Genomic DNA, 55,886 nt, shown 5'->3' on the forward strand with positions numbered 1-55,886 from the left:
GGGCGCGGGCTTCATGCGGCGGCCCTCGCGCGCCGCGGCGCGCCGCGCGCGGCGAGGACCGCCTCGACGATCCGCCGCGGGGTGACGGGGGCGTGCAGCAGCTCGACCCCGAGCGGGCGCAGCGCGTCGTTGATCGCATTCGCGAGCGCCGCGGGCGGCGCGATGGCCCCGCCCTCGCCGATGCCCTTCTGGCCGAAGCGCGTGTACGGGGAGGGGGTCTCCATGTGCGCGATGCGCGCGGCCGGCACCTCCGCCGGGCCGGGCAGGAGGTAGTCGGCGAAGGTCGAGGCGAGCGGCTGACCGCGGGCGTCGAAGCGCACCTCCTCGTAGAGCGCCGTGCCGATGCCCTGCGCGAGGCCGCCGTGGATCTGGCCGTCGACGACGAGCGGGTTCACCAGCGTGCCGCCATCCTCGACCACCACGTAGTCGAGGATCTCGACGGCGCCGAGGTCGGGATCGACCGCCACGACCGCCGCGTGCGCGGCGTAGGAGAACGTGCCGGAATCCCGCACCGGCTTGTAGCCGGCCGTGACTTCGAGACCGCCCGGATCGGTGGCGGGCGCGAGGTCCTGCGGGCGCCGGTACCACGTGCGGGCGATCACCTCGACCGGCACGTCGCCCGACGGGCCGATCACCCGGCCGGCCTCGTAGCGGCAGGCTTCCGGCTCGGCCTGGAGCAGGTGCGCGCCGATCCGCACGGCCCGCTCGCGCAGGGCCTCGCAGGCCGCCGCGACCGCGCCGCCGACCATCACCATCATGCGCGAGCCCCAGGCGCCGGTGGAGTAGGGCGTGGCGGCGGTGTCCCCGTGCACCAGCCGCGTGCGCGCCACCGGCACGCCCAGGATCTCGTGCGCGACCTGCGCCAGGGTCGTCTCCAGTCCCTGGCCGTGCGAGTGGGCGCCGACGCGCAGCTCCAGCCCCCCGTCCGGGGTGAGCCGGGCGCTCGCCTGCTCGTGGCCCGGCACCATCGGTATGCCCCACCCCGCGTAGACGGAGGTGCCGTGCGCCGCCTGCTCGCAGTAGATCGCGAGCCCGAGCCCGATGCGCCGTCCGTCGGGCTCGCCCGCGCGCTGGCGCGCCCGCACCCCCTCGGCACCGATGGCGGTGAGCGCCCGGGCCAATGCCTGCGGGTAGTCGCCGCTGTCGAAGTGCTTGTTGGTGATGTTGTCGAACGGCATCTGCTCGGGCCGCACGAGGTTCCTCTCGCGCACGACCTCCGGGGCGAGGCCCGCCTCCGCCGCCACCGCGTCGAGGATCAGCTCCATCGCGAAGCACACGCCCGTGCGGGCGACGCCGCGGTAGGGCAGGATCGGGCACTTGTTGGTCGCCACCGACCAGGTGCGGCAGCGATAGGCCGGGAAGTCGTAGGGGCCGGGCAGGATGCTCGCCACCTGCGCGGCCTCCAGGCAGGCCGAGAACGGGTAGGCCGAGTAGGCGCCGGAATCGACGGTGGCCTCGCAGTCGATGCCGCGCAGGGTGCCGTCGGGCTCGGCATAGGCCGTGATGCGGTAATGGTGCTCGCGGCAATTCGCGTTCGCGGTGAGATGCTCGCGCCGGTCCTCCAGCCAGCGCACGGGATGGCCGCACCGGAGCGCCAGCCAGCCCAGGCAGATCTCCTCCGCGAGCAGGATCGCCTTGTAGCCGAAGCCCCCGCCCACGTCCGGCGAGACGACGCGGACGCGCTCCTGCTCGATCCGCAGACACTCGGCGAGGCCGTTGCGCACGATGTGCGGCATCTGGCTCGCGGTGTGGACGACGAGCTGATCCAGGCGGTGGTCGTAGTGGGCGACCACGCCGCGCCCCTCGATCGGCGCCATGCACTGGCGCGCCGTGGAGATGGTGCGGGAGACCTTGATCGGCGCGTCGAGGGCCGAGGCGATGTCCACGTCGACGAGCGTCTCCAGGAAGACGTTGTCGCCCCAGTGCTCGTGCACGAGGGCGGCGCCGGGCTCGCGGGCGGCGAGCATGTCGTGGACCGCCGGCAGCTCCTCGAGGTCGAGGACGACCGAGGCGGCGATGTCCTCCGCCTCCGCGCGGGTCGGCGCGACGCAGAAGGCGACGAGTTCCCCGACCTGCCGCACTTTGCCGACCGCGAGCGGCGGCTGCTCGGACACCTTGAACCCGGGCAGGCCCGACACGGCGCGGATCGGCGCGACGCCGTCGAGGTCGGCGGCCGTGAACACCCGGCCGCGAGACTCCTCCGGCACGTGGATCGCGCGGATGCGGGCATGGGCCAGGGGGCTGCGCACGAAGGCCACGTCCTGCATGCGCGGCAGCCGGACGTCGCCGACGTACTGGCCGCGCCCGCGCATCAGACGCTCGTCCTCCTTGCGGGGGAGCGGCGCGCCCACGCCCTCCCGGGCGCCCGCGGCGGAGGGGGAGGCGCCCGCGGCAGAGGGGGAGGCGCCCATCAGGCCGCGATCGCCCGCGGCAGGATCGGCGAATCGGCGTCGAAGCGCTTGCCCGCCCGCAGGCAGAAGGCCGGGCGCAGCAGCCGGTCGACGACCACCCGCGTGTCCTCGTTGTCGCGCAGCAGGAAGGACCCGCGGTCGTCGTGCAGCACGGACACGTCCGCCTCGAAGCCGGGGGTGAGCGCCCCGATCCTGTCGGAGAGGCCCAGCATCTGCGCCGGATGCGAGGTCACCATCGGCACCACCTCCTCGAGCGGGATGCCGAGCGCCATCATCGAGGACATCGCCTGGGTCAGGCTGAACCGTGCCTGGCCCAGGAAGGGGTGGTTCTCGTCATCGTGGTGGGCGTCGGGCGTGCCCGCGGGCCGCGGCACCTCCGTGTTGTAGCCGTGCATGTCGGCGCCGAGCGTGTAGGGCACCACGCCGGCGGGGATCGCCGCCCGGGCCACCCGGTAGGAGAAGTGGCTGCCGTGGCCGACATCGACCTTGAGGCCGGCATCGAGCGCGGCCTTGATGACGGAATGCACCTCGCCCTGCTCGTTGATGAACCCGCCGGGGTGGCGGGTGAAGGGATGGGCGAGCACGTCGCCGGGGCGCAGGAGCGGGATCACCCGCTCCATGATCGTGTTGGCGTCCTCGCCATTGGCGCCGGATTCCGGCAGGCCCCAGAGCTGGCCGAAATGGACGTAGAGCGGCAGGTCGGCGCGCCGGCTGATCTCGGCGGCCATCTCCATCACCTTGATGCCCCAGCGGGCGAAGCCGCCGATCTCGGCATGGCCCTTGATACCGCGCACGAGGTCGCGGTTCTCCACCGCGGCCTTGACGGTGGCGTCGATGTCGACGCCGTCCGGGCTGTAGAGGTTGGGATAGAAGTGCCCTTCGAGACCTCCGACGAGGTAGGCGGACAGGAAGGCGAGCACCCGCGTGTCGGAGGTTTCTGCAATATAATGCCGGAATCCCGGCAGGGTCATGCACGACGGACCGCCCTGGTCGACGACGGTGGTGACTCCCGAGCGCACGCCCACCATGTCGGGATTAAGACCGAAGCGGCCGGTGACATACTGGTAGACGTGGGCATGCGTGTCGATCAGCCCCGGCAGCACCAGCTTTCCGGAGACGTCGATCACCTCCGCGGCGCTCGATGGCAGGATGGTCTCGGCGATGTTCGCGATGCGACCGCCGCGCACTGCGACGTCACGGATGCCGTCGATGCCGTTCTTTGGGCAGATCACGCGCCCGCCGCGCAGCAGCAGGTCGTACCGGGTGCCATCCATCGCTCTACCTTACCTGTTGGTTCGCCGCGCCCCAGTGAGCCCATGCAGGATAATGCGAAAAAGGAAGCATGCTTCGCAATTCGTTGGTAGCAGGATGCGTGCCAGGTTGGAGCGAGGAGCAACGGAGGGCTCAGCGATGGAGGACGGTGCCGGAGATCTGGCCAAGGAGGCAGCACTGCCCGTTGCGCGCGCAGATTCGCGCGGGCCCGAGGCGGCGGGAGGGATCTGGCCGCTGATCGACCGTCCGGGCTTCCTCGTCCGGCGACTCTATCAGATCCACGTCAGCCTCTTCTCTGAGCGCTGCGCCGCTTTCCGCGTCACGCCGCTGCAGTACAGCCTGTTGTCGGAACTGATGGTGCGGGGCGAGGCCGATCAGACGACCCTGGCGCACGCCGTCGCGCTGGACAGGACCACGACGACGGGCGCGCTGCGGCGCCTCGAAGCGCGCGGGTTCGTCAGCCGGACGATCTCCCCCGTCGATCGCCGCTCGCAGCAGTGCCGCCTGACCGACGAGGGCCGGGAGATCCACGCCGCGATGGCGGATGCGGTTCGGCAGGCCCACGCGGACACGATCGCCGCCCTCTCTCCGGCGGAGCGGAAGCTCTTCGTCGACCTGATGAGGAAGATCGCCGCGGCGCACGGCCAAGCGGCGCACGGCCAAGCGCCCGGCATGGCCGAGTTGCAGACCTGATGCGGGATCCGCGTGATCGACGCGGATCCCGGATCACGAGCCCGCGCGGCGCCTGAGCGCCGCGCCTGAGCGAAGCCGACATCCGCATGGCCGAAATGGGAGATGGCGAAGCCACCAACCGGATGTCGGATGAGGCATGTCTCGGGCGCCGGCAGCGATCGGCCCGGAGCATCCGCGGCCGCCCCGGTCACCGCCGTCGAGGCGGCCAGGCCCGATCCGGCGAGGCGCCCCGCGGGGGGCCTCGCTACGCCGACGCGACCTCGGTGACCGCGGCCCCGAAACCGTCGAGGGCCCGCGTGACGGTGGCGAGATCCTCGAAATGCGGGAAGGCGCCCGTCGGCAGCCGCATCACGGTCCAATTCCGCCGCTCGGCGAAGCGAGGAAGGTCGCGGTAGTCGACGAAGTCGCCGCGCGTGCCGTGGATCACCAGGACGGGCAGGTCGAGCGCCTCGTAGAGCGCGGTGGCATCCGTCGGAAACAGGTGGCCGGCGATGAAGCAGAAGGGTGCATGCTGGGCTCCCGGCCGGTGCGCCGACGCGTACCCGTAGGCGAGCAGGCCCTCGTCGATATCCGGCGAGCCCCAGGTCTTCTCCAGGAAGAAGCGCATGCTCGGGCGGCTGACCAGGGCATCGAACAAGGCACGGCCCCAGGGGGGCGCGTCGAGGGTCGCGCGCAGCCGCTCCCTGCCGCGGTGGCCGCCGCGCGGAGAGCGGCCGGAGAGCCGGGCATCGAACCCGGTCGGGCTGATCAGGGCGAGTCCGCGGTAGTCTCGCGGGCGTTCGAGGGCCGCGCGGGCGAGATACTCGGCCGAGAGGGAGAGGGCGAGGGCGTTGAGGGCGGCCCCGTCGTGCCGCCGCCGGATCTCGCCGGCGGCCGCGTGGATCGCCTCGACCATCAGGTCGGGCGTGTAGCGGCGGCGGGCGCGCTCCGAGAGGCCGAACCCGGGCAGGTCCAGGGCGTAGACGGGGCACCGCCCGTCGTAGTGGAGGTAGAGCGGGCGGACCTCGTAGGCGCTCGCGGCCGCGTTGATCGAGTGGATCAGGAGCAGGGGAGGGCCGCTCCCGCCGGCGCTGCCGTACAGGGCGACGGCGCCGGCCCGCGTGTCCAGTGCGTCGAGACGGCCCGGAAGGGCTCTCGGCAGCGGCCGGCGGTGATCGACGGCGAACCGGCTGTAGGCGAGCCACGCGCCGCTGCCGCCGAGGGCCGCGAGGCCGAGGACCTTGGCGGCCTGCCGCGCCAGGAGCGGCAGGACGGAATGGGGCCGACGGGCCATGTGCACCTCGCGAGCGTCGTGCGAGCACAACGTCGTGCGCGGTTCACCGTTGCGGCGCCCACCGAAGCTCGCGCGCGTCGGCCCGCCGCGCCCGGGCGGAGCCTTTGGGAATCGAGCTCGCGCACGACGCAGGATCGCGCGGCGAGGCGTCGAGAACGGGACCGGCGGTCGTGAGACGTGACCGCTGGCAGGAGGACCGGGCATCGGCGGTCCGCCCGCGCCTCTATTCCGGCAGCGGCCTGCCGGTGGTCTCGGGCATGAACCAGGGCACGATCAGCCCGAGCACGTAGACGCTGCTCATGATCAGCGCCGCCCGCGCCACGCCGCCGAACGAGGTGACGATCTGGCCGGCGATGATCGGGAAGATCCAGGCGATCAGGCGGGCGCCGTTGAACACGAAGCTCGCGGCGGTCGCCCGCACGGCCGGCGTGAACAGCTCCACGAGGTAGATCGCCATCCAGCTGAACGAGAAGCCGAGCGTGAAGACCCCGTTCAGGAAGGCGATGACCATGAAGGTGGTCAGACCGCCGGTCCACACATAGGCGAGCACCGAGGTCGCGAGGCAGCCCGCATAGGTCAGGATCAGGAATTTGCGCCGCCCGATCGCGTCGGCGAGGAAGCCCGAGACCAGGTAGGCGGCGATCGCCCCGATGTTGTAGATGATGCCCATGCGCGGGCCCCAGACGTTGGCGGGCTCGCCCGCCGCCTTGGCCAGCGCCTCGGTGTAGGCCGGCAGCCAGGACGATACCGCCCACCAGCCCACCGTCGTGGCGAAGGACATCACGGTGGCCAGCAGCACGCGCCGCCGGCTCTCCGGCTCGCGGAAGATCTCGGTGAGCGTGAAGGGGCGCTGCGCTGTCTTGTGCACGCGGCCGCTCTGCGCGTCCTCCGTCGTGGCGGCCCAGCGCTGCTCCTTGAGCGCCGTCATCCAGCGCTCGGATTCCTCCAGCGCGCGGCGCAGGTAGAGGCAGACGAAGGCCGGCAGCGCGCCGAGCGCGAACATGATGCGCCAGCTCTCGGAGCCGAGCGGGTTGGTCGCCGCCAGCACCGCCCAGACGATCGCCGCCAGCACCGCGCCGCCGCCGAAGCCCGATTGCAGGAAGCCGCAGCCCTTCGGCCGCGCCCGGTTCGGCCAGGTCTCGGCGACGAGCGCGATGCCGGTGCTCCATTCCGAGCCGATCGCCAGGCCGGTGATGAAGCGCAGGAGCGCGAGCTGCGCGAAGCTCCCGGCGAAGGCGGTCAGCCCCGTGAAGATGGCGTAGCCGAGGATGGAGAGCATCATCATGCGCTTGCGGCCGATGTAATCCGCCGCGATGCCGCCCAGCATGCCGCCGATCCCCCAGCCGAGCAGCGTGATGCCGATCGCCGCGCCGACGTAGAAGGCGGGCGCCTGCGCCTGCTCGGGCGTGAGGATGGAGTTCAGCGCCGGGCGGAGCGCGTAGACCAGCGCCACCGCCTCGTAGCCGTCGAAGATCCAGCCGAGGTAGCTGCCCCAGAGGATGCGCCAATGTCGCGCCGTCAGGCCCGCGTACCAGGGAGCAGAGGCGTCCTCGCGCAGGATCGCATCACCGGCCGCCATGTGTTCCTCCCTCCGTCCTCGTGCCGCGCCGCCCAGTCAGGTCGCGGCGCGCGCGGGCGCGAGCCTCGCCGCGGATCGTGAGCGCGTCGCGCACGCGGCCTCCGGCGAGGCCGCCCGGCAGCGCCGCACCCTCTCGCGCGATCAACGCGCCGAGGTCGGTGCCGGTCGCGACGCGCATCCGCGCGGCCCTCCCGGCGAGATCCTCGGCCGCGACGGTGTCGGTGGCCCCGGGCGCGAAGGGGCGGCCGCCGAGGCCCGCGCAGGAGGCCTCGATCCCCCGCACGCCCCCGCCGGCAGGCCGCGCCGGGGCGGCGCGACGCCGCGCTTCGAACGGGGCGGCGACGCGGGGCCCGGGGCCGAGGACGCGCGGGCCCGTCAGGGGGCCGCTGGACGGGGCGGGAGCGGGTGTCGGCATCGCGGTCTCGGCCGGTTCGGAGCGGGAGGTCAGGCGACGTGCTGCGCGGATCCCCCGTCGCCCCGCGCCGCCAGCCGCTCGCGCAGCCAGTTGATGACCCCGCCCCCGAGCAGCAGCGCGATCTGGCGCGGCGAGAGGTCGTGGCGCAGGGTGATCCGCCTCCCGCCGACGCGGGCGACGATCTCGTGGCCCGCCTGCAGCGCGGCGGCGATCCCCGCGATCTCGATCAGGTCGCCGCATGCGAGGCCCTCGTAATCCGCCGGGTCCGCGAAGGTGAGCGGCAGCACGCCGAAATTCACCAGGTTCTGCCAGTGGATGCGCGCGAAGCTCTTGGCCAGCACGGTCTCCAGCCCGAGATAGCGCGGCGCGAGCGCGGCGTTCTCCCGGCTCGACCCCTGGCCGTAATTCGAGCCGGCCACGATGGCGTGGCCCGCCCGCTCCCGGCCGGCCTGCCGCGCGCGGTCCGGATAGGTCGCGTCGATCGGCTCGAAGGTGAACTCGCTCGTCTTCGGGATGTTCGACCAGTAGGGCATCACGCGCGCGCCCGCCGGCATGATGTCGTCGGTCGAGATGTCGTCCCCGACCTTGAGCAGCACCGGCACGCGGATGCTGTCCGGGAGCCGGCCGAGTTCGGGCAGGGTGGTGATGTTCGGGGTCTTCTCCAGCCGCACCGCGCGCGCCGCCTCGGCGTCGAGCGGGGGCACGAGCATCGCGAGCGTGGCCGGATAGGTGTCGGGCGGCGCGATCCGCGGGCAGGGGAGGCCGAGGCCGCGCGGGTCGGTGATGACGCCGGTCAGCGCGGAGGCCGCGGCGGTCTCCGGGCTGCACAGGTACACGCTGTCCTCGCGCGTGCCGGATCGGCCGGGGAAGTTGCGCGGCACCGTGCGCAGCGAGTTGCGCCCCGAGGCCGGCGCCTGCCCCATGCCGATGCAGCCGTTGCAGCCGGCCTGGTGCACGCGCCCCCCCGCCCGGACGAGGTCGGCGAGTTCGCCGGTCGCGATCAGCGTCTCCAGCACCTGCCGCGAACTCGGATTGACGTCGAAGGACACGCGGTCGTGGACCTGGCGCCCCCTCACCATCGCGGCCGCGACCGCGAAGTCCCGGTAGCCCGGATTGGCCGAGGAGCCGATGTAGGCTTGGTAGATCTCCTCGCCCGCCACCTCGCGCACCGGCACGACGTTGCCGGGGCTGGAGGGCTTGGCGATCAGCGGCTCGAGGGCGGAGAGGTCGATCTCCTCGTGCAGGTCGTAGGCCGCGCCCTCGTCGGCGGCGAGCGGGATCCAGTCCGCCTCGCGCCCCTGGCTGCGCAGGAAGCCGCGCGTCGCCTCGTCGGAGGGGAACACGCTCGTGGTGGCGCCGAGTTCGGCGCCCATGTTGGCGATGACGTGCCGGTCCATGGCCGAGAGCCCGTCGAGGCCCGGCCCGTAATACTCGACGATGCGGCCGAACCCGCCCTCGACGCCGTGGCGGCGCAGCATCTCCAGGATCACGTCCTTGGCGCTCACGAAATCCGGCAGGGTCCCGGCGAGGCGCACGCCCCAGATCTGCGGCATGCGCAGGTGAAGCGGCTCGCCCGCCATGGCGAGCGCGACCTCGACCCCGCCCGCCCCGAAGGCCAGCATGCCGAGGGAGCCGGCCGCGGGCGTGTGGCTGTCGGAGCCCACCAGCGTGCGCCCGGGCTTGCCGAAATGCTGCATGTGGACGGGATGGCTGATGCCGTTGCCCGGCCGGCTGTACCAGACGCCGAAGCGGCGGCAGGCGGAGCGCAGGAACAGGTGCTCGTCGGCGTTGAGGTGATCGTTCTGGACGAGGTTGTGATCGACGTACTGCGCGGCGAGCTCGACCTTGACCCGCTCGACGCCCATCGCCTCCAGTTCGAGCATGACGAGGCTGCCGAGGACGTCCTGCAGCAGCGCCTGGTCGATCCTGAGGGCGATCTCCTGCCCCGGCTCCGGGGTGCCCTCGACGAGGTGCGAGCGGACGAGCTTCTGCGTGAGGTTCAGTGGCATCGACGCACCTCCCTGATTCCGTGCCGATGCTCCCGCCCGCCAAGGACAGCCCGGGTGCGCGCGCGTCGGCACAGCTTGAGCCGCGGCTCAAGCGCTCGATTGCGACCAGAAAATCAGAGAAGAGGATGTATCACAAGTCAATTTAGGGCAATCCGTCACAATAAACGCTTGGCCGGATCCGCCCTCAATTGCGCAGCTTGAGCTGCATATCCGTGTTCCGTCGGGCGGTTTAGGCCGAAAATCTGCCCATGTTCGGAAATCCGAGCGTGGGGAGTCGGATCTTTGGACGGGTCCGTCCCTCTCCCGGCCGCGGCGCGCCGCCCATCTCCGAACCAGGCCGGCCGCGTCGACGGACCTCGCGGCGCCCGTCGCGCCGGCGGGAAGCCCCGCAAGCCGGAGCGTGCCGCCGCGACGGATCCCGTGCCCGCGCCGGGATGGGCCTCCCGGGGCGGCACGCGGGGGCGCCCGGCACCGCCCCCGCGGCACGCGGGCGGTCCGGGCATCGGCTCTCGGTCCCGTCGCGCTCAGTGCCGGGATGGGCTCGGCGCGCGCGCGTGTGCCAGGAAGAAGCGCATCAGCTCCCGGCTGGCATCGGGGCCGCGCGGATCGGTGTAGGAGCCGTCCGCGCTGCCGCCCGACCAGGCATGGCCGGCGCCGTGCAGCAGCCACTGCTCCAGGACCGCCCGCCCGGTCTCGTCGGCGTGGACCGTGCGCGTGTAGGCGATCCCACCCGGGGACTCGCCGCGGGTCACGGCCGCGACCAGCGTCCCGGCGGGCTTGGCCTGCGCGATGACCTGATCCCCGTTGACGGGATTGACCGTCCGGTCGCCGTCGCCGTGGAAGACGATGGTCGGCACGGCCGGCCCGCCCCGCCTCGGCTGGACCGCCGCCCCTCCGTTCATGGCGGCGAAGGCCGACGGCATGTCCCGGGCGGCGCCGCAGGCCAGCCCCGAATGCACGCCCACGGCGGCGAACAGATCCGGATAGGTCGCCGCCATGATCGCCGCGGCCGCGCCGCCCGCGGACAGGCCGGCCACGTAGACCCGGGACGGATCGGCCGAGAACTCCTCCACGACGGCGGTCGCGATGCCGGCGATCAGGGCGGGCTCCCCGCCGTCGCGCGCCTGATCGGCGGCGTTGAACCAGTTCCAGCACTTCTGCATGTTCGCGGATTGGGGCTGGCGCGGGTAGGCGACCAGGAAGGTGTGTTCCTCGGCGAGGTCGTTCATCCGCGTGCCGAGGGCGAAATCATCCGGGTTCTGCGTGCAGCCGTGCAGCATCACCACTACGGGGAGCGGCTGACCGGAATAGCCGCTCGGGACGAAGACCTTGTAGGTCCGGCTGCCCGCCGCGTTCGCGAAGCTGCGCTCCTCGAACCGGGCGCCCTCCGGCACCGGGACCGCGCGCGGACGGACGGCCCCGAGCCCCTCTGCCGGGCCGAAGGCGCCGGGCTGGCCGAGCCGATCGCGAACCGCCCGCATCGCCTCGGACAGGTCCGGAAAGCGCGCCGGCCGGTCGCCGCCCGCGGGCGCGTCGGCATTGCGCTCCTCGGCCTCGCGCGGGGCCGTCCAGGCCCCCTCCGGTCCCGCCGGAGGCACCATGTCGATGGTCGGCCAAAGGGTCCGGGACGAGGTGCGGGACGAGGTGCGGGAAGAGGTCGGGGACGAGGTCGGGGATGGGCGCTCGCTGCTCCAGGCCGGCCGCCCCGGCCCCTGCGCCGGGGCGTCGTTCGCGGTGCGCGGTACCGACCGGCCCTGGAGCATCGCCACGGCCTCCGCGAGCTTGCCGGCCCGGGTGAGGCGGGTCACCTCGGCCATGTCGATCGTGCTGAATTGGGTCATGTCATGGTCCTTCGATGCCCGGAGCGGGCGGGAGCGCCGGGCTGGTGGCGGGGGGCGGTCAGGTGGTCCGGTCGGCGAGTGCGGCCTTGACGGCGGCGCTCGCGTGGAAGGCGCCGAGCACCTGGACCGAGGCGATGGCCGCGCGGGCGAGGTCGGGCGTGACGTCGTCGGCGATGCTGGCGAGGCCGAGAACCTGGATGTGGAGGGGGCGCCCGCTGTCCCGCGCCGCCTCCAGGTCCCGCCGGGAGAAGTGCGCCAGGCCCAGGCTGAGCTGCCTGCGCGCCACGGAGGTGCGGATCGCCTCCTCCTGCCGGTCGAGCTGGTTGCGCACCGCCGTGCGGATGAAGTCGGCGCGGTTGGCGTAGAAGCCGTCGCGCACCATCAGGTCGACGCGCCCGAGATCCACGAAGCCGAGGTTAACGGTGATCTTCTCGCTGTCGGGCGTCCTGGTCCGCGGGTCGTGCAGGTTGCCCGTCATGTGCGCCATCTCCTGACCATCCAACCGGATGGTCAGGAGATGGGGGTGCGCCGCCCGGGCGGCAAGGGGGTGCCCTTCGCGGGTCCGCCCCTCCTCGCCCGCGGGATCCCTCTCCGGGCGATGACGCCGACGCTCCCGCGGCGGGCGTCGCTCGGCGCGCACAGCGGAGGCCGAGACACCGAGGCGGGGAAGAGCCGAACACCCTCGCGGCCGCCCGAGCACCGCGGGCCGGGCCGCCGCAACTCCCCGCGTCCGGTGCCGAGCGCCAGGGTCCGTCAGGAGCGTCCGGGCGCCCGTGACGGGCGCGAGGGATCGGCGTCCGCAGCGGTCCGCGGGTCCCGGGCTGGGCCGGGACGGATGGCGGCCCGGGAGGTCCGGCGGTGCTTCCCGCGGGCGAACCTGTGCGATGGCGCAGGCGATGCGGGCCCTGCCCCGGCAGGCCTCAGGCCGCCGCGCCGACGCGCCGCAGCGCGGGCGGAGTCCGGCGCCTTCCATCGCAGGAGGGCGTCCCCGCCCGGGTCGAGGCGCGGCGAGACCGCGCCGGCCCATCCACCGGACGGCGCGGGTTCGCGACCGGCGAACCCCCGTGCCTCCTGACAGGTGCGGCGACCGGAATGGGCGCGGAGGCCCGCGCATGCGAGCGGGGCGACGCGGCCGGGGCGCGGCCGCCCCGGTCATTCCATCGGCGGGCCGGGACTTCGCGGCCCGGCGGGCTCGCCGGACAGGCGGGTTCCTCCGGGAGGAGCCGGCCGGCACCCTGGCGGGCCGTCCACCGGATCAGCGCTGGGCCGCCCCGCCATCGGCCCGTTCGAGGCTCGTCAGCCGCGCGGCCGCGCTCGCGGAGCCGGCGCTGGCGGCGCTCCGGTACAGGGTCAGGGCCCGCGCCACGTCGGCCTTGACGCCCTTGACCCGCCACGCGGACAGCCGGGACGGGTCGTAGGTCTCGGCCAGCGCCTCGAGGACGAGCGGGTGGTTGTCCGCCGCCGCGTGTTCCAGGAGCCGGCGCGCCGCGGCGATGTCCCCCAGCTTGACCGCGCCGCGGGCCCGCGCCAGCAGCGCCGCGCCCTGCGGGGTCAACTCGCCGCCGGCGGCCCTGGGCGGGACCGGGGCCGCGGCGGGGATGAGCGCGGCGGGGACGATGTCCGCGGAGGCGACCTCGACGACCGGGCCCCGCGCCTCCGACGCGGCGCGGGCGGGATCGGCCGCGACGGCCGGCACCGCCGGGGGGATGGCCGCGACGGTCGCGACGGTCGGGACGGTCGCGGCGGCCGAAGCGGGCGGGGATGCCGCTTGGCTCGGCTCGCCCCCCGTGCGCCGCAACTCGTCGCGCAGGACCTCCACCGCCGCGCGCAGGTCCGGGGCGGGCGGGGCCGGGGGCGTCGGCGCGCCGCGATGCGCGCGCGGCGCGGGGGCGTCCGGCCCGCTCGACGGCTCGCCCCGCACCGGCAGGCCGCCGCGCACCGCGATCAGCGCGGTGACGGACCCGACCGAGAGGAGGGCGAGGACGAGCACGCCGGCCGCCACGGCGAGGCTCCGGCGGACGCCGCGGCGCGGCCCCGCGCCGTGACCGGCCTCGGTCAGGCGGGGAAGAGGGTGGCAGAACTCGCCCGCCGGATCCTCGGCATCGGGGGCGGCCTCGTCGCCCTCGATCAGCCTGAGCACCGCGGGATCGGATCTCGGCACCGCACTCATCGCTCACGTCCCTCGTCCTTGGCGCCCTGCGCTCGCCGCTGCCACCGCACGAAGTCGCGGAACAGCGCCTCGCGGTCCTCCGCGGCGGCGTCCGCCCGACCCCTCGCGTCGAGAAACCTGTTGAACGAGGCCCGGCTCTCGGCGTCGGGGCCGGCGGCCTCGCTCGGCCTGTTCCTGTCGAGCCATTGCTGGGCCGCCTTGAACCGCGTCCACCCGGGAATCTCCGCCGCGAGATTGACCTCGGCCCATTTCGGATGACGCGCCGGCTGCTGGAACGCCGCGATCTTGGAGAAGAACGCCTCGGTGAACCGCGCGATCTTCTGGTACCGGTCGCTCTTCTCCGGCCAGTTGTAGGCGGCGAGGATCGAGCTGACCGTGACCGTCTTGACCGGCCCGCCGGGAACGAGGTTCGGGTAATCCTCGTGCGTGAACTCGCCCGGGAGGTAGAGTTCCGCGATCTTCTGGTCGAACGGGACCTCCAGCAGGTGGAACCGGTTCGCGGCGTCGAGCTTCGCGACGGCCGGGATGGGCTTGCCGGACATCTGGAACGTCGCCGCGATCTCGCCGCTCTTCAGCATCTCGTAGGAGGTCAGCTGGTCGTAGTTGGTCGCCACCACCGGAATGCCGAGCAGCTCGAAGATCAGGCGGCCCGTATAGTTGGCGCCGCTGCCCTGAAGGTCGAAGTTCACCGTCTTGCCGGCGAGCTGACGGATGTTGGTGATGTCCGGCCCGGCGATGAGGTGGGCCTCGTCGGTGAACAGGCGCGCGATGTAGGTCAGCGACTTGGCCGCGCCGCCGAGTTGCGCATCCCGGCGAAGGGCCTCCAGGCCGTCCGAGCGCACGATCCCGAGGTCGATCCCCCGGAGCATGAGGATGTCGCGAAGGTTCTGGTCCGCCCCCTTGCCGATGACCGGGAGGATGCGCAGCGCGTCGCCGTCGTCGAGGACGAACGAGAGGTCGTTCGCGATCTGGATGAAGGTCCCGGACACGGTGCCGGAGATGACCGTGACGACGCCGGAATTGGCGCGCTCGCTGCGGGCGGCGAAGCTCTCCGCCGGCCGCCCCTTCCGGCCGGACGGGGCCTCGGCCCGGCCACTCGGCACGGCCGCGATGAGCGCGGCCACGGCCACCACGACGGACACGATCGCGCGCCGAGCTCGACTGTACGAGGAGGGTTGCCGGCCCATGAGAGGAAACGTCACACGTTAATGAGTGACGCCGTTTTGCACTGAGGACTGAGGCCTTTCTAGGGCTGGAAGTAGGCCGAAGATGAGGGCGTGCGCTCAGTATTGAAGAATACAGGAGGAACGGCTCCGCTCGAAAGCTTGACCGTGGGACGCCGCAACCCGCGCGGCGCCCGGCGGGGCGGCGGCCCGTCCGGAGGCCGGGGCCGCTCGGGCGCCGTCCGCCGGCACGGACGTGTCCGGGCGACCGGCTGGGGCGACCCGGCGGCCGGCTCCCACCCGAGGAGCCGGCCGGAGCGGGGCCTGCTACCAATCGGCCGGATCGTCGGCGGGGCCGAATCCGACCGGGCCCGGCCCGAACCGGCGCGGCCCGTAGGCGCCGTACCGCTCCACGACCACCTCGTCGACGACGGGCCGCGGCCTGTACACAACGGGACGCTCCACCACGACCTCGCGCAGGACGGGGCGCGGGCGGATCACCGGGCGCTCGACCACGACCTCGCGCACCACCCGCGGCGGCGGCGCGATCACCCGCCTCTCCACGATGGTGCGGCGCGTCACCACCGTCCGGGGGACGTCGAACGCGTCGTAGCCGTCTCCCATGGCCCGGGCGGAGGAGGAGCCCAGCAGGGCTCCGGCGCCGAGCGCGAGAGCCCCGAGGCTCGTCAGAACAAGCGTCTTCATACTCACACTCCCTCACACGCGAGGGCAGCCACCCAGTGCGGCTGCGCGGGAGGTAACGCCGAGAGGCGGGGTTTGGCCGAACCCGCGGCGTTCGCGCGCGCGGCGCCTGGGAGCGGCCGCGATGGTCGCGGACGGGACCGGCGCCCTGCCGGTGCCCCGGGCCGAACGCGGCGCCGCGCTCGGCACCTCGACGGTTCACGTCACCCGCAGGCTCCCGGAACTCCGGCTCCAGGAACTCCGGCTCCAGGAACTCCGGCTCCAGGAACTCGGCTCCAGGAACTCGGCTCCAGGAACTCGGCTCCAGGAACTCGGCTCCAGGACCTCCGGGGGGAGGGACCGATCACGCCGTGCGCCGGCCTTCCGCCGGCCGATGCGGGAACACCCCGAATCGGCGCGAGTTTGGAAGGCGCCATCGACGGAGCGCGACTCATGGACATCTGGCAACTGACCGCACGCGATCACGCCAACATCACCGCGCTCGTCCGCGAGATCCCCTACGCGCTGAACGGACCGGGCGTGGTGCGCAGCCGCGAGCGGCTGCTGGCCGACCTCATGGACGAGCTGGAGGGCCACGCGGAGGCCCTCGAGGCGAGCCTGTTCGACGCGCTCGGCGCGCATGGCCGGGCCGGCGGGCTGCTCGACGACTTGCGGCGGGAGCGCGGGCAGGTGATGCGGCAGCTCGATCAGCTGGCCCGCCGCCACCGCCGCGGCAGCGAGGGCTGGCTCAGCACCTTCGAGGACGTGACCTACCTGGTGGACCAGCACCTCTACCGGCACACCCACGAGCTGCTGCCCCTGGCGCGCGAAACCCTCTCGCCCGCGGAGGTGCAGGAGGTCACCCGGACCTTCGCGCGCGCGAAGATGCGCGGCCTGCGGCAGGGAGCGCGGCGGCGTCCCCCGCTGGCGCCGTCGAGCGGCCTGTTCGGCCCGCTCGCGCTCGGGCTCGCCGCCGCGGCCGTGGCCGCAATGATGTGGCGGTCCGGCATCCTGCGGGGCGGACCGGGCGGTGCCCCCCGGCGCGGGCGGCCGGACCGGCCGGAGGGGATCAGCCGGGGCAAGTCGCGCGCCGACCTGGCCGCCGCCGCCGCGCCCGGCAACCGCGTCCCCGGGGAGGATCTCCGGAACCGGCAGGACCGCCTCCTGGACGAGGCCCTGGAGGAGACCTTCCCGAGCAGCGACCCGATCTCCCCGCACCAGATCACGCGGTAGCGGGACGGCGGCCGGGGCCGCCGCGGCCGCGCCCCGACGCCGCAGGACGGCCCGCCGCGATCCGGCCCCCTCGCGGCGCGTTGTCGTCCGCCGCACCGGCGCGGCGGACGGGCATGGAGCAGGGCGTAGCGACCGCGGTGCTGTGCATGGTGGCGGGGCGGGGTGGCCGCGCAGTGCCTCGCGGCCCGCCTGCGCGTCCCGGCCACCATGATGCTGCTGGCGCTCGGCGTCCTGGTCGGCCCCGTGCTCGGCCTGCTGCGCCCCTGCGCCGCTCTCGGGCCGAGCCTGCGTCCCCTGGTCGGGCTGGCGGTGGCGATCGTGGTGTTCGAGGGCGGCCTCGCCCTCGATGTCCGCGAGCTGCGCGCCGCCAGGGAGAGGGGCCGGCTCAGGACGGGACCTGCCTCCTCGTGATCCGGGCGGACGGCTCCCTCGACCTTCCCTCGCCCGACCGCGCCCTCGACGCGCCCGGGGAGGGCGCCCGGCCGGTCCTGCTCGCCCGGCCGCCGACCCGGGCGCGGACCCGTCCGGATCCGGCCGCGGCGGGCGCCGGCTGAGCGGTTCGACCGCCGGGCTCCCGATGCCCGCCTCCACGCTCGATCAGCGCTGTTCGTCCGCCCGGCGCGCCCTGATCATAAGTTAATCAGCGAAACAGGACCTCGTCGCCGCGCAACGTCCCGCACAATCTGCTTAACACAGGTTGCTCCGGCGCGGTTGGATACAGAACAAGATCTGGAACGTTTGGCGAAGCGATGGCTTGAAAGCGGCGCGCATTTGTCATGGACCGAGCGGGATTCGACGTGATGCTTGAGGCATGGGGTGGGATCGCGTGCGGCATCGGTCGCTTCGCGGACGCCTTCCGGGAGCCGCTCGCGCGGACCGGCCGGGAGCCGCTCGCGCGGACCGGCCGGGAGCCGCTCGCGCGGACCGGCCGCGGGAACCGGCGCGCGGACCGCGACGCGCTCGCGGCGCCGGGCATCGCGGCCCTTCGGGCCGCTTTCCCGCGGAAGGCCGTCGCGCCCGACGATCCGGACCGCCGCGACGGGTCCCGGCACGATGACCGGCCGGCCCGCGGCACGAGGCCCGGCCGCGCCGCGGCCGGCCCTCCCGGGGCGGAGCCCGGAGATCCGGCGCCGCCGCCCGAGGCGGCCCGCCTCGTCGTCCTCGGGCGGGCGGGAGCCTACGGGGGCCATCGCGCGGCTCTGCGAGGCCCGTGGCCTGTCCGCGGCCGTGGTGGATCCGGAGGCGCTGCCGGACGACCTGGCCGCGCAGCCGGCCTGGGCCGTGATCGACCCGACCGGCCTTCCGCTCGCCGCCGCTGCCAAGCGCTATCCGGGCGGCTCGTTCCGCGCCGACATCCGCCGGGGCGAGCGGGTGGCCGGGCTCTGCGCCGGGGTGGGCGCGCGGCTCCTCGCCTTCTCCTCGGACCTCGTCTTCGACGGCCGCACCGGGAGCGCCGCCGTGGAGAGCGATCCGGTCCGGCCGTCGGGCGCCTACGGGGCCAGCGAGGCCGCGCGGGAGGCGGGCATCCTCGGCGCCCATCCGGGGGCGCTCGTGGCGCGCACCAGCGTGGTCTTCGGCCTCCCCGACGCCAGCGACGAGGCCGGCCTGCTCCTCGCCGGCCTCGGGTCCGGCAGCCTCCGGCGCTTCCTGCGGCCCGAGATCGTCTCGCCCACCTACCTGCCGGACCTGGTCCACGCCGCCCTCGGCCTGCTCGCCGCGGGCGAGGCGGGCCTCTGGCACCTCGTCAACGCGGGCGAGACGACCTGGGCGGGCTTCGCGACGCGGCTGACCCTGGCCGCCGGCCTGCCCCGCCCCGCTCCGGGCTTCCGCGCACCGGCCGACCACCGCAACACCGCTCTGGCGAGCGAGCGCGGGCGGCCGCTGCCGCCCCTCGCCGGCGCCGTCGCGCGCTACGCGGCGGAGAGGCGGCGCGCGCCCGCGCGGCTCGCGGCGGAGTGAGCCGCACCCGGGACGCGGGAGCGGCGGCGAACCGGATCGGGCGGGACGGGTTCGTCCCGCGGCGGAGCCGGGGCCGGCGGGGGCCGCTTCACCCCCGCCGGCCCGCCGGCTCACCGCGTCGGGGCCTTGCCGCCCCGGTCGGCGGCCGGCTTGTCCCGGAGGCTGCCGGTGGCCAGGTCCTCGCCCGCGGGATGCAGCAGGCCGTCCTGCCGGATCACCCAGCGGTCACCGGTCTCGGCGGCGCTGTCGTAGCCGGCCGTGCGGGTGCGCAGGCTGCAGCCGTCCGGACAATCGACCCGCAGGGAGGCGCCGGGCGCGATCGTCGCGTCCTTCTCCTCCGCGCCGCGGTCGATGGTGAGCGTGTGCTCCCGCTTGTCCTGATTGGTCACGGTGATGGCCAGGGCGGGGCTGACCGACAGGACGAGGAGGCCGAGAACCGGGGCAACAGATCGGATCGACATGGGACTTTGCTCCTGAACCCGAGAGATCATCAGCGACGCGCGCCGGGCCGCCAATCCGCATCCCGATCCGGTGCAGAAGCATCGCGGCGCCCGCACGCGTCGATCTGATGTCTAAACTTACGAGTTCAAGCAAGATTACGGCGATTTAATATTATTGTACTTCACGTATTTCGATGAACTTTAATCCTGGAACGCGCGAATGGTGAGAATGAACACTTCGTGTCCCGCCCGCGCGGCCGGATCGACGCCGATCCGCGAGATCTGCCCGTCGAGGAGCGCGATGTCCTGCGTGCAGGGTCCGGCCAGGGCGGGGCCGGCCAGCACCGCGACGGACAGGTCGGCGGCGATTCCGATCGAGATGGTCCTCATGGTGTGGGTCTCCCGGGTGGTCTGCCGGACCGCGCGGGACCGGTCGCGCCCGACGCGGGGCTGATCCTGAGGGGAGGCCGCCCGGGACGGCCGCCGGTCGGGAGATGCGGCGACCCTGTCCGTGGCCTCCCGGACGGGGCCGGGAGGCGCGGGGCCGCGCGGCGAACCCCGCGGGAGCATCCCGGGCGCGGCGACGTTGCCGCCATGACGGGGGCGGCGGCCCCGCTCTCCCGGCGCGACGCGTGGATGAGGCGCGCATGCTCGACCCCGAGACACCGGCATGCACGACCGCCCCGCCCCGGCCCGTCGCGCGCGGTCCGCTGATCTCGCTCCTCCTCGCCACCACGATCCCGATCGTCCTGTTCGGGGCCGGGGCCGCCTACCTGGCCGCCACCCAGACCCGGGCCGGGGTCCGGCGGGCCGCCGCCGAGACCGTGACGCAGGTGGCCGAGCGGGTGACGAGCGCGGTCGGCGAGGAACTCGCGGTGCTGACGACGCTCGCCCTGTCGCCGGCGCTCGACGCGCCGAACCTCGCCGCCTTCTACGACGAGGCGCAGCGCATCACCCGCGCGCGCCCGCTCTGGGAGACGGTCTCGCTCGTCGGCGCGGATGGCCGGCAGATCCTCAACCTGCTGCGCCCGCTCGGCAGCGCGCTCGGGCCGGCGGCCGACCTGCCGACGATCGAGGCGGTGCGGCGCACGCGCGCGCCCGCGATCGGGGGCGTCGGGCCCGTCGGACCGATCAGCGGCAAGCGCCTCGTCTCCGTCTGCGCGCCCGTCGCGCGGGATCAGGCGCTGCGCGACGTGCTCTGCGTCGGGCTCAGCCCCGAGGGCATCCGCGCCATCCTGGCCCAGGCCGGCGCGCCGGCGGGGTGGATCGGCACCATCGTCGACCGGGAGGGGCGGCTCATCGCCCGCAGCGTGCCGGGCGACGAGCGGGTCGGCCGGCCCCCGGACGCGGCGATGCGGGAGGCGGTGGCGCGCGCCCCGCAGGGCCTCTACCGCAGCGAGGCGCAGGACGGGGTCGAGGTCGACACCGTCTACCAGACGCTCGCCGGGACCGGCGGCTGGTCGGTCCACTTCGCGATCCCGAGCGACGCCCTCGACCAGCCGGTCGCCCGGTCGCTGATCCTGCTGGTGGCCGGCCTCGCGGCCGCCCTGGCCCTGGCGGTGGGCCTCGCGGTCCGGACCGGCCGCGAGATCGCGGAGCGGCGGCGGGGCGAGCAGCTTCGCGCCGCGCTGGCGCTCGCGACGAGCGAGGAGCGGGCCGCGGTCGCGATCGCCGCCGCGGAGCTCGGGACCTGGCGCTGGGACCGGGGCGGCGGCCGCATCGTCGGCTCCGCCCGGACGCGCGACCTCCTCGGCCTGCCCGCGACGGCGGCGGCGCCGGACGCCTTCGGGTGGCCCGACCGGGCCGTCCTCGCCGTCGTCGCGCCGGAGGACCGCGACCGCCTGGTCGCGGCGGTCGAGGAGGCCCTGCGCCGGGGCGCGGGGCTCGACATCGAGTTCCGGGTGACCCCGGCCGGGCAGCAGGCGCGCTGGCGGCGCCTGATGGGCCGCGAGGAGCGCCCGGACCTGCCGCGGGCGGGAGGGGGCCGCGGAGAGGGCGCGGTGCTGCACGGCGTGATCGCCGACATCGAGCCGCGCAAGCGCGCCGAGGCGGCGCATCACGACCTGCTGCGCCGCCTCGCCCAGGCCCAGGAGGACGAGCAGCGGCGCATCGCCCGCGAGCTGCACGACCAGGTCGGGCAGACGGTCACCGGCCTCTCCCTCGGCCTGAAGGGACTCGAGGATCTCCTCGCCCGCGGGCCGAGCCCGCCGCGGGCCCGCGACCAGGTCCGCTGGCTGCAGGGCCTCGCGGGCGAGATCGGGCGCGACATCCACCGCACCGCCTCCGACCTGCGCCCGAGCGCCCTCGACGATCTCGGCCTCGTCAACGCGCTCGCGGCGCTCGGCGCCGATTGGACCGCCCGCTACGGGCTCGGCGTTGACGTCCAGGCATTCGGGTTGTCCGCGCGCCTGCCGCTTGAGGTGGAGACCGCCATGTACCGCGTCGCGCAGGAGGCCCTCACGAACGTGCTCAAGCACGCCCGCGCGACCCATGTCAGCGTCGTGCTGGAGCGCCGCGGCGAGCGCCTCGGCGTGGTGATCGAGGATGATGGCACCGGCTTCGACCCGGAGGCCTGCGCCCCGCCGGCGGAGGGGCGGCCGCGGCGCCTCGGCCTTTCCAGCATCCGCGAGCGCCTGAGCCTGATCGGCGGGACCCTGCGCGTCGAATCCGCGCCGGGCTCGGGCACGACCCTGTTCATCGACGTCCCCCTCGCACCGATGCCGGAGGCCCGATGGCCGAGATCCGCGTGACCCTGGCCGACGACCACCCGATCGTGGTCACCGGCATCAAGGCGCTGCTGGCGAGCGCGCCGGACCTGCACCTCGTGGGCGAGGCCGCCACCGGCTCGCAGGCGCTCGAGGTCATCTGCGCGACCGAGCCGGACGTCGCGATCATCGACATGTCGCTGCCGGACCTCAACGGACTCGAGCTCGCGCGCCGCCTCGCCGAGCGATGCCCGCAGGTGAAGCTCCTGGCCCTGACCGTGCACGAGAGCCGGGCCTACGTGCAGCCGATGCTGCAGGCCGGGGCGCGCGGCTACCTCCTCAAGCGCTCGGCCGCCGACGAGCTGCTGCGGGCGATCCGGGCGGTGGCGGCGGGCGGGCTCTACCTCGACCCGGCCGTGGCCGACAAGGCGCTCCCCGGGGCGCCCGCCGCCCGGTCCGCGGAACCCGGCGGCGCGGATCTCAGCCCGCGGGAGACGGAGGTGCTCCGGCACACGGCCCAGGGCTTCAGCAACAAGGAGATCGCGCTGCGGCTCGACGTCAGCGTCAAGACCGTCGAGACCTACAAGGCGCGCGCGGCCGAGAAGCTGCACCTGCGCACGCGCGCCGACATCGTGCGCTTCGGCGCGGCCCGCGGCTGGCTCGATCCGCTGCGCGAGACCCCGCCGTGACCGGCCCCGCCCTCACGGATCCGCGCGGGAGAGCGGGATGGCGGGGCCGGTCGCGCGGCGGGACGGGGCGATCCCGGCGCTGGTCCGGGGCAGGGGGCGCGGGCGCCCCGGGGAGAGCGGGCGCCCCGGCAGGATGCCGCGTCGCCCGCTCGGTTCTCCGGCCCGCCGCGGCGAGGGGGCTCAGCCGCTGGTGGCGACGCTGACGGATTGGTCGGCGTTGACCGGGGTGCCGCTGCCCTTGGTCCAGGCCGGCATCGCCTTGATTTGGTCGTCGGTGATCCCGCGGGCGACCAGCCGGTCGCCGTTCATCGACACCTTGTCGAGCGGGACCGCGACCTGCTTCTCGCCGAGACCGAGCACGCCGCCGTGCCCGATCACGATGCTGGCATGCCCGTCGCCGCCGCGCACGACCTGCTCGACGTCGCCGAGCACCTCGCCCTTGGCGTTGTAGAGGTTCATGTCGGTGAGCCGCGAGACCTTGATCGCTCTCGTCCCGGCCGCGTTGGTCGAGCCGGTCTTGTCCGCACCCTTGAGGTCGTTGCTGCCGAGCGTCTCGAAGATCGACATGCCGTGCGGCCCGACCGTCATCAGGACCGGGTCGCCGTCCTTCGACTTGGCCTGGATGACGAAGGATTCCGCCACCACCTTGACGTCGCTGAAGCCGGCATTCTGCAGGTCCTGACGGATCTTGTTGGCCGTCACGAGGCTCGCGTGCTGCTGGCTCCCGGGCTGGCCGGCCTGCGCGGCGGAGGGGCTGGTCTGCGTCTGCGCGCCGTTGCCCTGTGCGAGGGCGGGACCGGCGAGGGCGGGACCGGCGAGGGCGGGACCGGCGAGGGCGACCAGGAGAGCGGTCGCCGCACCTGTGATCTTGGTCATGTGCCTTCCTCAGCTTGGCTTCGTGGGATGAGGCGCCCCGGCCCGCGGCCGCGGCGCCCGCTCCTGCCAGATGGAGGCCGTGATCCGCCCGCGTCAGTCGGGGAAAACCGTGCCCGGCGCCGTGCCTGTCGGGAAATCCCCCGACTTGATCGGCGCGGGATGCAGCCCGACGTCGAGTCGCAGGGGCGCCGAGGCGCGCCGGACCTGCGGATTGCGCCGGACCGGGCCGGTCCCGCCTCCGCTTCGACCTCTCCGATCGGAGGATGATCCGACATGCCCGTCTCGCTTCAGGCCGGCCTGTGGGGCCTGTTCAGCGGCTCGGCCCTGGTGCTCGGGGCCGCCCTCGCGTGGTTCCTGCGCATCCCGCAGCGGCTCATCGCGGCCGTGATGGCGTTCGGATCGGGCGTGCTGATCTCCGCCCTCTCGTTCGAGCTGATGGACGAGGCCTACCGGACCGGCGGCTTCGACGCGACCTCGCTCGGCTTCCTCGGCGGCGCCGCGGTGTACACGGGCGCCAACGTCTACCTCTCCCGCCGGGGCGCCCGGCACCGCAAGCGGTCGGGCGGGACCGAGGACGGCCGGCAGCCCGGGGATGCCGGCAGCGGTCTCGCGATCGCGGTCGGGGCGCTCCTCGACGGCATCCCGGAATCGATCGTCATCGGCGTGACCATGATCGGGGGCGGGGCGGTGAGCTGGGTGGCGGTGGTCGCCATCTTCCTGTCGAACGTGCCCGAGGGCCTCTCCAGCGCGGCGGGCATGCGCCGCGCCGGGCGCTCGGCCCTCTTCGTGTTCGGGCTCTGGACCGGCATCGCGGCGATCTCGGGCCTCGCCTCGCTGGCGGGCTACGCGGTCTTCTCGGGCTTCTCGCCCGCGGTGATCGCCGCCACCGAGGCCGTCGCGGCCGGCGCCATCCTGGCGATGATCTCCGACACGATGATCCCGGAGGCCTTCGCGATCGCGCACGATTACGCGGGCCTGATCACCGTGGCGGGCTTCCTGGCGGCCTTCGTCCTGTCCAAGCTGGGCGGCTGAGGGCCGGGCGGCCTCCCGCGGGGATCCGCCGGCGGCGCGGGGCGCGGCGCTACCGGTCCTCGGCCGCCCGCTCGGCCGCCCGCTCGGCCCCGAGGAGGTTCAGCCGCCTGTACTCCGCGCGCACGAGGCGGTGACACTCGCAGCAATCCGCTTCGAGGGCGGCCCGGTCGCGCAGCGTGATGCAGGCCCGCCTCTGGCTGACGATGCCCTCGCTCTCCAGGCACTCGATCTGCTCGCTGACGCTGGCGCGCCGCACCCCGAGCAGGTCGGCGATCAGCTGGTGGCTGACGCAGACCTCGTCCTCGCCGAGCCAGTCCCGCGCCAGGAGCAGCCAGCGCCGGACGCGGTGCTTCATCGGGTGGCGCGCGTTGCACAGGCTGAGCTGGGCCGACTGGGTCATCAGCGCCTGGATGTAGCTGAGACCGGTCCGGCGCAGGGTGGCGCTCGCCTCCATGAGCCGCGCCGCCTCCTCGGCGCCCAGGCGCAGCGCCGAGCCCGGAACCTGGACCGAGACACGCAGCGTGGCGCGCCGGGTCCCGAGCAGGATGCCGAGCCCGGTCATGCCGAAGCGGCCGACGAGGCCGACCCCGTGCGCACCGTCGGCCTGGGTCCTGGCCTGCACGGAGGCGAGACCCCGCTCGATGAAGTAGACGTGCTGGATCTCCGTCCGCGGCTCCTCCAGCACCTGCTTGCGGCGCAGGGGAACCCGCTGGAGGTGGGGACGGATGAGGGCCCACTCGGCCTCGGGCAGGGCCGCCAGCAGCAGGTTCGGCGTGGTGAGCGCCTCGGGACGCGCCTCTGCCCCCTCGTCAGTCACGCGGCACGCCCACGCGCTCTCTCGCCAGACATCCATCGCGCGAGCATATCCGAACGAAACTCGACGGTCGGTCCCGAGCCGAGGCCCCTCGGCGTCAATGCAGCATCGCCGCCGCGCGGTCGATAAGACATCCTGCGCAGATGATTTTCAACCGACGAGCGGGGTCGGCGCCGTCACGATAGCGAGATGTCGACTCTCTTCCTGGTTCGATCATCCGCCCGATCTGCGTGGGATGCCTCTCTGCTGATCGCGGCGGGATCCGACCGGACGGCCCGCGGCCGCGCCGGCGGCCCCGATCCCGCCGCCGGCCGAGCGATCCGCTCCCCCGCGCGTTGGCAGGGGAGCGGGCCCGTCCGGTCCGCGCAGGGCGGGCGGGATCGCGCGCCGGACAGGAGACGCGCCGATGATGCCCCGGCCCAAGCTGATCGCCTGCGACGTCATCGGCACGCTGGTCTCGCTGGAGCGCATGCGCCCGCTCCTGACCGGCCTCGGCCTGCCGCCGGCGGCCCTGGAGATCTGGTTCGCCTCGGCCCTGCGGGACGCCTTCGCGCTGGCGATCACCGACCGGTTCGCCCCCTTCCGCCTCGTGCTGCGGGGGGAACTCGCCTCCCTGCTCTCCGCGCACGGCCTCCCGGTCCGCATGGAGCGTCTCGACGCCGTCCTCGACGGCATGGCCGAGCTCGATCCCCAGCCGGATGCCGCGGAGGCGCTCGCCCTCCTGACCGAGGCCGGCTTCCGCGTGGCGGCGCTGAGCAACGGGTCGGCCGAGGCGACCGAGCAGCTGCTCCGTCGCGGCGGCCTGCACCGCCACGTCGAGATGGTGCTGTCGATCGACCAGGTGCAGCGCTCGAAGCCCCGGGCCGAGGTCTACCTCTCGGCCGCGCAGGCCGCCGGCGTCGCGCCCGGCGAGGCGGCCCTCGTGGCCGCCCATGCCTGGGACACGCACGGCGCCAAGGTGGCGGGCCTCGGGGCGGCCTTCGTGGCGCGCGGCCAGATCTACCCCCGCGTGCTGGTGCAGCCCGATCTGCAGGGCGAGGCGCTGCGCGACGTGGCGCTCGCCCTGGCCGCGCTGGATCCCGCGCCGGCGGGCGCTCGCGCCGGCGGCTGACGGCCTCCGGCGCGCGGGCAGGTCTCGCGCGAGCCGGCGCGGGAAGCCCGCCCCGGCCCGGGCCGTCACCCGCGCCGGCTCGCGCGAATCCAGGTCGAGCCGCTCGCGGCGGTCGCCGCGCAGCCGTCTCTCGCCCCTTTCCGCACCCCGCGCGGCGATATGATCGAGCCAATCGCCAGTGTCGTGCCGCCGGCCTCGGCTCGGAGGACGACGGCTCTCCTGGGTCAACCCGGTCTTCCGCGGCATCGCCGCGCCGCGATTCCATCGCGGCGACGCGCCCTCGATCGACGCCAGCGCCGGGGCGATGAAGTCCCCGGTATTGCGCCCGAACTCGGTGTCGCGGAACGGCTCCGACATCGTCCGCATCCGATCAGGCCGCGATCGGCCGGGTCCCGTCGAATGGTCGACGGTGCGGCGGTGATTCGCCGTGCCGGGCCCGCGAGATCTCGCGAGGGTTTCGGTCCGGCGAGGATTTCGCCTGCCGCACGATTCGGCACGATATGGAGGGGCACCGGCCCGGCGCCATATGCCCGGCGGATCATGCACCACATGAACGCGAACATGATGCCGGAGGGCATGGCCATGCCGCAGGCCGGGCCGGCCCCGCACTGATCGGGCGGCCGGGCCCGGAGGCCCCCGCTCCCGGATCACGATCCCGGGCCGCGCGCGGACCCCGCCCGGAACGTCCCTTCACCCCGGTGGTCGGCGAGGCCCGCGACCTCCGGCGGGAGCCCGTCGGGCTCCTGCGGGAGCCGGTCGGAGGCGGATCCGTGCGGCCGCCGCGAGCGGGCACCGGCAGCCCTCGCGGCGCCGCGGCCCAGGATCTCGTCGTAGAGCCGCAGCAGGTCGTCGCCCTGGTCGGCCGCACGGCGCAGCGGCGGGCCGGGCGGCGGCGGCGCCTGGAACCGCGCCGGATCCGCGTCGATCGCCCCCAGCACCTCCCGCAGCGGGCCCGGCGTCGAGACGTCGATCACGAACCCGTCCACCCCCGGCCGCACCTCCTCCCCCACCGCGCCCCGGTCGCTCGCCACGACCCACAGACCGAACGCCCGCGCCTCCCGCGACACGAGACCGAAGCTCTCCGGCCACAGCGACGGCACCAGCAGCACGTCAAGCTCCCCGTACAACCCCCCGATCTCCTCCTGCGCCACGGGGCCCACGATCCGCACCGGCGTCGTCCCCCACACCTCCTCGCTCGCGGAGCCCGGCTCCCGCGACAGGTCGACCAGCGTCAGGCCCAGGCACCGGAACGGCGTCGTGCGCAGCACCACCTCAAGCAGCGGCGCCCCCTTGTGCGCCTCCAGACCCCCCACGTGGCCCAGCCGCACCCGCGGACCCCGCCCCGCCCGCCGCGCCGGTACCCGCCCCAGCGACAGACCGTTCGGCACGCTCCGCACCTCCGGGAACCCCGCCGCCCGGTACAGGCCCGCGAAGCTCTCCGACACCGCCAGCACCCGGTCCGCCCCACACAGAAGCCGCCCCAGCCGCCGCCGCCGCAGGAGCTGCGCCCCCGCCCCGTGCGGCGCGTCCGAGGCCGCCTCCAGCAGGTCCGGCGAGGGACGCACCACCTGCCCGTCCCGGTCGAGCAGGAACTGGTGGTCCGAGATCCACCAGCCGTCGTGCACCGTCACCACGTGCCGCAGGCCCCGCGCCTGCGCCGCCTCCACCACCGACCCGCTCAGCCGCTGCACGCAGTGGAAGTGCACCAGGTCCGGGCACAGCCGGTCCAGGAACTCCCCGAACAGCGCCCCCAGCGCCGGGTTGAACGGGCGCCAGTCCATCCCGGGCTCCAGCGGCGTCGACAGCCGCAGCACCGGAACCCCCCGGTAGCCGTCCAGCCGCGCCCGGCCCGCCGGCTGCACCCCCTCGTCGCTCGCCGCCACCGCGAAGGCGTAGCGCTCCCCCGCCGCCGCCAGGAAGTGGTCGAGGTTGTCGCGCACCACCCGCGTCGCCCCGCCGATCGTCTGGGGCGGGAAGAACACGTTCACCAGCAGGATCCGCGGCCGCGCCGCCGCCACGGCGGGCGCCGCCGGCCGCGCCAGCACGGACGCCACCCGCCCCGCCCCCGCCGCCAGCCCGTAATCCCGCCGCGCCTTGCGCCGCGCCGCCAGGCCGATCCGCCGCCGCAGCCCGGCATCCCCCACCAGCCGCTCCAGCGCCGAGGCCCACTCCTCGGGCGTGTCGGCAAACAGCACGTCCTCGCCCTCGACCAGGATCTCCCGGTAGGTGCGCGTCCCGCTCACCACCGAGGGCACCCCGGCCACCGCCGCCTCCAGCCACTTGATCTCGCTCTTGGCGTCCGCCGCCGCGCCGGGGGCGAGCACCGCCAGGTTCACGTCGACCCCCGACAGGATCTCCCAGTAATCCTCCACCTGCGCGGTGAAGCCGAGGCGGCGGATCCGGTCCCGGTGGGCCGCGAAGGCGGGATCGAGGGTGAGGTGGCCGGCGATCAGCAGGCGCAGCTGCGGGTGGCGCTCCAGCAGGCGCAGCAGGGCCGGGCCGGCCAGGGCGTTGAAGTCGCGGTTATGCGCCTTGGTGCCCGAGCCGTAGAACAGCGTCACGGGCGCCTCCGGGCGGGCGGGGGCGGGGTCCGGCCGGTCGAGGAAGGGGGCGTTGCGCTGGTCGAGGCCGTTGCGCAGGACGTGGCAGCGGCCCGTGCGCAGGAGCGGGCGCATGGCCTCGGCGAGAGCCGGGGTGGAGGCGAGGCCCTCGTCGCACTGGGCGAGGGCGAAGCGGAACAGGGGCACGCCGAACTGCAGCCCGACGTAGTCCTCGGGGGAGATCTGGCCCTCGAAGCTGTCGAAGGGGTCGGGGTAGCAGCGCGCGTCGAAGATGAGGTCGTCGACGTCGTAGAAGGTGGGCAGGCCGAGGGCGCGGGCGTAGAGGATGCTGTGGAGGATGTCGGGGAAGGCGGGGAGGCGGTAGAAGAGGGCGGCGCGGGCGGTGTGCAGGGCCTGGCGGAAGGCCCGGGCCTGGTCGGGGGAAGACGCGGACGGTCCATCCGGCGTGCTCGAGCTGGCGGCGGCGCTGCTCGACGCGGTAGTGGACGCACTGGGGCAGGTCGAGGTTGGCCAGGATGGCGACGGTCGGCCGCGGCGAGGGGACGGGCGAGGGGACGGGCGAGGGGACGGGCAAGGGGACGGGCAAGGGGGCGGCGAGGGGGAGGTCGGCGGCGAGCCGGTTCAGGGCCTCGTCCAGGAGGGCGTCGGCCTCGGCGCGGCGGCCCTGGCGGTACTCCGCGCGGGCGGCCTCGCAGGCGGCGTCGAAGGCCCGGCCGAGGATGCCGAGCCCCGCCTCGCGCCAGCGCGCGTCCTTGATCCAGCGCGGCGACGACGCCCGGACCTGCGCGCAGGCGGCCGGCAGATCTCCGGTGGCGGCCAGGCACTCGGCGGCGTGGATGTGGCTCCAGAGGCTCGACCGCGGGTCGGCCGCGGCGGCCGCGTAATCGGCGGCCGCGGCGGCGAGGTCGCCCAGGGCCCGCGCGGCCTCGCCGCGGCCGTGCAGCCGGCGGGCGGTCGGGCCGCCGCGCGCGATCGCCTCGTCGTAGGCCCGGCGGGCGAGCGCGAAGCGCTGGCGCAGCAATTCCCGCATCCCGACGAGGCCGAGGAACGCGGCCTCGTCGGGGCCGGACACCACGTCGAGACGACCCGCCGGGAACCCGAAATCGAGCCAGTGCTCCAGCACCTGCGTGCGCGGCAGGGCGGCGCCCCGGGGCAGCGCGGCCCGGTAGCCCGCGAGATCGAAGCAGCGCGGGAAGACCGTCTCGCCGATCAGGGCGGCGAGGTGGGCGGACTCGTTCGGCGCGAAGCCCCGCTCGATGCCGGTGCACAGCCAGTGCCGATAGAGCGACGCGTCGTCGGGGAGGTCCTCGACCGGGTACACGGCGCGGTAGAAGGCGGGATCGAACATCGCCTCGGCGTGGATCGGGGCCAGGCGCGCGATGCCCTGCTCCACGAAGAGACGAAGTCCCTCCGCCCGCACCCGCGGCGGGGGGCCGATCCAATCGGCATTCAGCTGGACGAACTGGGCGAGGTCGAACCGAAGCAGCCAGGATCCCGGCACCAGGCCGTGCTGCCGCAGGAAGGCCGCGAAGGCATCGGCGGCCTCGGGGTCACCGTCCCGCACCGCGACGCGCGCGAAGGCGTCGGCGTCCGACGCAATGTCGAGGGCGTAGGGCCGCTTCTCCTCGCGTCCGTGCCGCAGGTAATGGGCGATGAACTGCCAGTCCTCCGTGAACCGCGACGCGAGGTCAGGATTGAGATCGCGGTAGAGGCTCGGGCGGAAATCCTTCGGCAGCGGGCCGTGCTCGGCGCTGAGATCGGCCAGATAGCCCTCGACGCTGCTCTGCCGCCCCTCCCGGCGGCCGTGCCGGAGATAATGTTCGAGCAGCTCGCCCCGGCCGGTGAGGTGATGAAGGTCGGGGTAGAGCGTATAGTAAAAATTTTCATCAAAGTCGCTCACCCCGTCCTTCGCCGAAGGACGCCGTATTTTTCCGAGCGCAAGTCGTAAACTGCTGAAAATTCGCCTCATCTGAACGATTTGGAATACTCCAGGCCGGACAGGCATAGCACGACACGGCGGTGAAATACCCGATCGAATGGCGCGCGGTTGTAACTCATGTGAATTTCGGCCGGCCCGCAGGCCGGTGATCATCGCGCCGGCCGCGCGACCGGATGACGTCCCGTGCCCGCGACGGGGACGCGGGGGAGCGGGATGGTCGCTCGCGCCCGTCCCTCCGCCCGTCCCGGTCCGGGCGCGCCGAACCGGCCGGCACCGGCCGGGAGCCGGTCGACGCGTCCGCGCGACCGCCTCGCTCACGCAGAGGAAGACCAGGATGGGCATGACGAAGGTCGATTTCGCCGGAAAGCACTTCTACCTCGATGCGGCGGGCGGCATGGACCTCGTTGGACATCAGGTCAGCGCCGGCGCGTACGAACCGCCGCTTCCGTTCCTGATGATGGCGACGTACCTGCGCAGCGAGGGGATATTCGTCGATGTCGGCGCGAATACCGGGGTCTATTCCGTGATGGCCGGCATCCTGGCGGAGGACCGCACGGTCCTCGCGTTCGAGCCGCTCGCGGCCCTGGTCGCGGTGCTGAGACGCAATCTGGCGGCGAACGGGCTCACCGACCGGGTCACCGTCCACGAGCTCGCCCTCAGCGACGTGTCGGGGGAGGCGACGCTCCACCTCCCCGATCCGAGCCACGGCCTGCTGGAGACGAGCGCGTCCCTGGAGCACGACTTCAAGGCCGTCCACGGGACGGTCCGGGTCGCGGTCAGGACGCTCGACGAACTCGACATCCGCGAGCGGATCGCCGTCATCAAGGTCGATATCGAGGGGCACGAGCACGCCTTCCTCGGCGGCGCGCGCGAGACGATCAGGCGGGATCGGCCCTTCGTCTTCGCCGAAGTGGTCGGGCCCGCCAAGCGGGGGGCCCTGAGGGCCTTCCTGGCGGACGTGAACTACCTCGACTTCAGATTGCGGCCCGACCTGGCGATCCACGATGGCGAGGTCGTGTTCGACGAGCTGGCCTGGAACCACGCCTTCGTCCCGGCCGAGCGCCTGGAGAAGTTCAAGGAGGCCTGCGACTCCTGCGGAGTGGTCATGGTCCGCAGGTTTCGCCTGACATAGGAATATAGTCTCTTCCACGCCCGCCTGGCGCAGGGCCGGCGCCCAAGCCGCCCGTCCCCTGAACGGCCTCGATCGTCCCGGTGCCGCCCACGCCGCTCGCCGGCACCGCGCCGGAGGGGCGCGGGCCGTCGCGGCCCGCCCCGGGGCCGCGTGGGGCGCCGGGCCCCGGGAGGGCGCGCGCCGCGGTCATTCGATTTTCATCTGACCACCATCGGAACTATGCGTTCCTTTTCTGCGCTGCCGCGGCCCAGCATCCGCACCGAGAGCCGCGCGCCGGGAGGCGCCGACAGGACCGGCTCGCGGAGTCCCGAACGACGCGTCCGACAGCCCGGTTTCCCGTCCGGCCGCCCTCGGCCCGGCTCGCTCCGGCGCTCCTCGCCCTCCTGCCCGGCGGCTGCGTCGCGGCCGCGCGGCGAGGGGCCTATGCGGCGCCGCGCGCGGGTGCGCCGCCGTCGCGCGGTCGGCTGGGCGATCGCGCCCGCCAGGGTCGCGGACCGGCCCGAAGCGCACGGTCGGGTTGATCTGGGTCAAGGCCCGGCCCGTCCGCCGTGTCACCACTCACCTGCGAAGACGGGAGGACACCATGGCGAGCGAGACCAACAGGGGCGAGACCTCACGCGCGTTCGGGGCCGGCGATCCCTGGTCCGGCCTGATCCCGGACGCCGCCCTCTGGACGTCGTTCGGCGTCGACCTGCCGTTCCGGCTGAGCGCGGAGATCCTGAGCTTCGCCGCCCGGCGGCTGCAGGCGCAGTCGGAGCACGTCGCGGCGATCGGCCGGTGCAAGTCGCCGGTCGAGGCGCTCAAGCTCCAGCTCGCCTTCGTCACCCGCGCCGTGTCGGAGTATCAGCGCGAGGCGGGGACGCTCTCGCAGGACGTGGCGGATTCCGCGCGCCCGGCCAGGGCGGCCTGAGCGCCGGGGACGCTCCGAACCGATCGTCCGGACATCGGCTCGCCCGGTCGTGTGCCCGGCCCCGTGGCGGCCGCGCGCGCTCGCGGCGTCGCGCATGCGCGCATCCGCCGGGCCGCGGCGGCGCCGCCCTCCGGGATCGCCGTCAGGATCTCGCCGTGCTCCGCGTGCGGGCGGTGGATGCGGGCCCTCCGGTTCGGCCCGTGCGGGGGCGGTCAGGCCAGGTCCGGCTCCGGCTTGGCCGCGGCCTTGGCGGTGGCCAGGACCTTGTCGACGCGCCGCCCGTCCATGTCGACCACCTCGAAGCGCCAGCCGGCCACGTCGATGGCCTCGCCGGCGCGGGGCAGCCGCTGCAGGTGCGCGATGACGAGGCCCGCCACCGTCTCGTAGTCGCGCCGCTCGGGCAGGGGGACGCGCAGCTGCTCGGCCATCTCGTCCACCGGCATGCTCCCGGCCAGCAGCCAGGACCCGTCCTCCCGCCGCACCGCCTCCGGGTCGGGATCGTCCGTGTCGGCCCGGAAGGCGCCCGCGATGGCGTCCAGGATGTCGGCCGGGGTGACCACCCCGTCGAAATGGCCGTACTCGTCGTGCACGAGGGCGATGGGCACCTCGGCTCGGCGCAGGGCCGCGAGGGCGTCGAGGGCGCCGAGCCGGTCGGGCACGACCGGCGCCGCCCGGATATGCGCCCGCAGGTCGAGGGGCCGACCCTGGAGGAGGTCCGGCAGCAGGTCGCGCACCTGGACGATGCCCAGGATCTCGTCCTGGCGGCCCTCCCCGACCGGGAGGCGGGCATGGGACGTGCGCAGGAGGGTGTCGCGGATCGCCGCCTCGCTGTCGGTGAGGTCGAGGCGCGTCACCTCGGTGCGCGGGGTCATCACGCCGCGCACGGTGCGGTCGGCGAGGCGCAGCACGCCCGCGATCATCCGGTGCGCGTCGGTCTCGATCACGCCGGCCGTCTCGGCCTCGGCCACGACGGCGCGGACCTCCTCCTCGGTCACCGCCTCGGGCGGCTCCGCCGCCGCGCCGAACAGCCCGAAGATCAGCCGGGTCGAGGCGTCGAGCAGCCAGACCACCGGGCCGGCGGCGCGCGACACCGCGGCCATCGGGCCGGCGACGAGGCAGGCGATCCGCTCGGGATGGCGCAGGGCGAGGCTCTTCGGCACGAGTTCGCCCACCACCACGGAGAGGTAGGTGATCAGGCCGATCACCACCCCGTAGCCGGCGGGCTGGGCCAGGCCCGGCGACAGGCCGGCCTCCTGCAGGAACTCGGCGAGATGCTGGCCGAGCGCCGCGCCCGAGAAGGCGCCGGCGAGCACGCCGATCAGGGTGATGCCGATCTGCACCGTGGAGAGGAAGCGCCCCGGCTCCTCCGCCAGGGCGAGCGCCGCCCGCGCCCCCGCCCGGCGCTGCTCGGCCATGACCTGCAGCCGCGCCTTGCGGGCCGACACCACGGCGAGTTCCGAGAGGGAGAAGACGCCGTTGAGGAGGATGAGCAGGAGCGCGACGGCGAGTTCGAGCACGGTCCCTCGGGGCGACGGGGGCGGGGCGGCACCTTAGCAGACTTGCACGGGGCCATTCTGCTCGGTCTCCTGGTGTCGCATCAGGTTTCGCCGACGCGGTGCTTCGGTTCGCCGCCGAACCGCTGACCCCTTCGGCACCGACAGGCGGAACGACGCTTTGGTGGGGCGGCGCATCCCGGTCGATCGCCGGGCGCCGCGACCGGGACGCCGGGATCCCGGCCCGCCCGGCCGGCGTTCGCCCGCATGACCATCCGGCTTCCGCCCCGCGCCCGGCTCTGGCGCCCGCAGAGGGTGCTCGTCACGCCCGCCGCCCTCGATCACGCCCACGGCCGCCAGATGGTCGCGCGGCTCGAGGCGCTCGGCCTGCCGGTCGAGCGCCTGCGCGGCAACCGCCTCACCGGCCTCGGCGCGGAGGATCCGCGGCGGGCCTACCGGGAGGCCAAGAACACCCTGGCGGTCGTCGCCGCGCCGCCCTCCAGGCTGGCCCTGCAGCCGATCCCGCCCAGCGCCGATTGGCGCCTCGACCTCGCCGAGGGCTGCCCGGCCCATTGCCAGTACTGCTACCTCGCGGGCTCGCTCCAGGGCCCCCCGGTGACGCGCGCCTACGCCAATCTCGACGAGATCCTGGCCGTCCTGCCGCGCTACGCGGGGGCCGGCGGCGTCACCTCCGCGAGCGAGGCGCGGGCCGCCGAGGGCACGACCTTCGAGGCCTCCTGCTACACCGACCCGCTCGCGATCGAGCACCTGACCGGCTCGCTCTCCGCGACGATCCGGCATTTCGGCGCCTGGGACGCCCCGGTGCAGCTGCGCTTCACCACCAAGTTCGCCGCGGTCGCGCCATTGCTCGGCCTCGCGCATGCGCGGCGCACCCGCATCCGCTTCTCCCTCAACGCCGCGCCGGCGGCGCGCTACGAGGGCGGCACCGATCCGTTGCCGGCCCGCCTCGCCGCGATGCGGGAGGCGGCCCTGGCCGGCTACCCGGTCGGCCTGACCCTCGCGCCGATCCTGCCGCTGCCCGGCTGGCGCGACGCCTACGGCGCGCTCCTCGCCGATATCGGCGCGGCGCTGGCCGGGGTGCCGGACCTCGACCTCACGGCGGAATGCATCACCCACCGCTTCACCCCGGGCTCCAAGACCGTGCTGGAGGGCTGGTATCCGGGCTCCGACCTGCCGATGCGCGAGGAGGAGCGCAGCCGCAAGCTGACCAAGTTCGGGTCGGTGAAGTACGTCCTCCCAAAGCCGCAGATGGCCGAATTGCGCGCCGAGATCGGCGCGCTCCTCGCCGCGCGGCTGCCGCAGGCGCGGCTCCTCTACTGGACCTGACGGGCGCGGCGGGACGAGGGGCCCGCCGCGGCGGATCACCGGCTCTTCTGGTAGAGCTTGCTGGCGATCTCGAAAATCTCCTGCGGCGCGTAATCCGGCGCGAAGGCCCCGTAATTGCCGTCGAGCTCCGGGATCTTGCCGCCCTGCGGCGGTCCGTCGACGATCTCCAGCGGCCCGGGCGGGTCGCCCGGCAGTGCCACCTCGTCGTTCGACCACACCCCCGCCATCTCCGGGTAATCCGGCGAGCCGAACGTGTAGAGGCGCCGGTGGGAGCCCTCCTGCAGGTATTTCTGGCACTCGGGGACGCGGCCGAGATCGATGTTGGGCGTCGGCAGCATCTTCTCGATCTCGACCCCGGTCAGCTTCTTCAGGGCGAGCGCGTAGGCGTGGGCGTGGACGGAGCCGCGCACCAGCAGGTAGCCGCAGACCTCGCGGCCCGTCGGGTCGGACAGCGTCTCGTAGACCCGCAGCTTGTGGAGCCGCGCGCCGCATTCGAGATGGAAGTTGTGCAGGAGGTCGATGATCAGGTTCCCGGTCGTCGTCACCATGTCCATGTTCCAGGACGCGGCGTTGGCGTTCATCGGCATGGCGCCGCCCGCATTCGACAGGAATGAGCCGGCCAGACGCGCGTCCTTCATGTCCTCGAACGGGGCCTTGCTGATATCGACCTGCTCGGTCTGGTCACCGGGGCCGTTGTTGAGCAGGGCGACGCCGGTCGAGACCAGCTCGACATGGCCGAGTTCTTCGGTGAAAATGCTCGACACCAGGCTGTAGAACGGCCTCAGCTTCGATTTGTTGCGGAAATTGAAGCTCTGAAACATGTAGTTTCCGAGCGTCGACATCTCGCCGTACTTGCCGCCGAGCAGCTCCTGCAGGGCGGCGGCGGCGTTCGGATCGGGCCTCTTGGGCTGGGGCAGTTCGGCCTGCAGGCGATCGAGCCTCATGAACATCGTTCGCGTCTCCGGTCGTGCGCGCGTGCGCCGGGGAGAAGCTGACGCTGCGTCGAGATGTTCCTTCGCGCATGCGCTTTTCGGGCACCGCCGATCTCCCGCCCCCGGGATCGTGGCTCCCGGGACGCAGCCGCGGACAAAGATGCCGGCAAATCCCGACGCCTGTTCCCTGCCGGGACGGGGTCGGAGACACTGTCCCGGGAGTTCTCGGTGGGGCGCGACGGGCGATGACGACTTGTATTCGGGTGGCCGCACTGGCCGGCGCAGCGCTCGCCTGCGGGCAGGCGGCCCGCGCCGCCGACCTCGCGCCCCGCCCGGTGCCGCCCGCTCCCGCCATCGCCCTCGACTGGTCCGGCTTCTATCTCGGCGCGCAGACGGGCGGGTTCGCGACCGGCCAGGGCCGGCGCACCTTCGTCAGCGGCGACGGCGGCGGCCTCACCCCGACCGTGTTCGGGGGGCGCGGCGGGCGGACCGGGATCGTCGCCGGGACCGTCGAGGGGCGCACGATCTTCGAGGGCGTCCATGCCGGCTACAACTGGCAGCGGGGCGACCTCGTCGGCGGGGTGGAGGGCGACCTCAGCGCCGCCGGGCCGCTCGACGACGTGCTGGCCAGCCTCCGGGGGCGCGTCGGCGTCGCGACGGGGCGCGCGCTCGTCTACGGCACGGCCGGCCTCGGGATCCTCTCCGCGCCGGGGGGACGGCTCGGCGTCTTCGTCGGCGGCAACGGCGGCAACGGCGGCAATGCCGGGCCGGGGGGCGCGGGCGGCGCGGGCGGCAACGGCTTCGGGACGCTCACAATCTCCCAGCCGGGCGCGACGCGCCTCGGCTTCGCCGGCGGCGCCGGGCTGGAGGTCAGGCTCACCCCGCGGGTCGGGGCGGGGGTCGAGGCCCTCTACTTCCTGTTCGACAAGGGCAGCCCCGGGATCCCGCGCGAGGCGCTCACCCTGCGCGGGCGCCTGACCTACCATTTCGGGGCCGAGGACCCGGCGGAGGGGCCGGGCGCCGCGCCCGCCTTCGGCGCCGCGCCCGCTTGGGGCGCCGCGCCCTCTTGGGGCGCCGCGCCTTCCTGGGCCGGCCTCTATCTCGGGGCGCAGTTCGGCGCCCTCTACAGCCCCTCGGGAACCCGCCTCGCCGCGGCGGCCCTGGCGAACGGCGAGGCCGGCGGGGCCGGTACCCGCGGCATCGACGGCGGCGGCGGGGGCGGCGGCGCCGTGGCCTTCGCGGCCCTGCAGCGGGGCGCCTCGGCGCTCGGCGGGCTGCATCTCGGCGCGAACGCGCAGAGCGCCCGCCTCGTCTACGGCGCCGAGGCCGACATCGATGCCGGCACCGACGCCAACCACCGCGTCCTCGGCAGCCTGCGCGGGCGCCTCGGCTGGGTGCTGGACCGCGACCTCCTGCTCTACGGCACGGCCGGCCTCGGGCTGGCGCGGGACGAGGGGGTTCGGCTGGTCTTCGCCGGCAATGGCGGCCCGGGCGGCAATGGCGGCCCGCTCGTCGCCGGGCCCGGGGGCGCCGGCGGCGCGGGGGGGCAGGCCCTCGCCCTGCGCGCGGCGGACACCCAGGTCGGCTTCGTCGCGGGGGCCGGCCTGCAGGCGCGCCTCACCGACCGTCTGACGGCGGGGGTCGAGGGGCTCTACTACGGTTTCCGGGCGAGCGGCGCCGCGCTCCCCGGCGCGGGCCGCGCCGTCGCGGCCGGGCGGGACAACGACGCCGTCGTGCTGCGCACCCGTCTCTCGTTCAGCCTGCAGCCCTGAGGGCGCGCGCCCGGCCCCGGTGCCGCGTGCGGGCCGGCACACACGGGGCCGCGCGAAGGTCCTACAGCTGTCGGTGCCGACGGTCTCCCGCAGGCGAACCCGGACCGGGTCGAACAGGGGGCAACCTTCGGGTGGACCGCTCACGACGACCAGCACGCAGAAGGATTCGGCCGGCGCAAAGCGCGCCGGTCACGGTGCCCGGCCCCGCCGGGCACTTCCGGATCCTGCTCGGACACAGTACCGACAAGCAGACGCGATCTCTGAACTGAATAAATAAACAGCGTTCAGTCTTCATTCAGTCAGAATAGAGCATGGTTAACACAACAAAGCAGATCATGCAGCCATCTCGGAACTAACCCCATCGCAGTGGGGCGCCGGCGGCAAGAACAGGTCAGCGTCTGGATTGAACGACGGGGCGAGAGCGCTCGTCCCGAATGCTGAAACGCGGCCGAAATCCGGGATTTCGGAGCGCACCCCCTCGATCGGACAACCCATCACACGCGACACGACAGGAGAGCACCATGAAGAAGACGATGATCACCATCATGTCGGCGGTCGGCATGTTCGCGCTCTCGCACCAGGCCTTCGCCTTCGGGCAGGGCGGCAGCGGCGGGGCCGGCGGCGGCGCCTATTACGGCGGCTACGGCGGCATGGGCGGCGGCGGCGGCGACGGCATCCACGGCGGGCGCGGCGGCAATGGCGGGCGCGGCGGCACCGGGGCCTATGGCGGGGCCGGCGGCGGCGGCGGCTGGGGCGGCTCGGGCTCCTACGGCGGGCGCGGCGGCGGTGGCGGGGCCGGCGGCGGCGGCTACTACGGCGGGGCCGGCGGCGGCGGCGGCGGCGGCGGCTCGGGCGCCTACGGGGGCCAGGGCGGCAATGGCGGGCGCGGCGGCATGGGCAGCCATGGCGGCGTCGGCGGCTCGGGCGGCGGCGGCGGCTCGGCCGCGGGCTACGGCAACCGGGGCGGCAGCGGCGGGGCCGGCGGCAACGGCAGCTACGGCGGCGTCGGCGGGGCCGGCGGCCAGGGCGGCAACTCCTACTGAGCCCTGCCGATATCCTCGGTACAGGCCGCGGCGGCGTCGGACGCCGCCGCGGCCGAGCGAATCCGGGTCCGCGAGCGGACGCGATGACCGCCTCGCGGGCCCGATCACGGGCCTCGTCATCGCATGGGAGGCACACCGATGAGGATGATCTCTGCCCTGACCGCGACGCTCGGAGCCGTCGGGCTCGCCGGCCTCCTCGGGGCGGCCGCGCTGGCCCAGGCCGCGCCGGTCTCCTCGCCGCCGCGCGAGCCCGCCGCGACGCCGGCCGGATCGAGCGACGGTGCCGGCCTCCCCGGACTGCCGGGCGGCCGCGGCGGCGCGCCGGGCCGGATCGGCGCGCCGGGCCGGGACGCGGGCGAGCCCGAGCGTCTCGCCCTGCGGCGCTACTGCGCGGCGCTGCTCACCGGGCAGCCGACCGAGGCGCGCTCGCCGCACCGGCCCGAGGAATGCGCCGTGCTGTTCGGCACCGCGGCCGAGCCCGGCCAGCCGGGGCGGGGCGGCAACGGTGCCGGCTTCCCGGGCCTGCCCGGCGGCCGCGGCGGCCAGAGCGGCGCGGTCGCGCCCTCGGACTTGGCGGAGTCGCCGGCGGGATCCTGCCGGGACCTGCTCCCGCCGCCCGAGGAGGGCCTGCCCCCGGGCGAGGGAATGCCGACCGAGTGCCGGGACGACCTCGCCCCGCCCGACGGGAGCGGCTCCCGGCGCGACGGGTCCGCGAGCCGGCGGGCGGGCGCCGACGGGCCGAGCCGCTCGGGCGGGATCGGCGGCCGCGGCGGGGCGGCCGGGGCCGGACCGGGCGGCGGAGCCGGCGGGGCTGGGGGTGCGGGCATCGGCGGCGGCGTCGGCGGGCGCGGCGGGGCGGGCGGCGCGGGCTACTGAGCCCCGTCGCCGAGGGCGTCGCCGGTCCGGCGCAGCGACGTGGCCGGGGTGCCGGCCCCAAGCGGAACCGCCGCACCCGGGTCCGCTCGGGCGACTGATCCCACATCCGCTCGATCCCTTCGGGATGGCGGATGTGGGCGTCGCTCAGGCGCCGCGCGGGCTCGCGATCCGGGATCCGCGTTGATCGACCGGATCCCGGATCAGCTCTCCCGCAGGCCGAGCCGCCGCGGGAGCAGGCCGGGCCGCAGGATGTCGAGGGTCACGGTGAGCGCCCCGGCCGCGGCCATCAGCGCGAGGGTGCCCCAGGTGATCGCGTAGACCAGGTGGTTGTTGGGGAAGGCGATCACCGTCAGCCCGCCGACCGGCAGCCCGGTCTCGCCCGGCGCGCGCGCCGCGTCGACGAAGTAGGGGGCGACCCGCGACAGGCCGCGCGCCGCCGCGATGGCGGCGACGTCCCGGGACACCCAGCGCCCGGCGGCCGGGTCGTTCGCCTGGAGGAAGGCGCCGTGCGGCTCGGAGAGGCGCAGCAGCCCCTCGACCGTGACGGGGCCGGGCGCGAGGGGCCGCCAGCCGGCCGGGTCGCGCCGGTCCGCCGGGACGAAGCCGCGGTTGACGAGGATCACCGTCCCGTCGTCGCGCGCGAGCGGCGCGAGGACCCAGGCGCCGCCGCCGAGCTCCGTCACGGCCTGGACCAGCGTCGCGCGGTCCGGCAGCCACCGGCCCGTCGCGGCGACGCGGCGGTACTCGTCCGAGGCGGCCGTGACCTGCGCCCAGCGCGCCGGACCGGGCGCCGGGACCGGGGGCGCGTGGACCCGTGCCTCCACGCGGGCGATCAGGTCGAGCTTCCAGGCGCGGCGATGGACCTGCCAGGCCGCGAGGGCGACGAGCCCGGCCACGACGAGGAGCGCCGCCGCGTCGAAGGCGAGCAGGGCGGCGATCCGCCGCCCCGTCGGGCGCCGGCCGGTCAGGGCCGCTGCAGCGCCTCGTGCGGCGACATCGGCATCATGTTCTGGTCCATGTGGTACATCACCCATATCGACCCGGCCAGCGTGATCACGACCAGCGTGAGCGTGAAGACCAGCGCCATGAAGGTCCAGCCGCCCTCCGACTTCGTGTTCATGTGCAGGAAGTAGATCATGTGGACCACGATCTGCACCGCCGCGAGCGCCATGATCACGATGCTGGTGACCAGCGTGTCGTCGAGGGTGTTGGCCATCACCAGCCAGAACGGGATGGCGGTGAGGATCACCGACAGCACGAAGCCGGTCACGTAGCCGCGGAAGCTGCCATGCGCCCCCCCGGGATGGTGGGCGCTCCCGTGCGCGCCGTCCCCGGCCCCCGCGTCGTGGGCCTTGCGCGGAAGGTCCGCCTGCGCCACCGCGCTCATCGCATGGCTCCCATCAGGTACACGAAGGTGAAGACGCCGATCCAGACCACGTCGAGGAAGTGCCAGAACATCGACAGGCAGAGGAGCCCGCGCCGGGTCTCGGCGACCAGCCCGTAGCGCCGCAGCTGCGCCAGCAGGGTGAGGAGCCAGACGATGCCGAAGGTCACGTGCAGCCCGTGCGTCCCGACCAGCGTGAAGAAGGCGGACAGGAAGGCGCTGCGCTGGGGCGTGGCGCCCTCGTGGATCAGGTGGCCGAACTCGTAGAGTTCGATCATCAGGAAGCCCGCCCCGAACAGGCCGGTGATGATCAGCCAGCGCCGGGTCATGTCGAGCCGGTCCTTGTCCATCTCCAGCATGGCGAAGCCGTAGGTGATGGAGGACAGCAGCAGCAGGCTGGTGTTCAGCGCGACGAGCCGCAGGTCGAACAGGTCGGCCCCGGACGGGCCCGCCGCGTAGTTGCGGCCCAGCACGCCGAAGGTGGCGAACAGGACCGCGAAGATGAGGCAATCCCCCATCAGGTAGACCCAGAAGCCGAGCAGCGTGCCGCCGTCGCCGTGGGCGTGCTCCTCGGTCTCGTAGAAGACCGGCGCGGTGGCGCCGGGCGGAGCGGTGGTCTCGTGCATGGTCACGCCCCCTCGGCCAGCTGCGCCGGCCGGCTGCTCTCGAGCCGGACGACGTCCTCGGCCGGGATGTAGAAGTCCCGGTCGTGGTCGAACGTGTGCCGGATCGCGGTGGCGATCAGCGCCACGAAGGACAAGGCCGCCAGCCACCAGATGTACCAGATCAGCGCGAAGCCCAGCACCGTGCTCAGGCCGGCCAGGACCACGCCGGCCGCCGTGTTCCTGGGCATGTGGATGGGCCGGAAGCCCTGCATGGGCCGGTCGTGGCCGCGCCGCTTCATGTCCCACCAGGCGTCGTGGTCGTGGATGATGGGCGTGAAGGCGAAGTTGTAGGGCGGCGGCGGCGAGGTGGTCGACCATTCGAGCGTCCGCCCGCCCCAGGGATCGCCGGTGAGGTCGCGCAGCTGCTCGCGCCGGAGATAGCTGACCACGATCTGGACCACGAAGGCCAGGATCCCGGCCAGGATGATGAAGACCCCGACCGCCGCCACGGTCAGGTAGGGCTGCACGGCCGGGTCCTCGAAGTGCTGGGTGCGGCGCGTCACGCCCATCAGGCCGAGCGCGTAGATCGGCGCGAAGACCGTCCAGAAGCCGATGAGCCAGCACCAGAACGAGACCTTGCCCCAGAACGGATCGAGCTTGTAGCCGAAGGCCTTGGGATGCCAGTAGTTCACCCCGGCGAGCAGCCCGAACACCACGCCCCCGATGATCACGTTGTGGAAGTGGGCGACCAGGAACAGGCTGTTGTGCAGCACGAAGTCCGCCGGCGGCACCGCCAGGAGCACGCCGGTCAGCCCGCCGAGCACGAAGGTCGGGATGAAGCCGATCACCCAGATCATCGGCGTCTCGAACCGGATCCGCCCGCGATACATGGTGAACAGCCAGTTGAACACCTTCGCGCCGGTCGGGATCGAGATGATCATGGTGGTGATGCCGAAGAAGGCATTGACGTTGGCGCCCGACCCCATGGTGAAGAAGTGGTGCAGCCAGACCAGCCAGGACACCAGCGCGATCACCATCGTGGCGTAGACCATCGAGGTGTAGCCGAACAGCCGCTTGCCGCAGAAGGTCGAGACCACCTCCGAGAAGATCCCGAAGGCCGGCAGGACCAGCACGTACACCTCCGGATGCCCCCAGATCCAGATCAGGTTCATGTAGAGCATCGAGTTGCCGCCGAAATCGTTCGTGAAGAAGTGCGTTCCCACGTAACGATCGAGGGCGAGCAGGGCCAGGGTCGCGGTCAGGACCGGGAAGATCGTGACGATGATGGCGTTGCTGGCGAGCGTCGTCCAGCAGAAGACCGGCATCTTCATCATGCTCATGCCGGGCGCCCGCATCTTCACGATCGTGACGATGAGGTTGATCCCCGACAGGGTGGTGCCGACGCCCGCGACCTGCAGGCCCCAGATGTAGTAGTCGACCCCGACCCCGGGCGAGTAGGCGGCGCCGGAGAGCGGCGGGTAGGCGAGCCACCCGGTGCGGGCGAACTCGCCGACGAACAGGGACAGCATCGTGAGCGCGGCGCCGCCGGCCGTCATCCAGAAGCTGAAATTGTTGAGGAACGGGAAGGCGACGTCGCGCGCCCCGATCTGCAGCGGCATCACGTAGTTCATGATGCCGGTGACGAACGGCATCGCCATGAAGAAGATCATGATCATGCCGTGGGCGGTGAAGACCTGGTCGTAATGGTGCGGCGGCAGGTAGCCCTCGGAGGCGCCGACCGAGAGCGCCTTCTGGGTGACCATCATCAGCGCGTCCGCGAAGCCGCGCAGCAGCATGATGATGGCGAGCACGACGTACATGATGCCGATCTTCTTGTGATCGACGCTGGTGAACCATTCCCGCCAGAGGTAGCCCCACTGGCCGAGCCAGGTGATGGCGCCGAGCAGCAGCACGCCGCCGGCCGCCACCGCCAGGAAGGTCCCGACCAGGATCGGCTCGTGGTACGGGATCGCGTCGAGCGTCAGGCGCCCGAAGATCAGTTGCTGGAGATCGAGGTTCGAGACCATGCGGACGCTCGTCGGAATCAGTGCTGGTGGGGTTGGGCGGGCCGGTCGTTCAGCTGGGCCGGTGCCGGCTCCCCGCTGCCGGGCGGGGCGACGCCGCCGCCCGGTCCGGGCTCGCCCCGGGGTGGGTTGATGCCGCCGCGGCTGAGCTCCTGGTCGCGGGGCTTCATGCCCTCGGGCTGGACGGAGCCGAGCGGCGGGCGCCCGGAGGCGGGCGCCGTGGCCCCGGGCGGCTCGTGGCCGCTCTCGAGCCGGCGGTTGTCGTAGTCGAGCCTGTCGCGGTTCGCCTCGCTGTCGCGGCCGGCGCCGCCCGCCTTGTCGATGTGGTGCATCTCGGCGACGCACATCCGGCCGGGCTCGACGCAGAGCCCCAGGATCGCGTCGTAGAGGCCGCTCTCGACGCGGCCGTAATAGCGGACCGGATCCGCCTCGCTCGGCTTCTCCAGCGCCAGGTAGGCGGCGCGGTCGAGCGCCGTCCCGGACGCCTTCACCTTCGCCACCCAGGCGTCGAAGCCCTGCTGGCTCAGGCTGCGGAAGTCGAAGTTCATCCGCGAGAACCCGGACCCGCTGTAATGCGCCGACTGGCCGCGGAAGTCGCCCTCGTGGTTCATCACCGCGTGCAGGTTCGTCTGCATGCCCGGCATGGCGTAGATCATCCCGGCCAGCGCCGGGACGTAGAAGGTGTTCCAGACCGACGAGGAGGTGATCTTGAAGGCGATCGGCACGTTCGCGGGCGCCGCCATCTCGTTGACCGTGGCGATGCCGAGGTCCGGGTAGAGGAACAGCCACTTCCAGTCGAGGGCGACGACCTGGACGTTGAGGTGGTCGATGCCGGGCGGGACGGGCTTGTTGGGCCCGATCCGGGCCAGCGGGCGGTAGGGATCCAGGGTGTGCGTGCTCACCCAGGTCATGGCGCCGAGCGCGATGATGATCAGGAGCGGCACGGTCCAGATCACCACTTCGAGCTGGGTCGAGTGGTGCCAGTCCGGATCGTAGGGCGCGTCGTGGTTCGAGGCGCGGTAGCGCCACGCGAACACGAAGGTGAGCGCGATCACCGGCACGATGACGAGCAGCATCAGCGCGGTGGAGGCCAGGATGAGGTTGCGCTGCTGGATCGCCACGTCGCCGGACGGATTCATGACGACGAGGTTGCAGCCCGCGAGCGATCCCGCGACGGCGAGGAGCGCGCCCGCGCGCAGCCCCGCGCGCAGGGCCGCGCCCAGCCCGGCGGGCGGGGCCGCGCGGGCGGCGGGGGAGGGGGCGGCGGGAGCGGGGACGGACGGCATGGCGAGGGCGGTCACTCCATTCTCCGTCGCCGCCCGAGGCGGCGAACCGGCACCGGATGGGTGGGGGCTGTCGGCATCCGCGGCTCAGACCTGCCGGATCTCCGACCGGGAGAGGGTGAGCACCAGCAGGGTGGTGACCGCCCCCGACAGGAGGTAGAGGCCGACGCAGGCGAGCCCGTAGCGCGCCGACAGGAACAGGACGATCAGCGGCGCGAAGCCGGCCCCGAGCAGCCAGGCGAGGTCGTTGGTGAGCGCCGCGCCCGTGTAGCGGTAGCGCTGCTCCAGCCGCGCGGTCACGGCGCCGGAGGATTGCCCGTAGGACAGGCCGAGCAGGGCGAAGCCGGCATTCACGTAGATGGTCTGGCCGATCGCGTTCTCCTCGACGAGCAGGGGCGCGATGGTGCTGCCGATGGCGAAGATCGCGATCAGGCCGGCCGAGAGGATCAGGAGCCTGCGCCGGCCGATCTGGTCGGCGATCAGGCCCGAGGCCAGCACCGCGCCGGCGCAGATGAAGGCGCCCGAGCACTGCACCATCAGGAACTCGCCCGCCGAGCGCTGGGTGAACAGCGTGATCCAGCTGATCGGAAAGACCGTGACGAGGTGGAACAGCGCGAAGCTCGCGAGCGGGATCAGCGCGCCGATGAGCAATTCGCGCGCGTGGCTGCGGATCAGCGGGAGGATCGGCGAGGGTTCGAGCCTGCGCCGCTCCAACAGGTTCGCGAATTCCTCGGTCGCCACCAGCCGCAGCCGCGAGAACAGCGCCACCACGTTGATGGCGAAGGCGCAGAAGAACGGGTAGCGCCAGCCCCAGTCGATGAAGTCGCCCTCCGAGAGGTTGAGCAGGAAGAAGGCGAACAGCACGCTCGCCACGATGAAGCCGATCGGCGCGCCGAGCTGGGGCAGCGCCGCGTAGAAGCCGCGGCGCTCGATCGGGGCGTTGAGGGCGAGGAGCGAGGCGAGCCCGTCCCAGGCGCCGCCGAGGGCGAGGCCCTGCCCGAACCGCAGGATCCCGAGGAGGTAGAGGGACCAGGGGCCGATTTGCTCGTAGCTCGGCAGGAACGAGATCGCCATCGTGGAGAAGCCGAGCAGGAACAGCGCGGCCGTCAGCTTGACGCCGCGGCCGTGGCGCCGGTCGATGGCGGTGAAGATCACCGAGCCGATCGGTCGCGCGATGAAGGCCAGCGAGAACATCGCGAAGGCGTAGAGCGTCGCCGTCAGCGGCTCCGCGAAGGGGAAGAAGACCTTGGGGAAGACCACCACCGAGGCGATCGCGAACACGAAGAAATCGAAATACTCGGCGGCCCGGCCGATGATGACGCCGATCGCGATCTCGTTCGGCGAGACCTTGTGGTCGCTGGACACCAGGCGGGCGTCGCGCTCGAGCGGCCCGGAGGAGGGCGGCGCACCCTGAACCTGATCTATTGCCATCTGGGCGGTCCCCCTTCCCGTCAGAACAGTCCGGCGGCGCCATAAAAGGCCAATCGTGGCATCGTCGCAAGGTCGAAAGGAGGCATGGCCGGCAATGAAATCTGTGTTATTGTCGAGCTTGCCGGTCAACCAACGGGCGAGCGTACCTTAAAGACAGACGGGATACAGGAGAGCAGAGGCGGAGTTCTGGCAAGCAGAGTGCCCCGCCGCGCGCCGAATGAGCGCGAGCGGTCGGCAGACGAGCGCGAGATTCGGCCAGTTCCGCCAGGATTGCGACGGGCCGCCGCAATGAAGCGGGGGGAGTGGATCCGGCGGAGCGGCGCCCCCGCCGGTCCGATCCGGCCGTGAATGGGCGACCGTCACCGTGTGCGGCCGGTGGAGCGCGGTTCCGGGCGGCCGGCGCGGCCGCGCCCAACCATCCAGCCGAGTCCTGTGCGCGCCGTGAGCTGCCCTCATCCTGCCCGGCCGGCCGCTTCTTCGCGCGGATGCGGCCGGTTCCCGGCGCCGAGGTCGGCGCTTGCTTGGCGGCCCGGGGGCGCGACGGGGCGGCGGCGGCGCGTTGCCGGCCCCCTCGCGCGGCGCGTCGCCCGCCCGCCGCCGGCGCACACGCGGTCGTGATCGGCGCGCCCGCATCCCCGGGCCCTGGCGGGCCGGTCCGGGCGATGAGACAAGGGGCCGGGACGTTCAGGGAGGAGACGCGGTGGCAGCCCCGTTCGATCCGGCCGCGGCCGGCTGGGAGCGAGTCGACCTGTCCGAGTTCATGGACCTGATCGGGCCGATCTGGCAGCGGCCCGGCGGGACGGGCCTCCTCTACGGCCTGCTCACCGCGGAGAAGCACCGCAACCGCAACGGGGTCGTGCACGGCGGCGTGATGGCGACGCTCCTCGACATGGCCCTCGGCCGCGCCTCCGCGCAGGCCCAGGGCGGCCGCAAGCAGGCCACGATCAATCTCGACGTGCAGTTCCTCGCTCCCGTCCGAGCGGGCGAGTTCCTGGTGGCCGAGTGCCGCGTCGTGCGGGCCACCCGCGCGATCATGTTCATGCACGGGAGCCTGAGCGTGGAGGCCCGGGTCTGCGCGGTCGCGCAGGGCACCTGGAAAATCCTGGGAGCCTGAGCCGAGTCCCCCTCTGGCCGAGTCCCCCTCTGGCCGAGTCCCCCCCTCTGGGCGAGTCCCCCTGGCCGGGCCGTCCGGCGCGCCGCGACGGCGGCGCGGAACGACCGGCGGCGACGATTCGTTAACCGCCATCTTCAACGGCCCGCTCGGGAGGCCCACGCGATGGGATTCGGTTTCCTCCTCTTCCTGGTGATCGCCTGCGGGCTGCCGCTCCTGGCGCTGTTCGTCCTCGGCCCGCGCGTGCCGGATCACGCCTGGGCCGCCCTCGGGTCCGGGGCGCAGCGGGCCGCGCAGGCCCGCCCGGCGGCGGGGGGTCACGCCGCGACCGTGCCCTCCCAGGCGACGGCGGCCGGCGCCCACGAGCAGCGGGAGCGGCTCACCTCCGTCCAGGGCGCGGATCTCGAGCACGGCCTCGTCAGCAACACGGCCCGGGTCGGGGACGGCACCGACCGGCGGATGGACGGCACCACCCCGATCGGGAGCGGGGCCGAGCGGGACGGCGGGAGCCAGGCCGAGACGATGAAGCCCGGTGCGGAGGATGCGCGGGCCGCGCCCGACCGCCTCGCCTGAGGCGGGCGGCTCACGCCGCGAGCCGGCGCCGGTTGTCGGCGACCTGCTCGCGGTATCGCACGATGACGTCGCCGCAGCTGCCGCCCGCCATCAGCGTGCCGGCGGCTTCGAGCGCCGCGTTCACCTTCTCGCTCACCATCAGCTGCGCTTCGAGGCAGCCGTCGAGGCCGCCCAGGACCAGCCTCATCAGCCGCAGCTCGACGACGCTCTGGGCCTCCACGAGGAGCAGGGCGGCGTCGAGGCAGGACTTGATCACGGCAGGTCCTCGGAGCGGATCGGGGGATCGGAGCGGCGGCGGGTCTGTCACCACATCCGCCTGATCCCTTCGGGATGGCGGATGGGGGCTTCGCTCACGCGCCGCGCGGGCGCGTGATCCGGGATCCGCTTGGGATCAACCGGATCCCGGATCAGGCGGCTCGCAGGCCGCCGGTCACGAGGGCGCCGAACAGCCTGCTCGCCGCCGTCAGGGCGCGGATGGCCTCGGCGTTGCTGGCCAGGACGACGTCGACCGGGGTCCGCGCCTTCGCCAGGACGCGGCCATAGGTCAGCTTCGCCTTCAGTTCGGCCTCGACGTAGGAGAGCCAGAGGCCGTTCTGCGCGGCCAGCTTGCCGAGGAGATCGGAGGCGGCCGGAGCGGGATCGCCGCCGGAATCGGGGGCGGCCGCGTCGGAGCGGACGGGCTCGCTCGCGACCGGCGCGGCGACCTCGCCCTGAATCTCGGGCCCGGCCTGGTCGGCCTGGACCGCGACCGGCTCGGAAGGCACCGCCTCCTGGAAGGACGCCTCCTGGAAGGGCACCTCCTGGAAGGAGGCCGCGTCCGCGAAGGGCGCCGCCTCCGGCGCGAGGACCTGGGGCGCCTCCTGGCCGTCATAGCCCGCGGACCCGTCGGCGGCGAAGGTGTCGAGGGCGGCCTGCTGATCGCCGGAGGGCGACCACGCGGCCTGCTGCTCGCCCGCCTCGGTGGTCTGGTCGCCGGATATCACTGCCTCGTTCATCGCACTCCCCCTCTGGGCCGATGGTGAACGCCTACCGCGTCTCGCCGCCATGGCGCCGCTCCTTCACGTCGGAGGCTGGCCCGCGCGTCCGAAGAGGCGTGGGCTCGCCTTGCGGATCGCGTTACGCGGCCTTGGCGACCGAGTAGATCTCCTTGGCCTGGGCCTGGAGCGCGTCGAACTGGGCGCGGATGTACTCCGCCTGGATCTGGCCGGCTTCCTGGAGGTCGCGGGCGCGGATGATCTTGTGGGCGACGTCGAAGGCCGCGTTGGCGTTCTGCTCGGCGAAGGCGAGGCCGCGGGTGTAGGCGGCGCCGGCCGGAAGCGGGTACGCCTTCAGCGAGGACTGCATGGTCTCGTTGATCTTGCGGGCGTTGCCGAAGAACGCGGTCACGGCCTTGTGGGCCTGCTCGACGCTCTTCTCGGCGAAGTCGCGCAGCTCGGCGGGGACTTCGAAGGGGTTCTGAACGGTCATGGGCGTCTCTCGGCGTTTGGATCGCACCGCTTTTGTGCGGCGCACCACATTTGCTGCAACGCAGCAAAAGCCGCAACCCCGCCGGCTGGCTTAAGCCGTTCGGTCGAGGCACGATGACGCGGGGTCGGGCGCCCCGCGCCGAGGTCGCGGCCGGTCAGGGCATGACGGGCGGATGATAGGTCAGGGTGAAGGCCAGGCCCAGAGCAGGAACAGCACGACGGGCAGGTGGACCAGAAGCTGCAGGAAGCTGGACCCGACGATGTCGCGCGCCTTGAGCCCCAGGATGCCGACGAGGGGCAGCATCCAGAACGGGTTGATCAGATTCGGCAGGCCTCGGCCGCGTTGTAGACCGTCACGGCCCCGCCCAGATGGACCTTCAGCTCGTTGGCGGCCTGCATCACGTTGGGTGCCTCCAGCAGCCACTTGCCGCCGGAGGGCACGAAGAAGCCGAGCACGGCCGAGTCGACGCCCATCGCGCGGGGAAAGCTGCCGGTGGTGTTCACGCTCACGAAGGCGGGGGTGATCGCGTCCGAGGCGCTCGCCCCGGCGGGGTTCTTGGGCAGGGTCAGCATGGCGCTGATCGCCGCGTAGAGCGGGTCCTGGATCAGGATGCCGGCGGTCGCCGGCAACCGCGCGGGCCACCGCGACGAGGAAGCGCTTGGGCCGCCGGTGCAGCAGCAGACCCAGGGTGAGGAGCAGCCGGTTGTAGGTGTCGAGGTTCGAGATCGCCACCATCCAGGATTGGCGGGCGAATTCCTGCACGATCCGGCCGCCGGCCAGCAGCACCAGGAGCAGGGTGAGGATCGGCGAGTGCTCCAGCCACTCGCCCGGCTGGCGGGCGGGCGCGAGGTCCTGGCCGTCGGGCGAGACGTCGATGCCGAGATCCGCCGCCAGGACGACGGCATGGTGGCGGCCGCCACGAAGCCGACCGCACCGCGGCCGGTCCGCGGCAGCCGGGCGAGGCGGTCGATCAGGGCCTGCACCGGGGGCGAGGTGGCCACGACGTAGCCGCCGATGGTCACGAGGGCCCTCTGCATGGTGAAGGGGATCAGGCTCCAGAAGCCGTCGCCGAAGCTCCTGGCGACGGCCTCCGCCGGGGCGCCGTGCGCCATCGCCCCGAGCGCCACGCTCACGACCGCGATGGCCACGAAGATGAAGGCGTCCGGGAACCAGCGCTCGGCCCAGTTGGTGAAGCGGATGCCGAGGCGGGCGAGCGCGCCCTCGCGGCGCGCCTCCCCGACCGGGGATTCCGTGGCGGGTTCGCGGCTGCGGAGGGTGCGGGTGGCCACGAGCGCGTCTCCCTTGCCGGCCGTTGCGATCGGCCTTCGCCAACAAGGGATGAGGGGGGGCGGATGGTTGCCGGACTCAGCCGGCGTCGGATCCGCCGACGATGACCCGCTCGTCGAGCTTGCGGTCGACGGTCTGGACCGTGCGGTCGATCTCCTCGTTCGGCGCGCCGAGCTGGTGCGAGATCAGCTTGACCAGGAGGTCGACCCGCTCGATGGAGGGCGCCCCCTTCGCCACCGCCCGGGCGGCCGAGGAGGGGTTGAGCAGGCTCTCCGCCGCCTTGGCGTATTTCTCGAACGGCACCTGATCCTGCGGGTCGGCGCCCAGCCGCCGGGCCACGGCGTCGACGTGCTCGTAGATCATCCGCGAGCGGGCGAGGTCGCCGTGCACGGCGTCGCGGATCGATTGCGGCTCCGTCGGCGTGATGCAGCGGTAATTGCCGGTCAGCAGCATCGACCACTTCGCCAGCGGGACGAACAGCGAGTCGAACACCTTGAGCTTCACCGGGACGTCCTGGCCGTCGAGCCGCACGGCGTCGATATCCGCCTCCAGCTCCCGGAGCAGCCCGGTATGGGCCTCGTCCTCGAAGGGCGCCGCCTTGAAATTGGTCGGCAGCCCGACGTGGAGCACGTTCGCGCCCTCGTCCGGCGGGCGGTAGGCCTGCGGATCGGGCGAGCAGAGCGACACGAGGCCCGGCACGAACCGGTCCCACACCCCGGCATTGGTGTAGGCCTGTTCCAGGTCCATGTCCGCCAGCGCCGGGATCCGCTTGAGGTAGGGCAGGGGCGGCATGTTCATGATCGAGAGGCAGGGCAACCTCGCCTCGGCGATCTTGATCATCAGGACGCGGATCGTGTGGTTGTTGTATTGCGGCTCCTGCATGGCGAGCCCGACCAGGTCGTAGCCCGACACGTCCACCTCCTCGGGCAGCCGCGCGTCCAGGCGCCCGGGCAGGTCGCGCGAGCGGATCGCCCGGTGGCTCGGCTCGTCGCGCAGCTTGATGCGGACCTCGGTACCCTCGCGGTTGATCAGGTCGGCGGTGTTCCGGCGGCAGACCAGGGTCACGTTGTGGCCCGCCATCAGGAGCTTGGTGGCGAGCAGGGAGCCGTAGGAGGCGCCCAGGATCAGGATGTTGCGCGGCATGCGTCTCTCCCAGGGATGAACTTGCTGGTCTTCAGTCGCGAAGGCGAAGCGGGAACCGGGTGGCGGGGTCGCGGCCGGCGATCATGGCGGCCGACGCCCGCGCGGCGGAAGCGGGAATGTCGGTGATCCGAGGGCCGCGCGTCCGCAGGGGCGCGGGCGCGCCGGATCCGGGGGCGCCCGGGCGCCGCGGACTCGGACGTGGTCGCGCGGGCTCAGATGTGATGGTGCTCGGCCGCCTCCGTTGCACGGTGGTCGACAGTGAACCAGAAACCAGACGGCAAGCCAACAGCGCCGACCCGGTCCGCGCCCTGGCCTAAAGGGGCAGGCGCGCCCCGGCCGGCCGCCGCGGCGCGGGCCGCGGCCGCCGCGGCGCCGAGCATCGGTCGCCGCAGCGCCGGCCGCTTCGGCGGCGAGAATGGCGCGAGAGCGAGAGGCCGAGCAGAATCGCGCGCCGCGATCCTGCCCGGAGCCTGCTCCGACGAAGCGGATGCCGGTGCGTCGCGGACGATGCGGCGAAATCCGCGACCGAGGGCGGCGCCCGATCGCACCGTGATCGGGCGCCGCTCTAGCGCAGCCCGAAACGCGGCTGCGCCTGCGCGAGCCGCACCGGCGGGTAGGGGTGGGCGCCTGCGGGGCGGCCTGGGGCGGGGAGGTGATCGGCGAGGCCGCGAGGGGCCCGTCATCCGCGAGGGCGAAAGCGGGTCCGGGGCCGCGCCAGCGCTCGACGATCGAGGCCACGTAGCCGCGATCCGTCGCGGCGGCCCGGAAGGCGGCGGGACCGGCCGCCTCGCTGCGCGGGAGCCGGTGAGGCGGCAATTCGGAGAAGCGGATCCGGGTCGGGAGCGGCGTGCCCTCCCCGAAGGCGAGGGCCTCGCGGGTGCCGAGCGACGGGACGAAGCCCAGGAGGCTGGAGGCGCCGTCCGAGACCGCGGCGCGCAGGATCGCCTGGTCGCGGTCGTTGGTCATCCGCATCGCGAACACGGTGCTGCACTGGGAGATGATGGTCGAATCGAGCTCCGCCGCCCGCTGCGTCACGATCCCCAGGTAGATCCCGTATTTCCGCCCCTCCTTGGCGATCCGCGACAGCGCCTTGCGGGTCGGGCCGAAGCCCATGCTGCGGTCGGCCGGCGCGTAGCGGTGCGCCTCCTCGCAGACCAGCAGCAGCGGCAGGGTGCCGTCGCTCCACAGCCCGATCTCGAAGGCCATCCGGCAGACCACGGAGACGAGGGAATCGACCACCTCGGCCGGGAAGCCGGCCAGCTGCAGCACCGTCACGGTCCGGCCGTTCCCCGGATACTTGAACAGGTCGCTGATGACCTCGACCATCGGGTCGCCGCCGAGGGTCGCGTTCTCGAACATGAAGGCGTAGCGCGGGTCCGCCCGCACCGCCTCGATGCGGCCGAGCAGCCGCGTGTAATTGAACACCAGCGCCCGGTTCTCCAGCTTGCCGCGGCGCTCCTCGATCAGGGCGATCAGGTCGGGGAGGCGGTAGGGCACCGGCGCGTCGGCGCTGAAGCCCGCCCCGCGCGCCTCCGCCCGCTTCAGCAGCGACCGGTCCGCGCCATGCCGCCCGCCCGCGTACATCGCCTTGGCGAGGGGGATCAGCTCCGCCAGGATGCCGACCTCCTCCTCGACGCCCGGCCGCCCGCGGAACAGGACGTCGACGAATTCCTCGAAGTTGAACAGCCAGAACGGCAGCCGGAGGGACTTCGGCCGCACCACGTCCGCGTGCGGCCCGAAGCAGGATCCGTACTCGTTGTGCGGATCGATGAACAGGATCCGCAGGTCGGGCTTGCGCTCGATGATCGCGCCGACCAGGACCGACACGCCGCTCGACTTGCCGACTCCGGTCGAGCCGAGGACCGCGAAGTGCTTGGTGAGCAGGTCGTCGACCTTGACGTTGGCCGGGATGCCCCTGTTCTGCCGCAACTCGCCGATGCTGACCGCCTCCTCGCCCGGCAGGCTGAAGATGACGTCGAGATCCCGCGGGGTCAGCAGCACGACCGGGTCGCCGATCTCCGGATAGGCGGTGACGCCGCGGCGGTAGCGCGGGGCGCCGCGCCCGCCCGGGCCGATCTCGCCGAGCAGGTCGATGGTCGCCGTGATGCCCTGTGCCGTGCTGCCCTGCGCCGCGACGCCCTGCGCCGCGGGCCCGGCCCCGCCGGCCGAGGTCATCACGCCGATCACCAGGGCTTCGGGCGTGCGCAGGCCGATCAGGTTGCCGACCGTGGTCGCCTGGGCGTGGTGCGCGGCGGGCGCGAGCCGGATCCCGGCCTGCGCGCCGCCGACCTGGTGCACCTGTCCGACCACCGGATTGCCGCCGAAATCGATGTCCACCCGGTGACTCCTCCCGAGACCGCCACGCCCCGCAGACATACCGGCCAGCCGTAAAGAACAAGCGTCGGCGGCAAGGCTCAGGCGCCCGCATCGTGGAAAGCCGGGCGGTGGTTAATCGATTTCCCGCCGGCCGCTTCCGGCATTCCCGCGCACCATGATGCGCTGTCCGGACGTGATCGTCCGGACAGCGGATGCCAAGCCCGCGCGGCGCTTGAGCGAAGCCCCAATCCGCCATCCCGAAGGGATCGAGCGGATTGGGTATGCCAAGCCCGCGCGGCGCGTGAGCGAAGCCCCAATCCGCCATCCCGAAGAGATCGAGCGGATTGGGTATGCCAAGCCCGCGCGGCGCTTGAGCGAAGCCGAAATCCGCATTGCCGAAATGGGAGATGGCGACGCAATCCGTCGGATTTCGTACGACTTGTCGATCGGGCCGGGTGGGCGGCGCGATCCTCGATACGGACGAGGGAAATGGGATGATATGCCGCGCCCGGCGCAGCTCTTCATGGCGCGTGCGCGCGCGCACCTTGGTGCGGCGGCGGGCTCACCACATCCGCCGGGTGACCGAGCATGGTCCAGGCCTTCGCCCCATGAGCACCGAATTTCCCCGCACCCGCGACTGGTCCGTCACCGAATTGGGCCGGCGCGGCGACGGTGCGGTTCCCTGCCTGAAGATCGCCGGCCTCGTCGAAGTCGAGGGCGGGTGCGCCGCGCCCTATCTCGACCAGGTCTGCACCGCCGATTGCGGCGCGGCGACGCTCGTCCTCACCCTGAGGGACGCCGCGCCCCCGCGGGGCGGGCGGGCGCCGGAGCTGCGCCCGCTCGCGTTCAAGAAGGTCGAATCCTACGCCACCTACGACCGCGTCCTGATCC

49 protein-coding genes and 1 pseudogene (2 of these 50 cut by a window edge) are annotated in these 55,886 nt (G+C 73.5%); 19 read left to right on the top strand and 31 right to left on the bottom strand.

The window, feature by feature from the left end; genetic code table 11:
- The 3 genes in view from QA634_RS28755 to QA634_RS28765 are tightly spaced (each overlapping or abutting the next) and all read right to left on the bottom strand, a layout consistent with a single transcriptional unit that may run on beyond the window.
- Window positions 1-15, bottom strand: the 5' portion of a protein-coding gene (locus QA634_RS28755) for an FAD binding domain-containing protein (protein ID WP_012335367.1). The gene continues 852 nt to the left of window position 1, outside the view; only the first 15 of its 867 coding nucleotides appear in the window; the start codon lies at window positions 13-15; the stop codon falls past the left edge of the window.
- A complete protein-coding gene (locus tag QA634_RS28760) occupies window positions 12-2,411 on the bottom strand; it encodes a xanthine dehydrogenase family protein molybdopterin-binding subunit (RefSeq protein ID WP_012335368.1) in 2,400 nt (799 codons plus the stop codon). Before QA634_RS28760 ends, QA634_RS28755 begins: the two co-directional genes overlap by 4 nt.
- Entirely contained in the window at window positions 2,411-3,685 is a 1,275-nt protein-coding gene (locus QA634_RS28765; RefSeq protein ID WP_012335369.1) for an amidohydrolase/deacetylase family metallohydrolase, read from the bottom strand. The genes QA634_RS28760 and QA634_RS28765 overlap by 1 nt, the downstream gene beginning before the upstream one ends.
- Before the next feature lie 136 nt (window positions 3,686-3,821).
- On the opposite strand from QA634_RS28765, the gene QA634_RS28770 reads away from it, so the two are divergent.
- Window positions 3,822-4,376 (top strand): MarR family winged helix-turn-helix transcriptional regulator, encoded by a 555-nt coding sequence (locus QA634_RS28770; protein ID WP_012335370.1) that lies wholly within the window; start codon window positions 3,822-3,824, stop codon window positions 4,374-4,376.
- Between the two features lie 244 nt (window positions 4,377-4,620).
- Here QA634_RS28770 and QA634_RS28775 read toward each other — a convergent pair whose 3' ends face one another.
- The 9 genes from QA634_RS28775 to QA634_RS28815 form a co-directional block, all read right to left on the bottom strand.
- Window positions 4,621-5,649 carry an alpha/beta fold hydrolase gene (locus tag QA634_RS28775; RefSeq protein WP_012335371.1) on the bottom strand — a complete coding sequence of 343 codons (1,029 nt, stop codon included), beginning with the start codon at window positions 5,647-5,649 and terminating at the stop codon, window positions 4,621-4,623.
- A gap of 223 nt (window positions 5,650-5,872) precedes the next feature.
- Window positions 5,873-7,228, bottom strand: a complete 1,356-nt coding sequence (locus QA634_RS28780; protein WP_012335372.1) for an MFS transporter — start codon at window positions 7,226-7,228, stop codon at window positions 5,873-5,875.
- Entirely contained in the window at window positions 7,215-7,643 is a 429-nt protein-coding gene (locus tag QA634_RS28785) for a hypothetical protein (protein ID WP_043701698.1), read from the bottom strand. The genes QA634_RS28780 and QA634_RS28785 overlap by 14 nt, the downstream gene beginning before the upstream one ends.
- 29 nt (window positions 7,644-7,672) lie before the next feature.
- The gene (locus tag QA634_RS28790) at window positions 7,673-9,652 is read right to left on the bottom strand and encodes an aconitate hydratase (protein WP_012335373.1); all 1,980 of its coding nucleotides are present in this window, start codon (window positions 9,650-9,652) and stop codon (window positions 7,673-7,675) included.
- Between the two features lie 524 nt (window positions 9,653-10,176).
- Entirely contained in the window at window positions 10,177-11,493 is a 1,317-nt protein-coding gene (locus QA634_RS28795; RefSeq protein WP_012335374.1) for an extracellular catalytic domain type 1 short-chain-length polyhydroxyalkanoate depolymerase, read from the bottom strand.
- 58 nt (window positions 11,494-11,551) lie between these two features.
- Window positions 11,552-11,971 (bottom strand): CopG family transcriptional regulator, encoded by a 420-nt coding sequence (locus QA634_RS28800; RefSeq protein ID WP_012335375.1) that lies wholly within the window; start codon window positions 11,969-11,971, stop codon window positions 11,552-11,554.
- Window positions 11,972-12,748: 777 nt separating this feature from the next.
- Entirely contained in the window at window positions 12,749-13,663 is a 915-nt protein-coding gene (locus QA634_RS28805; protein WP_012335376.1) for a hypothetical protein, read from the bottom strand.
- Complete coding sequence (locus QA634_RS28810) at window positions 13,660-14,805, bottom strand: TAXI family TRAP transporter solute-binding subunit (RefSeq protein ID WP_012335377.1); 1,146 nt, start codon at window positions 14,803-14,805, stop codon at window positions 13,660-13,662. Before QA634_RS28810 ends, QA634_RS28805 begins: the two co-directional genes overlap by 4 nt.
- A 348-nt stretch (window positions 14,806-15,153) precedes the next feature.
- Window positions 15,154-15,531 carry a hypothetical protein gene (locus tag QA634_RS28815; RefSeq protein ID WP_012335378.1) on the bottom strand — a complete coding sequence of 126 codons (378 nt, stop codon included), beginning with the start codon at window positions 15,529-15,531 and terminating at the stop codon, window positions 15,154-15,156.
- Window positions 15,532-15,960: 429 nt separating this feature from the next.
- On the opposite strand from QA634_RS28815, the gene QA634_RS28820 reads away from it, so the two are divergent.
- The 4 genes from QA634_RS28820 (at window position 15,961) to QA634_RS28835 (ending at window position 18,699) form a co-directional block, all read left to right on the top strand.
- Entirely contained in the window at window positions 15,961-16,740 is a 780-nt protein-coding gene (locus QA634_RS28820) for a hemerythrin domain-containing protein (protein ID WP_012335379.1), read from the top strand.
- 162 nt (window positions 16,741-16,902) lie between these two features.
- Window positions 16,903-17,151, top strand: coding sequence for a cation:proton antiporter domain-containing protein (locus tag QA634_RS28825; protein ID WP_012335380.1), 249 nt, complete (start codon window positions 16,903-16,905; stop codon window positions 17,149-17,151).
- Complete coding sequence (locus tag QA634_RS28830; RefSeq protein ID WP_018263864.1) at window positions 17,148-17,294, top strand: hypothetical protein; 147 nt, start codon at window positions 17,148-17,150, stop codon at window positions 17,292-17,294. Before QA634_RS28825 ends, QA634_RS28830 begins: the two co-directional genes overlap by 4 nt.
- A 673-nt stretch (window positions 17,295-17,967) precedes the next feature.
- Entirely contained in the window at window positions 17,968-18,699 is a 732-nt protein-coding gene (locus QA634_RS28835; RefSeq protein ID WP_283026970.1) for a sugar nucleotide-binding protein, read from the top strand.
- 110 nt (window positions 18,700-18,809) lie between these two features.
- On the opposite strand, the gene QA634_RS28840 is transcribed toward QA634_RS28835, so the two are convergent.
- Window positions 18,810-19,160 carry a hypothetical protein gene (locus QA634_RS28840; protein WP_012335382.1) on the bottom strand — a complete coding sequence of 117 codons (351 nt, stop codon included), beginning with the start codon at window positions 19,158-19,160 and terminating at the stop codon, window positions 18,810-18,812.
- Window positions 19,161-19,340: 180 nt separating this feature from the next.
- A complete protein-coding gene (locus QA634_RS28845; RefSeq protein WP_043701706.1) occupies window positions 19,341-19,529 on the bottom strand; it encodes a hypothetical protein in 189 nt (62 codons plus the stop codon).
- Window positions 19,530-19,786: 257 nt separating this feature from the next.
- On the opposite strand from QA634_RS28845, the gene QA634_RS28850 reads away from it, so the two are divergent.
- Together QA634_RS28850 and QA634_RS28855 are read left to right on the top strand one after the other, a co-directional pair.
- The gene (locus tag QA634_RS28850) at window positions 19,787-21,889 is read left to right on the top strand and encodes a sensor histidine kinase (RefSeq protein WP_012335383.1); all 2,103 of its coding nucleotides are present in this window, start codon (window positions 19,787-19,789) and stop codon (window positions 21,887-21,889) included.
- Window positions 21,871-22,533, top strand: a complete 663-nt coding sequence (locus tag QA634_RS28855; RefSeq protein ID WP_012335384.1) for a response regulator — start codon at window positions 21,871-21,873, stop codon at window positions 22,531-22,533. Before QA634_RS28850 ends, QA634_RS28855 begins: the two co-directional genes overlap by 19 nt.
- A gap of 180 nt (window positions 22,534-22,713) precedes the next feature.
- Here QA634_RS28855 and QA634_RS28860 read toward each other — a convergent pair whose 3' ends face one another.
- Window positions 22,714-23,409: a PRC-barrel domain-containing protein gene (locus QA634_RS28860; RefSeq protein WP_012335385.1), complete on the bottom strand. Its 696-nt coding sequence runs from the start codon at window positions 23,407-23,409 to the stop codon at window positions 22,714-22,716.
- 273 nt (window positions 23,410-23,682) lie between these two features.
- Here QA634_RS28860 and QA634_RS28865 point away from each other — a divergent pair, with 273 nt between their 5' ends.
- On the top strand, window positions 23,683-24,441 hold the full coding sequence (locus QA634_RS28865; protein ID WP_012335386.1) for a ZIP family metal transporter: 759 nt from the start codon (window positions 23,683-23,685) through the stop codon (window positions 24,439-24,441).
- Between the two features lie 49 nt (window positions 24,442-24,490).
- On the opposite strand, the gene QA634_RS28870 is transcribed toward QA634_RS28865, so the two are convergent.
- Window positions 24,491-25,258: a Crp/Fnr family transcriptional regulator gene (locus QA634_RS28870; RefSeq protein WP_063826018.1), complete on the bottom strand. Its 768-nt coding sequence runs from the start codon at window positions 25,256-25,258 to the stop codon at window positions 24,491-24,493.
- Window positions 25,259-25,661: 403 nt separating this feature from the next.
- Here QA634_RS28870 and QA634_RS28875 point away from each other — a divergent pair, with 403 nt between their 5' ends.
- Window positions 25,662-26,366: a haloacid dehalogenase type II gene (locus tag QA634_RS28875; RefSeq protein ID WP_012335388.1), complete on the top strand. Its 705-nt coding sequence runs from the start codon at window positions 25,662-25,664 to the stop codon at window positions 26,364-26,366.
- Between the two features lie 647 nt (window positions 26,367-27,013).
- Here the strand turns inward: QA634_RS28875 and QA634_RS28880 are convergent.
- Window positions 27,014-29,113 (bottom strand): glycosyltransferase, encoded by a 2,100-nt coding sequence (locus tag QA634_RS28880; RefSeq protein ID WP_283026971.1) that lies wholly within the window; start codon window positions 29,111-29,113, stop codon window positions 27,014-27,016.
- Between the two features lie 259 nt (window positions 29,114-29,372).
- Between QA634_RS28880 and QA634_RS28885 the strand changes: the two genes are divergently transcribed.
- From QA634_RS28885 to QA634_RS28895, 3 genes are all read left to right on the top strand, one after another.
- Window positions 29,373-30,875, top strand: coding sequence for a hypothetical protein (locus tag QA634_RS28885; RefSeq protein WP_283026973.1), 1,503 nt, complete (start codon window positions 29,373-29,375; stop codon window positions 30,873-30,875).
- A 325-nt stretch (window positions 30,876-31,200) separates the two neighbouring features.
- Complete coding sequence (locus tag QA634_RS28890) at window positions 31,201-31,998, top strand: FkbM family methyltransferase (RefSeq protein ID WP_012335390.1); 798 nt, start codon at window positions 31,201-31,203, stop codon at window positions 31,996-31,998.
- Window positions 31,999-32,581: 583 nt separating this feature from the next.
- Window positions 32,582-32,908 (top strand): phasin family protein, encoded by a 327-nt coding sequence (locus tag QA634_RS28895; protein ID WP_012335391.1) that lies wholly within the window; start codon window positions 32,582-32,584, stop codon window positions 32,906-32,908.
- A 212-nt stretch (window positions 32,909-33,120) separates the two neighbouring features.
- Here the strand turns inward: QA634_RS28895 and QA634_RS28900 are convergent, their stop codons facing one another.
- A complete protein-coding gene (locus QA634_RS28900; RefSeq protein ID WP_012335392.1) occupies window positions 33,121-34,425 on the bottom strand; it encodes a hemolysin family protein in 1,305 nt (434 codons plus the stop codon).
- Between the two features lie 243 nt (window positions 34,426-34,668).
- Between QA634_RS28900 and QA634_RS28905 the strand changes: the two genes are divergently transcribed.
- Window positions 34,669-35,748, top strand: a complete 1,080-nt coding sequence (locus tag QA634_RS28905; RefSeq protein ID WP_012335393.1) for an SPL family radical SAM protein — start codon at window positions 34,669-34,671, stop codon at window positions 35,746-35,748.
- A 35-nt stretch (window positions 35,749-35,783) separates the two neighbouring features.
- On the opposite strand, the gene QA634_RS28910 is transcribed toward QA634_RS28905, so the two are convergent.
- A complete protein-coding gene (locus tag QA634_RS28910) occupies window positions 35,784-36,698 on the bottom strand; it encodes a manganese catalase family protein (RefSeq protein WP_012335394.1) in 915 nt (304 codons plus the stop codon).
- A gap of 227 nt (window positions 36,699-36,925) precedes the next feature.
- Here QA634_RS28910 and QA634_RS28915 point away from each other — a divergent pair, with 227 nt between their 5' ends.
- The 3 genes from QA634_RS28915 to QA634_RS28925 all read left to right on the top strand — a co-directional run bounded on the left by QA634_RS28915 (window position 36,926) and on the right by QA634_RS28925 (window position 40,371).
- Window positions 36,926-38,452: an outer membrane protein gene (locus QA634_RS28915; protein ID WP_265576447.1), complete on the top strand. Its 1,527-nt coding sequence runs from the start codon at window positions 36,926-36,928 to the stop codon at window positions 38,450-38,452.
- A gap of 521 nt (window positions 38,453-38,973) precedes the next feature.
- Window positions 38,974-39,495, top strand: coding sequence for a hypothetical protein (locus tag QA634_RS28920; RefSeq protein ID WP_012335396.1), 522 nt, complete (start codon window positions 38,974-38,976; stop codon window positions 39,493-39,495).
- Between the two features lie 138 nt (window positions 39,496-39,633).
- Entirely contained in the window at window positions 39,634-40,371 is a 738-nt protein-coding gene (locus tag QA634_RS28925; RefSeq protein ID WP_012335397.1) for a hypothetical protein, read from the top strand.
- Between the two features lie 200 nt (window positions 40,372-40,571).
- On the opposite strand, the gene QA634_RS28930 is transcribed toward QA634_RS28925, so the two are convergent.
- The 6 genes from QA634_RS28930 to QA634_RS28955 all read right to left on the bottom strand — a co-directional run bounded on the left by QA634_RS28930 (window position 40,572) and on the right by QA634_RS28955 (window position 47,098).
- Window positions 40,572-41,405 carry an SURF1 family protein gene (locus QA634_RS28930; protein WP_265576448.1) on the bottom strand — a complete coding sequence of 278 codons (834 nt, stop codon included), beginning with the start codon at window positions 41,403-41,405 and terminating at the stop codon, window positions 40,572-40,574.
- Window positions 41,336-41,758 carry a cytochrome o ubiquinol oxidase subunit IV gene (gene cyoD, locus QA634_RS28935; RefSeq protein WP_012335399.1) on the bottom strand — a complete coding sequence of 141 codons (423 nt, stop codon included), beginning with the start codon at window positions 41,756-41,758 and terminating at the stop codon, window positions 41,336-41,338. Before cyoD ends, QA634_RS28930 begins: the two co-directional genes overlap by 70 nt.
- Window positions 41,755-42,381, bottom strand: a complete 627-nt coding sequence (cyoC, locus tag QA634_RS28940) for a cytochrome o ubiquinol oxidase subunit III (RefSeq protein ID WP_012335400.1) — start codon at window positions 42,379-42,381, stop codon at window positions 41,755-41,757. The genes cyoD and cyoC overlap by 4 nt, the downstream gene beginning before the upstream one ends.
- A 2-nt stretch (window positions 42,382-42,383) precedes the next feature.
- Window positions 42,384-44,387 (bottom strand): cytochrome o ubiquinol oxidase subunit I, encoded by a 2,004-nt coding sequence (gene cyoB / locus QA634_RS28945; protein WP_012335401.1) that lies wholly within the window; start codon window positions 44,385-44,387, stop codon window positions 42,384-42,386.
- 17 nt (window positions 44,388-44,404) lie between these two features.
- A complete protein-coding gene (gene cyoA / locus QA634_RS28950; RefSeq protein WP_012335402.1) occupies window positions 44,405-45,685 on the bottom strand; it encodes a ubiquinol oxidase subunit II in 1,281 nt (426 codons plus the stop codon).
- A gap of 69 nt (window positions 45,686-45,754) precedes the next feature.
- Window positions 45,755-47,098, bottom strand: a complete 1,344-nt coding sequence (locus QA634_RS28955) for an MFS transporter (protein WP_012335403.1) — start codon at window positions 47,096-47,098, stop codon at window positions 45,755-45,757.
- A gap of 700 nt (window positions 47,099-47,798) precedes the next feature.
- On the opposite strand from QA634_RS28955, the gene QA634_RS28960 reads away from it, so the two are divergent.
- Together QA634_RS28960 and QA634_RS28965 are read left to right on the top strand one after the other, a co-directional pair.
- Window positions 47,799-48,212, top strand: coding sequence for a PaaI family thioesterase (locus tag QA634_RS28960; RefSeq protein ID WP_012335404.1), 414 nt, complete (start codon window positions 47,799-47,801; stop codon window positions 48,210-48,212).
- 162 nt (window positions 48,213-48,374) lie between these two features.
- Window positions 48,375-48,782: a hypothetical protein gene (locus QA634_RS28965; protein WP_012335405.1), complete on the top strand. Its 408-nt coding sequence runs from the start codon at window positions 48,375-48,377 to the stop codon at window positions 48,780-48,782.
- A gap of 10 nt (window positions 48,783-48,792) precedes the next feature.
- On the opposite strand, the gene QA634_RS28970 is transcribed toward QA634_RS28965, so the two are convergent.
- The 6 genes and pseudogenes from QA634_RS28970 to QA634_RS28995 form a co-directional block, all read right to left on the bottom strand.
- Complete coding sequence (locus QA634_RS28970; RefSeq protein WP_012335406.1) at window positions 48,793-49,038, bottom strand: hypothetical protein; 246 nt, start codon at window positions 49,036-49,038, stop codon at window positions 48,793-48,795.
- 151 nt (window positions 49,039-49,189) lie between these two features.
- Window positions 49,190-49,777, bottom strand: a complete 588-nt coding sequence (locus QA634_RS28975) for a hypothetical protein (RefSeq protein ID WP_012335407.1) — start codon at window positions 49,775-49,777, stop codon at window positions 49,190-49,192.
- A gap of 121 nt (window positions 49,778-49,898) precedes the next feature.
- Entirely contained in the window at window positions 49,899-50,249 is a 351-nt protein-coding gene (locus QA634_RS28980) for a phasin (RefSeq protein WP_012335408.1), read from the bottom strand.
- Between the two features lie 154 nt (window positions 50,250-50,403).
- Window positions 50,404-51,538: pseudogene (locus QA634_RS28985) on the bottom strand (TIGR00366 family protein).
- Between the two features lie 76 nt (window positions 51,539-51,614).
- Window positions 51,615-52,679 (bottom strand): ketopantoate reductase family protein, encoded by a 1,065-nt coding sequence (locus QA634_RS28990; RefSeq protein ID WP_012335409.1) that lies wholly within the window; start codon window positions 52,677-52,679, stop codon window positions 51,615-51,617.
- Between the two features lie 81 nt (window positions 52,680-52,760).
- On the bottom strand, window positions 52,761-55,016 hold the full coding sequence (locus tag QA634_RS28995) for an ATP-binding protein (protein WP_283026975.1): 2,256 nt from the start codon (window positions 55,014-55,016) through the stop codon (window positions 52,761-52,763).
- 587 nt (window positions 55,017-55,603) lie between these two features.
- On the opposite strand from QA634_RS28995, the gene QA634_RS29000 reads away from it, so the two are divergent.
- Window positions 55,604-55,886: the 5' portion of a hypothetical protein gene (locus tag QA634_RS29000; protein ID WP_012335411.1), read on the top strand. Its footprint extends 50 nt past the window's final position; the window shows 283 of its 333 coding nt (coding positions 1-283); its start codon is at window positions 55,604-55,606; its stop codon lies off the right edge, out of view.

It is taken from the genome of Methylobacterium sp. CB376 (genome assembly GCF_029714205.1).
In the GTDB taxonomy this organism is placed as follows: domain Bacteria; phylum Pseudomonadota; class Alphaproteobacteria; order Rhizobiales; family Beijerinckiaceae; genus Methylobacterium.

What these genes read in the sequence shown, in the direction of transcription:
- QA634_RS28765 (WP_012335369.1), bottom strand. Translation starts at nt 3,685, where the DNA reads ATGGATGGCACCCGGTACGACCTGCTGCTGCGCGGCGGGCGCGTGATC.
- QA634_RS28760 (WP_012335368.1), bottom strand. Translation starts at nt 2,411, where the DNA reads ATGGGCGCCTCCCCCTCTGCCGCGGGCGCCTCCCCCTCCGCCGCGGGC.
- QA634_RS28850 (WP_012335383.1), top strand. Translation starts at nt 19,787, where the DNA reads ATGCTCGACCCCGAGACACCGGCATGCACGACCGCCCCGCCCCGGCCC.
- QA634_RS28915 (WP_265576447.1), top strand. Translation starts at nt 36,926, where the DNA reads ATGACGACTTGTATTCGGGTGGCCGCACTGGCCGGCGCAGCGCTCGCC.
- QA634_RS28840 (WP_012335382.1), bottom strand. Translation starts at nt 19,160, where the DNA reads ATGTCGATCCGATCTGTTGCCCCGGTTCTCGGCCTCCTCGTCCTGTCG.
- QA634_RS28780 (WP_012335372.1), bottom strand. Translation starts at nt 7,228, where the DNA reads ATGGCGGCCGGTGATGCGATCCTGCGCGAGGACGCCTCTGCTCCCTGG.
- QA634_RS28790 (WP_012335373.1), bottom strand. Translation starts at nt 9,652, where the DNA reads ATGCCACTGAACCTCACGCAGAAGCTCGTCCGCTCGCACCTCGTCGAG.
- QA634_RS28955 (WP_012335403.1), bottom strand. Translation starts at nt 47,098, where the DNA reads ATGGCAATAGATCAGGTTCAGGGTGCGCCGCCCTCCTCCGGGCCGCTC.
- cyoB (WP_012335401.1), bottom strand. Translation starts at nt 44,387, where the DNA reads ATGGTCTCGAACCTCGATCTCCAGCAACTGATCTTCGGGCGCCTGACG.
- QA634_RS28770 (WP_012335370.1), top strand. Translation starts at nt 3,822, where the DNA reads ATGGAGGACGGTGCCGGAGATCTGGCCAAGGAGGCAGCACTGCCCGTT.
- QA634_RS28965 (WP_012335405.1), top strand. Translation starts at nt 48,375, where the DNA reads ATGGGATTCGGTTTCCTCCTCTTCCTGGTGATCGCCTGCGGGCTGCCG.
- QA634_RS28990 (WP_012335409.1), bottom strand. Translation starts at nt 52,679, where the DNA reads ATGCCGCGCAACATCCTGATCCTGGGCGCCTCCTACGGCTCCCTGCTC.
- QA634_RS28980 (WP_012335408.1), bottom strand. Translation starts at nt 50,249, where the DNA reads ATGACCGTTCAGAACCCCTTCGAAGTCCCCGCCGAGCTGCGCGACTTC.
- QA634_RS28855 (WP_012335384.1), top strand. Translation starts at nt 21,871, where the DNA reads ATGGCCGAGATCCGCGTGACCCTGGCCGACGACCACCCGATCGTGGTC.
- QA634_RS28785 (WP_043701698.1), bottom strand. Translation starts at nt 7,643, where the DNA reads ATGCCGACACCCGCTCCCGCCCCGTCCAGCGGCCCCCTGACGGGCCCG.
- QA634_RS28875 (WP_012335388.1), top strand. Translation starts at nt 25,662, where the DNA reads ATGATGCCCCGGCCCAAGCTGATCGCCTGCGACGTCATCGGCACGCTG.
- QA634_RS28815 (WP_012335378.1), bottom strand. Translation starts at nt 15,531, where the DNA reads ATGAAGACGCTTGTTCTGACGAGCCTCGGGGCTCTCGCGCTCGGCGCC.
- QA634_RS28930 (WP_265576448.1), bottom strand. Translation starts at nt 41,405, where the DNA reads ATGGGTGATGTACCACATGGACCAGAACATGATGCCGATGTCGCCGCA.
- QA634_RS28805 (WP_012335376.1), bottom strand. Translation starts at nt 13,663, where the DNA reads ATGAGTGCGGTGCCGAGATCCGATCCCGCGGTGCTCAGGCTGATCGAG.
- QA634_RS28860 (WP_012335385.1), bottom strand. Translation starts at nt 23,409, where the DNA reads ATGACCAAGATCACAGGTGCGGCGACCGCTCTCCTGGTCGCCCTCGCC.
- QA634_RS28800 (WP_012335375.1), bottom strand. Translation starts at nt 11,971, where the DNA reads ATGACGGGCAACCTGCACGACCCGCGGACCAGGACGCCCGACAGCGAG.
- QA634_RS28820 (WP_012335379.1), top strand. Translation starts at nt 15,961, where the DNA reads ATGGACATCTGGCAACTGACCGCACGCGATCACGCCAACATCACCGCG.
- QA634_RS28910 (WP_012335394.1), bottom strand. Translation starts at nt 36,698, where the DNA reads ATGTTCATGAGGCTCGATCGCCTGCAGGCCGAACTGCCCCAGCCCAAG.
- QA634_RS28925 (WP_012335397.1), top strand. Translation starts at nt 39,634, where the DNA reads ATGAGGATGATCTCTGCCCTGACCGCGACGCTCGGAGCCGTCGGGCTC.
- QA634_RS28905 (WP_012335393.1), top strand. Translation starts at nt 34,669, where the DNA reads ATGACCATCCGGCTTCCGCCCCGCGCCCGGCTCTGGCGCCCGCAGAGG.
- QA634_RS28890 (WP_012335390.1), top strand. Translation starts at nt 31,201, where the DNA reads ATGGGCATGACGAAGGTCGATTTCGCCGGAAAGCACTTCTACCTCGAT.
- QA634_RS28975 (WP_012335407.1), bottom strand. Translation starts at nt 49,777, where the DNA reads ATGAACGAGGCAGTGATATCCGGCGACCAGACCACCGAGGCGGGCGAG.
- QA634_RS28865 (WP_012335386.1), top strand. Translation starts at nt 23,683, where the DNA reads ATGCCCGTCTCGCTTCAGGCCGGCCTGTGGGGCCTGTTCAGCGGCTCG.
- QA634_RS28795 (WP_012335374.1), bottom strand. Translation starts at nt 11,493, where the DNA reads ATGACCCAATTCAGCACGATCGACATGGCCGAGGTGACCCGCCTCACC.
- QA634_RS28845 (WP_043701706.1), bottom strand. Translation starts at nt 19,529, where the DNA reads ATGAGGACCATCTCGATCGGAATCGCCGCCGACCTGTCCGTCGCGGTG.
- QA634_RS28895 (WP_012335391.1), top strand. Translation starts at nt 32,582, where the DNA reads ATGGCGAGCGAGACCAACAGGGGCGAGACCTCACGCGCGTTCGGGGCC.
- cyoC (WP_012335400.1), bottom strand. Translation starts at nt 42,381, where the DNA reads ATGCACGAGACCACCGCTCCGCCCGGCGCCACCGCGCCGGTCTTCTAC.
- QA634_RS28920 (WP_012335396.1), top strand. Translation starts at nt 38,974, where the DNA reads ATGAAGAAGACGATGATCACCATCATGTCGGCGGTCGGCATGTTCGCG.
- cyoD (WP_012335399.1), bottom strand. Translation starts at nt 41,758, where the DNA reads ATGAGCGCGGTGGCGCAGGCGGACCTTCCGCGCAAGGCCCACGACGCG.
- QA634_RS28775 (WP_012335371.1), bottom strand. Translation starts at nt 5,649, where the DNA reads ATGGCCCGTCGGCCCCATTCCGTCCTGCCGCTCCTGGCGCGGCAGGCC.